The organism is Curtobacterium sp. NPDC098951, from assembly GCF_044759965.1.
Lineage (GTDB): Bacteria > Actinomycetota > Actinomycetes > Actinomycetales > Microbacteriaceae > Curtobacterium.
Genome location: NZ_JBIWAG010000007.1, coordinates 1 through 56,616, shown reverse-complemented (window position 1 = coordinate 56,616; position 56,616 = coordinate 1). Strand labels below are relative to the sequence as shown.

The following is a 56,616-nucleotide window of genomic DNA, read 5'->3' as shown; positions in this document are numbered from 1 at the left end:
ACCTTCGTCGGCCTGTACGCCTGCGCGTTCGTGATGGTCCACTTCCTGCGTGTCCCGCAGGGCACCAAGGCCCACTGAGCTCCCGGGTGGCAGCGGCCGTCCCGCCGCCACCCGGTGCACGACCCCGGGCGGTGTCGGCCGTCCCGACGCCGCCCGGCCCCACGACCCACCACCACCGGAGGACCAGCATGACGACCATCCACGACGATCCCGAGGACTTCGCCGACGACCAGTTCGCCGGTTGGACCGCGCTCTACGCCGACCGCGTGCGCGGTGTCCACGGTGGCGTGGTGGCGCTCCCCACCGCCGCAGCCGAGCCCCAGGTCGCCGTCGTCGTCGGCGGCGGGTCGGGACACTACCCCGCGTTCTGCGGGATCGTCGGACCGGGGTTCGCGACCGGTGCCGTCGTCGGCAACGTCTTCACCTCGCCGTCGACCGCGCAGGTGTACTCGGTGGCGAAGGCCGCCGACCAAGGCCGGGGCGTCGTGCTCACGTTCGGGAACTACGCCGGTGACGTGATGAACTTCGGGATCGCCGCAGAACGGCTGAACGCCGAGGGCATCCCGACCCGGGTCGTCATCGTCACCGACGACGTCGCGAGTGCCGAAGAACCCGCGCGTCGTCGTGGTATCGCGGGCGACTTCTCGGTCTTCAAGGCGATGGGTGCCGCGGCCGCGGCGGGAGCATCGTTGGACGACGTCGAGCGCGTCGGCAACGCCGCGAACGCCGCCACCCGGACCATCGGCGTCGCGTTCTCCGGCTGCACCATGCCCGGCGCCGCCGAGCCGCTGTTCTCCGTCCCCGAGGGCCACCTCGGACTCGGACTCGGCATCCACGGTGAGCCCGGCATCGAGGACGTCCCGCTGCTGCCGGCGCGCGAGCTCGCATCGCTCCTCGTCGACCGGCTGCTGGCCGAGCGCCCGGCGGGGGCCACACGGGTGGCCCCGATCCTCAACGGACTCGGCGACACGAAGTACGAGGAACTCTTCCTCCTGTGGGGGCGTGTGCTCCCGCTGCTGACCGAGGCCGGCCTCGAGGTCGTCGAGCCCGAGGTCGGCGAACTCGTCACCAGCCTGGACATGGGCGGGTGCTCGCTGACGCTGCAGTGGCTCGACGACGAGCTCGAGCGCTACTGGCGTGCCGACGCCTACACGCCCGCGTACCGCAAGGTGGCAGCGCCGGTCGCAGCGCTCGTGCCGGCCGACGCGGTGGAGGACGCCGCGGCGGAGGCGATGGAGGTGCCGGACGCGACCACCGCCTCCCGGCAGGCCGCCGACACGGCGCGCGACGCGCTCGTCGCGGTCGAGGCGCTGCTGCGCGAGCACGAGGAGGAACTCGGCCGCATCGACGCCGTCGCCGGTGACGGCGACCACGGCCGCGGCATGGTCAAGGGCGCGAGCGCGGCCCGCAGGGCCGTCGACCGTCTCGACCGGGAGGCAGGAGTCGCGTTCGTCATCGGACGCGCCGGTGACGCGTGGGCCGAGTTCGCGGGCGGCACCTCCGGTGTCCTCTGGGGTGCAGCCCTCGAGGCGTTCGGTCGATCGCTCCGCGACGACCGCGAGACCTACCGGGCCGCGGACGTCGTCGACGCAGCGCAGGCCTTCGCCGATTCGATCGTGCACCTCGGACGAGCCTCCCGCGGCGACAAGACGCTGCTCGACGCCCTCCTCCCCTTCGTCGACGCGCTGCGCGCCGGGGTCGAGGGCGGCCAGGACACCGCGACCGCATGGCGCGCCGCCGCCGCGATCGCCGTCACCGAGGCGGCCGCGACCGCCGAGCTGCGTCCGAAGATCGGCCGCGCGCGACCGCTCGCGGAGAAGAGCGTGGGCACCCCCGACGCGGGTGCCACGTCGATGGGGATGATCCTCACCCGGGTCGGCGAGGTCCTCGCCACCCGTGCTGACCGACTGGAAGGAACACACGCATGACGTACCGACTCGTGATCGGCTCGGACGACGCCGGCTTCGACTACAAGGAGGTCATCAAGCGCGATCTGCTCGCCGACGACCGGGTGGCCTCGGTCGAGGACGTCGGGGTCGATGCCGACGGACACACCGCCTACCCGCACGTGGCCGTCGACGCCGCACGGATGGTCGCCGACGGCAGGGCGGACCGGGCGATCCTGATCTGCGGCACCGGGCTCGGGGTGGCGATCAGCGCGAACAAGGTCCCGGGCATCCGGGCAGTGACCGCGCACGACTCCTTCAGTGTCGAGCGGTCGGTGCTCTCGAACGACGCGCAGGTGCTCTGCATGGGCCAGCGGGTCATCGGTGTCGAGCTGGCACGTCGACTCGCGAAGGAGTGGCTCGGGTACGAGTTCGACCCGTCGTCGGCGAGCGCCGAGAAGGTCGCCGCGATCTGCTCCTACGACGGGTCCGCTCCGGTGGGGACCGACGCGACGGCGGAGGCGGAGTAGCCGGCACGCGGCTGCCCGCGGCTCGCCCGCACCAGGACCGACCGGGACGACGAAGCGTCGTCCCGGTCGGTCCTTCGTCGTCCCTTCCGGTCCTTCGTCGTCCCTTTCGGTCCTTCGTCGTCCCGGCAGGTCCTTCGTCGTCCCGGCAGGTCCTCCGTGCGGTCGCCGACAGACGGGTACGCGCGGGCGGACGGGTGCGCGGACGCGGAGTCGGTCGCGGACCTGGCGTCGGTTGCGGACCTGCCAGACCACCGACGCTGACGCTGGCGCTGATGCTGTCCGTCCCCGCTCCCGCCGCCCGTTCCCGTGCAGCGGCGGGACGACGGACAGCCCCGGTCCTGTACCGAGGTGCAGGACCGGGGCCGTCGCCCGCGGTCAGGGCCGCGTCACTCCGCGAGGGTGAAGGGCTGCGTGACCTTGTCCGCGTTCTCCTTCGTGATGAGCACGCAGTCGAACGCCTGCTTCTCCTGGGCCGCACCCGTCTTGCCGGTGCGGAGGTACTCGTCGGCTTCCTGGACGGCCTTCTTCGCGAAGGTCGCGACGGGCTGGAGCACGGTGTACTGGAGCTCGCCAGCCTTCACCGCGTCGACGGCGTCCGGGGATCCGTCGAAGCCGCCCACCTTGACCTGGTCGAGCTTGCCGGCCTCCTTGAGCGCCGCGATCGCGCCCAGCGCCATCTCGTCGTTGCCGGAGATGATGCCCTTGATGTCCGGGTTCGCCTGCAGGATCGACTGGGTCTTGTCGTGGCCCTGCGTCCGGTCCCAGTTCGCGACCTGCTTGGCGACCTCCTTGAGGTCCGGGTACTGCGTCAGGACGGTCTTGTAGCCGTTCGATCGAGTCTGCGCGTTGTTGTCCGACGGCGCCCCGAACAGCTCCGCGTACTTGCCCGAGTCCCCGACCGACTTCACCCACTGCTGCGCGCCGATCGCGGCACCCTGTGCGTTGTTCGAGACGAGCTGCGCCTTGGCGAGACCCGCCTGGTTGATCTCCGCGTTCACGAGGAAGACCGGGATCCCGGCGGCGTCAGCCTTCTTCACGGCGCCGATGGACCCGCTGGCGTTGGCCGGGTCGAGGATGATCGCGACCGACTTGTTCGTGATGGCGGTGTCGATGAGGTTGCTCTCGGTGTTCGTGTCACCCTTCGACGCCGAGACGTTCGACTTGTAGCCGAGCGACTTCGCCTCGGCCGACGCGACGTCGCCCTCCGTCTTCCAGTACGGGTTCGACGGGTCGTTGACGATGATCGAGATGAGGCCGCCCTTCTTGGACGAGCCGTCGCCGCCGGATGCGGCACCGCCGGCGGAGCAGCCGGTCAGGGCCAGGCTGAGTCCGACTCCCGCTGCGAGCACCGTTGCGAGCTTGCGGTTCATGGTGGGTTTCCTTTCGCTGTGGACCGTGTGACGGAGGAGTCAGACGGCGGTCTTCTCACCGACGGCTGCCGGGGGCTGCGTGCCGGTGGGAGAGGTCTGGTCGGGTCCGGACGCGCCGCCGGCCTTGGCGGGGCGACGCTTGTACTGGACCGCGTTGAGGAGGACGGCGAACACGATCACGGCACCGGTGAAGACGGTCTGCCAGTAGGCGGAGACGCCGATGATGACGAGCCCGTCCGACAGGAAGCCGATGACGAACGCACCGAGCAGCGTGCCGCGGACGTTGCCGACGCCGCCGGACAGCGCCGCACCGCCGATGACGACCGCCGCGATCGCGGTCAGCTCGTAGGAGCTGCCGGCCGTCGGGCTCGCACTCGTGAGCTCGGACGACAGGATGAGGCCGGCGATCGCGGCGCACAGGCCGGACAGCACGTAGACACGGATCTTCACCCGCTTCACCGGGACACCGGACAGCTCCGCAGCGCGCTCGTTGCCACCGGACGCGTACAGCCAGCGGCCGAAGACGGTCCGGTTGAGGAGGAGCGATCCGACGACGGCGGCGACGATCATCACGATCACACCGATCGGGAGCCCGAGCAGCCGGTTGAAGCCGAGCCAGTCGAACCCGGTGTTGCCGAGCTCCGCGTTGCCCTCGAGGTTGTTGTAGGTCAAGCCGTTGGTCATCAGCAGTCCGATGCCGCGGACGACGTAGAGCATGCCGAGGGTGGCGACGAACGGTGCGACCCGGAACCGTGCCACGAGGACACCGTTGACGAGGCCGATGAGCGCTCCGGCGGCGCAGGCGAGCACGACGACGACCCAGACCTTCGGGTACAGGGTCACCCCCCCGATCGCCACACCCTTCATGAGGAAGCCGGCGATCACCCCCGAGAAGCCCAGGGTGGAGCCGACGGACAGGTCGATGCCGCCGTTGAGGATGACCAGGAGCATGCCGAGCGCGAGGATCGCGTACACCGCGACGTGCGACGACATGGTGAGCAGGTTGCTCACCGTGAAGTAGTTCGGCGACAGGATCGAGAAGACGACGATGATGACGACGAGGGCGAAGTAGGCGCGGCCCTGCAGCAGGATCCGTCCCAGGCTGAAGCCCTCGGCGGGGAGGGCGAGACGCCGTCGATCGGCGGTCGTGGTGGTCATGGTTGTTCCGTTCCTGGCGGTCATGCGACCACGGCTTCGCCCGAGGCGGCCATGATCGCTTCCTTGGTCACGTCCGAGCCGAACTCGGCGGCGATCCGCCCACGGCTCATGACGACGATGCGGTGGGCGATGCTCAGGCACTCGCCGACCTCTGAGGTGGTGTAGACGACGGCGAGGCCCTGCCGGGCACGTTCTGCGAGGAGCCGGAACACCTCGGCCTTCGCCCCGATGTCGATGCCGCGACTGGGTTCGTCGAGCAGGATCACGTCCGGATCGGTCGCGAGCATCTTGCCGATGACGACCTTCTGCTGGTTCCCGCCGCTCAGTGAGCCGATCATCGCGCCGCCGCCGGCCGTCTTCACGTGCACGGTCCGGATCGAGTCGGTGACGAGGTCCACCTCACGCCGGCCGGACAGGAAGAGCCCACGAACGAAGGCACCGATGGACGCCAGCGACACGTTCGACCCGACGGTCATCGTCTGGACGAGGCCGTCCCGCTGCCGGTCTTCCGGCACGAGCCCGAGGCCGGCATCGATGCGCTCGGCGATGGACAGTCGAGCAAGGTCGCGGTCGCCCTTCCGGACCGCTCCGCCGTCGATCGGCGTCCGCCCGGCGACCGCCTCGAGCAGCTCGGTGCGACCGGCGCCCATCAGGCCGTAGATGCAGACGACCTCGCCGGCGCGGACCTCGAGCGAGACGTGGTCGACGACGTTCCGTCCGGGCACGTCCGGGTCGGCGACGACGACGTCCTCGACGGTGAGCGCAGGCGCACCGAAGTCGTAGCCGCTGGGCGGTGACCCGAGGTCGAAACCGTCACCGACCATCGCGCGGACGACCCACTCGAGGTCGATGTCCGCACGTCGGGCCGTCGCGGTGACCGAACCGTCGCGGAGCACCACGGCATGGTCGGTGATCTCCAGGGCCTCCTCGAGGTGGTGCGAGATGTAGACGATCGACACACCTCGGGCCTTCAGGTCGCGCACGACCGTGAAGAGCACCTCGACCTCGGACGCCGAGAGCGCGCTCGTCGGCTCGTCCATGATGAGGATCCGCGCGTCCACGGAGAGTGCCCGAGCGATCTCCACCAGCTGCTGCTGCCCGAGGCGCAGATCGGACACGAGTGTCCCGGGGTCGATGTCCTCGCCCAGCTCGGCGAGGACGACTGCGGCCTGCCGGGCCTCCTCCGCGTAGTCGACCCCGGTCGGTCCACGCAGCTCACGGCCCATGAAGATGTTGTCGCGCACCGTGAGGTTCGGTGCCAGGCTCAGCTCCTGGTGGATGATCGAGATCCCGTGCTCGCGGGCGTCCACGGTGTCGGCGAACGTCACGGCCTCGCCGCGCAGCGTGAGGGTCCCGGAGGTGGGCTGCTCGACGCCGGACAGGATCTTCATGAGCGTCGACTTGCCCGCGCCGTTCTCGCCGAACAGGGTCGTCACCTGCCCGCGGTGCACCGCGAACGCCACCCCCTTGAGTGCCCGGGTCGCACCGTACGTCTTCACGACGTCGGCGGCCTCGAGGACGACCGTCCCGATCGCGTCGTCGCCGCTCATCCGCGCACCTCCAGCTCGGACGGGGTGACGAGCCAGCCCTTCGGGTTGATCAGCTGGAATGCACCCGTCACGGTGACCTCCTTGCCCTCGAGCGCGGTGATGTCCACCTTCGCCAGCACCTGCTTCTTCAGCTGGTCGTTGAGGGCAGCGCCGGCGTTCTGGTAGTCGATCTGGTTCGTGAACTGGCCGAACTCGACCGTGCCGGGGGCGTCGCGGAGGTCGGTGCCGTTGATGGCGGGGCCGGTCTGGATCCGGATGAGCAGACCGCTGGGGACGCCGTCGACCGTCACGGGGTAGACGCCGTCCTGGGCTTTCCCGACCGTCCCGGTGAAGGTCGTGGAGAACTCCGGACCGGTCCCGGCGTCGACGCCGTACCGCTTCGCAGCAGAGGTGGAGTCGGCGAGCACGGCCGGGGCCAGCTCGGTGGCGGGGACGGCCCGCTTCGCGATCGCCTGCTGCACCTTCGGGAAGTTCGTCTTGCCCCAGGCCGATGCGGAGAACGCCGCTGGGCCCGCCCCGACGCTCGACCCCTTGCCGACGACCTTCGTCGAGAGCGCCATCGCGACGACCACGACGATGACGACCGCGACGAGCACGATCCTCCTGGTCGGCCTGCGCTTCACGGCGGGTCGGCGGACGGTGGCCGAAGCGCTCATCGCTCAGCTCCGTCCCGGACGGTCCGCCCCGTCCGGTCACCCGTGACGGCTCCGACGACCGTGGGTCGCCGCGTGCTGTGGTCGGCTCGCGTCATCGCGTGCTCCTCGTGGTTCGCTCCGTTGCGTCGTTCCGCTGGCGCGGACCGGCTCCATGAATGTGGCGCAAAGCAGAAATTATGTGCGTAACGAAATTTCTGCAAGTGGACGCGCCGAATCCGTCCGGCCACGCGACGGTTCCGACGCGTCAGAAATCTTGTTCTTGACTTTTGTTCTGCGTCGCGTAGTGTCGCCCTCGCCGCGAGGACGCGGCAGGACGACGACCGATGGAGAACTCATGTCCACGACGACCGCGACCCCCACGAGCACCGGCTCCGAGCCCTTCCCGGCGACCATGCGCGCCGTCGTGGTCCACGGCCCTGGCGACTACCGACTCGAGGAGCGACCCGTCCCGACTCCGGGACCCGGCGAGCTGTTGCTCCGTACGGACGCGGTCGGCATCTGCGCCTCGGACCTGAAGTGCTACCACGGCGCAGCCAAGTTCTGGGGTGACGAGAACCGCGCCGCTTGGGCCGAGACGAACCGCATCCCCGGCCACGAGTTCGTCGGCACGGTGGTCGCCGGTGACGACGCAGCGCTCGCCGCCCGCAAGGTGTCCATCGGCGACCGGGTCGCCTGCGAGCAGATCGTGCCGTGCTGGGAGTGCCGGTACTGCCTCGAAGGCAGCTACTGGATGTGCAACGTGCACGACATGTTCGGGTTCAAGGGATACGACGGCGCCATGGCCGAGTTCGTCCTCGTCCCGACCAAGGCCCTGACGCACCCGGTCTCGAGCGAGCTGCCCGGCCAGGTCGCGGCGTTCGCCGAGCCGCTGTCCTGCGCGTTCCACGCGGTCGAGCGCGGTGACGTCAAGTTCGGCGACACGGTCGTCATCGCCGGCGCCGGTCCGATCGGCCTCTCCGCGATCGCGGGGACCCGCCAGAAGAACCCGCTCCGGATCATCGCGCTCGACGTCGTCGACGCGAAGCTCGAACTCGCCCGTAAGGTCGGCGCGGACATCACCATCAACATCGCCCAGGAGGACGCCGTCGCGCGGGTCAAGGAGCTCACCGACGGCTACGGTGCCGACGTCTACATCGAGGCGACCGGACACCCGTCGGCCGTGCCGCAGGGCCTGAACCTGCTGCGCAAGCTCGGCACCTTCGTCGAGTACTCGGTCTTCAAGGACAACGTCTCGGTGGACTGGTCGATCATCTCCGACGACAAGGAGCTCGACGTCCGTGGGGCACACCTCGGTCCGCACACCTGGCCGGCGGCCATCAAGCTCCTCGAGTCGGAGACCCTGCCGATGTCGGAGATCTGCACGCACCAGTTCGCGCTGGAGGACTTCCAGGAAGCACTCGACCTGGTCGGCGACTCGGCCGGTGCGAGCGTCAAGGTCTCGATCATCCCGTCCCGACGGGCTTGAACGACCGACGCGGTCGGCCCGCTCAGGGGTGCTGTGCCGACCGCGTCGTCCGCTCCGCCAGCCGATGGACCACCGCGGCGGTGGCCTCGTACAGATCGCGGTAGTCCCGGTACCCCTCCTCGTACGCCCGGTGCGCATCCGGGTCCGGACGGATGACCTCGGACGGCGGGTTCCAGGTCGCGATGTCGACGTCCGCCACCAGGCCGGCCGCGAGGAACGCCGACCCGTACGAGGCACCCACGGTCACGCTCGGCACGGTCTGGGGCAGCCCGGTGACGTCCGTGACGATCGTCGGCCAGAGCGCACCGCGCAGGCCCCCTCCCGCGCCGACGAGCTCCCGTACCTCGACGCCAGCGGCCTGGAGCGCCTCGAGGTTGTGCCGGACCGCGTACGCCGTGGCCTCGAGCGCCGCACGGTACAGGTCGCCCCGTGTGTGCCGCACGGTCAGACCGGCGACGACGCCGCGGGCGTGCGGGTCGGCGATCGGGGTCCGCTCCCCCGCGAAGTACGGCAGCATGAGCAGTCCGTTGGCGCCCGGCCCGGACACCGCGGCCTCGTCGAGCATCGTCGCCCAGTCACCGTCGACGAGCCGCCGCAACCAGTCGGTGATCGCCCCGGACGTCGCCGTACCGCCCGCCACACACGGCTGCCCCGGGTGCGTTCCGACCGTCGTCCACATCCCGGGCACCGCGATCGCCTCGGCCGTCGGCGCGATCATGAACATGGTGGTCCCGTACTGCAGGAACATGCGCCCGGGCACGGTCTCGCCGACGCTCACGCCCTCGGCCCATGCGTCGATCGCACCAGCGGTCACCGGGATGCCGGCCGGGAGGCCCGTGGCCGCGGCCGCCTCGGCCGTCACGACTCCGGCCCGGTCACCCGACCACACCAGGCGTGGCATCGAGAGCCCTGGCGCGAGCTGCTCGCACCACTCGGGAATCCAGCGGTTCTCGTGCACGTCGTACAGCGGCGTGGTCTGGCTCGCCGAGTGGTGGTCGAGCACGTACTCGCCGGTCAGCAGTCCGACCACGCGGGAGGACGGCATCGTGAACCGGGCGGCCCGTGACCACGTGGACGGCTCGTTCCGCGCCAGCCAGGCGAGCTTCACACCGGCCGCCTGGGTGCTCAGGGCGCTGCCGCACCGTGCCCGCACGACGTCGACGCCACCGAGCTCCGCCGTCACGCCGGGGAGCATGTCCGCAGTGCGCGTGTCCACGCCGTACAGGACTGCGGGCCGCAGCGGACGGTCGTCCTCGTCGGTCAGCAGGACGCACGGTCCGATCCCGCTCACGCCGACGGCCGCGACCTCGGCGTCGGGCACCGCAGCGAGCAGTTCGCGTGTCAGCGTCGTGGACTCCGTCCACCACGAGTCGCCGTCCATCTCGACGAGTCCCTGCTCCGGGCGGTCGACGTCGTGCCGTCGGCTCGCTTCGGCGAGGACCGTCCCGTCCAGCCGGGCGAGCAGTGCCTTCGTGCTCGACGTGCCGATGTCCAGTCCGAGCACCGCCCGCATGCCGTCTCCTTCGCCGTCGCGCACGGAACCGCGTCCGCGCACCGATTCTAGGGAGGTCGCAGCGCCCCCAGCGTTCTGTCGGTTGCCGGACGTACGGTGCTGCCGTCCCACACGAACCACCGAGGGGAAACCGATGAAGAAGTCAGCCTGGCTGCCCGCCGTCATCGCACCGGTCGTCGTCGCCGGCGCCGTCGCCGCACCGATGATCGCGAACGCGTCGAGCGACCCGGTCGCGGGGACGAACCCGACCGCGGCGGACGTCATCGCCAGCATCGCGGGGTCCTCCGACGCGAAGTACTCCGGCAAGCTCGTGCAGACGAGCGACCTCGGGCTGCCCGAGCTCCCCACCGGGTCCGGCGGTTCCTCGCTCGAGGGCGACGCCTCGGACGCCCTCGGACTCCTGACCTCGTCGCACACCGCCCGCGTCTACGTCGACGGCGCGTCCAAGCAGCGCGTCCAGCTGACGCAGCAGCTCGCCGAGCAGGACCTCGTCCGGAACGGGACCGACGTCTGGACCTGGGACTCGAAGGAGCGCACGGCGACGCACGTCACCCTGCCGAAGGACGCCCAGGCGCCGCAGTCCGGCACGACGACGCCGGCCGACGTCGCGAAGCAGGCGATCGACGCGATCACGCCGAGCACCACCGTCTCGAAGCCGACCGAGGTCCGGGTCGCCGGGCACGACGCGTGGCAGATCACCCTCACGCCGAAGTCGTCCGGCACGCTCGTCGGGTCCGTCCGCCTGGCGGTCGACCAGCAGACCGGGCTGCCGCTCCGCGCCACGATCGCGGCGAAGGGCCAGAGCGACCCCGCCGTCGAGGTCGGCTTCACGAGCCTGCAGTACGGCGCACCGGCCGCGCGGCTGTTCGACTTCACGCCGCCGGCGAACGCGACCGTCGAGACGAAGGACCTCTCCGACGCCACAGCCCACGACGAGGGCGCGCAGCACCGGCACGGGCGTCCGGGCGACGAGCCGACGGTCACCGGCACGGGCTGGAGCGCCATCGCCGAGCTGCCGAAGGGCACGGTCGACGAGTCCGCGCTCGGTGCCGACCAGGCCGGTCTGCTCGACCAGCTGACCCGATCGGTCGACGGCGGCCGCGCGGTGCAGACCTCACTCGTGTCGGTCTACCTCACCGACGACGGCCGGGTCCTCGCGGGCGCGGTCCCGGTGTCGGCACTGGTCGCCGCAGCCGAGTGAGCACGTCCGACGCTGCCCTCGCCATCCGCACCACCGGGCTGGCGAAGGTCTTCCGCAGGCAGCGGGCGGTGGACGGGATCGACCTCGCCGTGCCGCGCGGTTCGGTGTTCGGCTTCCTCGGGCCGAACGGCTCCGGCAAGACGACGACGATCCGCATGCTCCTCGGCCTCTCGAGCGCGACGGACGGCACGATCGAGCTGCTCGGCCAACCGATGCCGAGGGCCCTGCACGACGTCCTGCCGCGGGTCGGCGCGCTCGTCGAGGGACCGGCGTTCTACCCGTACCTGTCCGGGCGCGCGAACCTGTTCCGGTTCGACGCGGCCGACCCCACGTCGGACCCGCGGACCCGGAAGGACCGCGTCGCGAGCGCACTCGACCGCGTCGGGCTCGCGCACGCCGCGGGCAAGAAGGCACACGCGTACTCGCTCGGCATGAAGCAGCGTCTCGGCCTCGCGAACGCGCTGCTCGCCCCGCGCGACCTGCTCGTGCTCGACGAGCCCACGAACGGCCTCGACCCGCAGGGCACGCGCGAGGTCCGGAACCTCATCCGGTCCCTCGCGGACGACGGCACGACGGTGTTCGTGTCGAGCCACCTGCTGGCCGAGATCGAGCAGGTCTGCACCCACGCCGCGGTGATGCGCACCGGGAAGATCGTCGCGCAGGGTCCGCTCGACGAACTCCGCGCCGCCGGAGCCCGGACGGTCACGGTCCGCACGCCGGACCTCGGGCAGGCCGGCACCGTGCTGATCCGCCTCGGCCTGACCCCGCGGCACGAGGGCGGAGCCGACGTCCTCGTCGCCGACCTGCCGCACGAGGTCCTGCCGGAGACCATCACGACCGAGCTCGTCCGCGCTGACGTCCGGGTCCGCGGGCTGACCGTCGGCGGCGGCACCCTCGAGGACCTGTTCGTCGCCCTCACCGGAGAGGGCTTCGATGTCGCTGCCTGACGCCGCCACCGTGTCCACCGCCGGGTCAGCGACCCCCGACGCGCGCGACACCCCGCGTCCCCGCCAGCGCCCGTTCGCGCTGCTCGGGTCCGAACTCGCCCTGGTCTTCCGACGCCGTCGCACCTGGGCGATGCTCGGGGCGCTCGCACTCGTGCCGATCCTCATCGCGGTCGCGGTCAGGATCACGACCGGGCGGGACTCGGGCGGTCCGGCGTTCCTCGGCGACATCACGAACAACGGACTGTTCGTGGCGTTCACGGCCCTGACCGTGTCGATCCCACTGTTCCTGCCGCTCACCGTGGGGGTCGTCGCGGGCGACACCGTCGCGGGCGAGGCGAGCCACGGCACCATCCGCTACCTGCTCGTGGCCCCGACCGGCCGGGTGCGCTTCATCCTCGTCAAGTACGTCGGCGCGGTGGCCTTCTGCCTCGCGGCGACGCTCCTCATCGTGGTGGTCGGCGCCGCGATCGGTGCCGTGCTGTTCCCGATCGGTCCGGTCACGCTGCTGTCGGGCACGCAGGTGGACGGCTGGTCCTACGCCGGACGCGCGCTGCTGCTGGCGCTGTACGTGACGCTGTCGATGCTCGGGTTGTCGGCGATCGGGCTCTTCGCGTCCACCCTGACCACCGTGCCCGTCGGCGCGATGGCGGCGACGGTCGTGCTCGCCGGCGCGTCCCAGGTGCTCGACCAGCTGCCGCAGCTCGACTGGCTGCACCCGTACCTGTTCTCGCACCAGTGGCTCGGCTTCGGGGACCTGCTGCGCGACCCGATCGCGTTCGACTCCTTCGGCTCGAACGCCCTGCTGCAGCTCGGCTACGTCGTGGTCTTCGGCGCGCTGGCGTACAGCCGCTTCGCCACGAAGGACGTCCTGAGCTGACGACGGCCGCGGCGCACTGCGCCGCGGCCGCTCCGCTCGTCGATCGCTGGGTCAGCTCGTGGAGCCGCCCGCCATGGTCTCCGTGTCGCTCCCCCGCGCGTCGGCGTACCGGTCTCGCAGGTCCCGGGCCTTCTCCGACCGGTACCAGTCCATCCGTGCGCCGGTCTCGACGGTCTGCATGCCGATGACCACCTTGCCGCGGGACTTCATCTCGGCGAGGTCCTCGTACGCCTCGACGATGTACTCGAACGGGTAGAACCCCGAGATGAGCACCTGCACGCGTCGGTCCTGCACGGCCTTGGCCAGGAGCGTCAGGAGCTCGCGCGGCTCCTCGTCGTCGGCCGGGGCCCGCAGGAACCGGATCTCGATGTCACGTCGTGCCTCGGACGACACGAACCGCCCCGGTGCGACGCCGAGACGCTCCGCGAGCTCCTCGGCCCGGCTCTCGCCGTGGTTGTCGATGAACGCCGTGATCGGACGGCCGTCGGCGATGGCGCGGATGCGCTCCTCCTCGCCCTCGCCGTACACGACGGGGAGGGTGCCGATCTGGCGCAGGTAGTCGTGGTTGCGTGCGCTGCCGAGCGAGATGACGGTGGCGCCGGCGTCGTGCGCGAGCTGGCACTCGATGTGTCCGACGCCGCCGGCCGCCGCGGTGATCACCACGGTGTCCTGGGGGCCGAGCTTCAGGCCGCGGACGACCGAGACAGCGGTGCAGCCGGCGAGGTAGAGGCCGCCGGCGACCTCCCAGCCGACGTGCTCCGGCTTCTTGATGACGGCGCTGCGCGGGACGGCGAGCCAGGTGGCGTGCGACCCGCCGTTCGGCGCGTGCCCCATCACCTCGTCGCCGACGCGGAGGTCCTTGACCCCTTCACCGCGGGCCCGGACGATGCCGGCGAAGTCGACGCCCTGTCGTGCCGGGAAGTCGAGCTCGATGTGGTCGCGGAGCTTGCCCTCGCGGAGGAACCGCTCGATGTGGTTGAGCCCCGCCGCGACGATCTCGACGACGACCTCGCCGGGACCCGCGTCTGGTCGCTCCTGCGGGACGAGTTCGACGACGTCGAAGTCGCCGTACCGGTCGTACTGCACTGCGCTGCCGATCCGCATGGGTACTCCTTCACTCCAGGTGTGACACCTCTCCTACTCGGAGTTCCCGACTGCGACCCGAATGCGAGGTCGCTGGACGTCCCCCGTGCGTCGGCCGGTGCGCCTACCGCCCGGTGGATGCCTCGATGACACGCGTCACGGTGTCCGCGTCGAGCGCGAAGGCGAGCGGGTCGGCGTCGGGCCGCGGCACCCGGATCGGCGTCGACCAGACGGACCCGTCCTCGGCGAGGTCGACGACGAGCGCGCCGGCGTCGACGTACGCCGACTCCTCCTCGTAGGGGCCGGTGACGTCGGTGTCGTTCGCGACGCCGGGGGCCACGAGCACCGGGACGCCCGCGAGGGACCCGGCGAAGTGGTGGTGGTAGTGCCCGGCGAGCACGACCCGGACGTCCGAGCCGCGGATCACGTCGGCGAGCGCCCCGGGGTTGCGGAGCCGCAGGGCGTCGTGCAGTGCGGTCGGTGCCGGCAGCGGCGGGTGGTGCAGGACGACGACGGTGCCGTGCGGAGCGTGGTCACCGGCGAGGGCGGCGCGGAGTCGCTCGAGCGACGCCTCGGCGATCTCGCCGTACCCGGCGCCGGGGACACTCGTGTCCACGGTGACGATCCGGCGCCCGGCGACGAGGGACTGCCCGGCGACCGGCACGGTCGGCGGGTGGTGTTCCATCGTGTGCATGAGCGGCCGGCCGCCCTCGCCGAGCACGTGCCCGTTCGCGAGGACCTGGCGGAACCCCTCACGGAGGTCGTGGTTGCCCGGCACGGTGACGAGCGCCGCACCGTGGCGCCCCGCCCAGCCGCCGACGCGTTCGACGACGGCAGCGTACGACTCCGGCGAACCGTCCTCGGAGACGTCGCCGGAGACCACCACGAGCCCGACCCCCGGGACGCCGTCGGCGCGTGCGAGCACCCCCTCGAGCGCGGCGGTCGTGTCGACGGACCCCTGGTGCAGGGAGCCGTCGCCCGTGAGGTGGGTGTCGGAGAGGTGGAGGACGCGGAGGGTCCCGGCTGCGTGCGGCTGCATGGCCCCACGCTAGCCACGGCGTCGATCAGGCGACTGGACGGTCCGTGGACGTTCGCGGAGCGTTCAGTCGGCGGCGGCCGCGAGCTGGTCCTCGAGGTTGAAGACCTCGGGCAGGACCCGCGCCGTCTGGTCCGCCCGACCGGTGGTGCCGTCGAACAGCTGCTGCATGTGCGCCTCCCACGCGGCCGCCACCTCGGACGCGGCGAGCGACGCGTCGGCATCGGCCACCGAGTCCGTCTCGTAGTAGCCGATGAGCAGGCCGTCGTCGTCGAGGAACAGCGAGTAGTTCCGCCGTCCCGCGGTCGCGATCGCCCGGAGCATCGCGGGCCAGACCGCGGCGTGCCGCTCGCGGTAGGCGTCGAGGTGCGCGGTCCCCACCTGCAGGCGGAAGCAGACGCGGGTCACGTGATCCGCGCCTCCAGGACCGTCCAGGAGGCGCGGATCACGCTGGTCCGCGTCGCTCACCGACGCGTCCGCTCGGCTCGCGCACCCCGCAGCGCCTGCTGGCGCGCGGCGTGCTCCTCGGGGGTGCGGACCGTGCCGGTCGCGCTGGTGACGGTGCCGTACCGTTCGGCCTCGATCTCCTCGAGGGTCTTGCCCTGCGTCTTGGGCGCCCAGATCGTGCCGACCAGGAACGACAGCGCGAGCAGCCCGAGGATGAGCTCGCCGAGCGCGCGGAGCCCGATGTCGGCGAGCAGGAGCGGGAACCAGATGCTCAGCAGGCCGACCATGACGCGGGCGGCCAGGAACAGGACGCCCTGCGCACTCGCACGGTACCGGGTGGCGAACAGCTCGCTCGTCCAGAGGCCGTAGAACGCCTGCGCGCCGATGCCCGAGGAGATGCCCCAGGCGATCGCGAAGAACAGCAGTGTGCCGAGGGTCGCGGGGGCGTAGATGAGGACGGCCCAGGCGACGACCGCGAGCGCGGCGCCGATCGCGTAGAGCAGCCGACGGCTCATCCGGTCGGCGAAGCGCATGAAGCCGAAGTACGTCGCGGCGACGGTGCAGCCCCATACGAGGATCTGCAGCCCGTACTGCTCGGTGACGCTCGTCACGCCGGTGGCCGAGTAGACGCGAGGCTGGAAGATCCCGGCCTGTCCGGCGACGGTGTTCCAGAGCGCGTAGACGCCGAACAGGAACAGCATCGCGGTGAGGTTCCCGCGCCGGCTGAACAGCTGGCCGAAGCCGTGGAAGAAGTTCGCGGAGCCGGTGGCCGCGCGCTCGTCCTTCCAGATCGTGGACTCGGGCAGGCCGCGTCGCAGCCACCACACGATCGCGGCGACGACGAACAGGTGCGCGAAGATCAAGCGGCTGCCGAGCAGTCCGAGCGGAGCCGCGGCGATGGCGAGGGCGAACCCGACCATCGGGCCGATCGACCACGCGAGCTGCGCCGTGCCGACGTGGGCGGCGCGCTTGTCGGCGGGCGCCTGCTCGGCGATGTAGGTCCAGCTCGCGGGGACTCCGGCGCCGACGGCGATGCCGGTGAGGATGAAGCCGACGAGGAGCATCCCGTAGCTGCCGGCGAACACGGCGAGCAGGATGCCGAGCATGTAGAGCAGCAGATCGTAGGTGTAGATGAACTTCCGGCCGTAGCGGTCGCACAGCGGGCCGCCGATGATCGCGCCGGCGGCCGCGCCGAACGCGTTCGCGGACAGGCTCGCGAGGAGCCCGACCTGCAGGTCGCCGACGTGGAACTGCGCCTGCCAGAGGCTGAGGCTCGTGGCGATCGCGATGATCGACCCGGACTCGATGTAGTTCGACATGGCGACCGAGATGGTCGCCTTCCAGCCCGTGGTGTTCCGGGCTCCGATACGGACCGCCATTGGTCCTCCGTTCGCGTGTTCGACTGTGAATCGTTTCAACGGTGCTGCGGAGACGGTACTCGCCGTTCGGTCGGAGGGCAAGTCGCTCCACCGGAACGCCCGCCCCGATGTCAGGATGACCCCATGGCAGTGAGCGTTCGGGACGTCGCAGCGCTCGCCGGTGTGTCCCTCGGCACCGTCTCGAACGTGCTCAACCGCCCCGACAAGGTCGCCCCCGGGACCGTCGAACGCGTGCAGTCCGCGATCGCCGAGCTCGGCTTCGTCCGCAACGACTCCGCGCGGCAGCTCCGGGCCGGCCGCAGTTCGACCGTCGGGCTCATCGTCCTCGACGGCGGCAACCCGTTCTTCACCGACGTCGCCCGCGGCGCCGAGGACGCGGCGATGCAGCGTGGCCTCGCGGTCCTCGTCGGCAACTCCGACGAGTCGGTCGACCGGGAACACACCTACGTCGAGCTGTTCGAGGAGCGTCGCGTCGCCGGACTCCTCATCTCCCCCGCCGGGGACGACCTCAGCCGGCTCGAACGGCTGCGCGACCAGGGCACCGCCGTGGTGCTCGTGGACCGCCGGGCCGACGACGAGCACTTCGCCTCGGTGTCGGTCGACGACGTCGCCGGGGGCCGCATCGCCGTCGAGCACCTCACCGCCATCGGGCGCCGCCGGATCGCCTTCGTCGGTGGCCCGTTCGGCATCCGGCAGGTCACCGACCGCCACACCGGCGCGGTCGCGGCCGCCGCGGCGGCGGGTGCGGCACTCGAGGTGATCCCGACCACGTCGCTCTCCGTCCTCGAGGGCCGGCGCGTCGGCGAGGAGATCCAGGCCCGACCGGCCGCCGAACGTCCGGACGCGGTGTTCGCCGCGAACGACCTGCTCGCCGTCGGCCTCGAGCAGGCCTTCATCATGCGCGGGTCGATCCGGGTCCCGGAGGAGATCGCGATCGTCGGGTACGACGACATCGCCTTCGCCGAGGCCGCGGTCGTCCCGCTCACCTCGGTGCGGCAGCCGGCGCAGGACCTCGGCCGGAGGGCGATCGAGCTGCTCGTGGCCCAGGTCGACCAGGGGCAGGGCACGGACCAGCTACACGTGGAGTTCACGCCCGAGCTCGTCGTGCGGCAGTCCACGGTCGTCGAGCGCTGAGGCGCGAGTTGCGGTGCGCGGCGTGCGCGGCGCGCGGTGCGCGGTGCGCGGTGCGCGGTGCGCGGTGCGCGGTGCGCGGTGCGCGGTGCGCGGTGCGCGGTGCGCGGTGCGCGGCCTGCGTCGACCGCGGTCGCGCTCGCGGATCCGGTGGTGCGCCGCGTCGGACGGGAGGCGCGGGTCGGCGCCGCACCGCGCCTCCCGTCCGACGGTGGCCGGGCCGGAACCCCGCTCCGCCTACGATCGGAGCATGGTGCATGTCCCCAGGCGCGACGGACCGCCGAGCGTGCACCACGTCGCCGCTCGGGCGGGCGTCTCGCTCGCGACGGTCTCTAACGTCCTGAACCACCCGGAGCGCGTGGCGGACGCGACGGCCGACCGCGTCCGGTCCGCGATCAGCGACCTCGGCTACACGCCGAACCGCAACGCGCGTGCGCTCGCGTCGGGGAGCAACCGGGCGATCGGCCTGGTGGTGACGTCGCTCCGGAACTCCCTGTTCACGGACATGGTCAGCGGCGCCCAGACCACCGCGCGGGCCCGGGGCAACACCCTGCTCGTGACGAACAGCGACAACGACCTGGAGGCGCAGGCCGAGCACCTCGCGTTCCTCGAGAGCACCAGGGTGTCCGGGATCCTGTTGGCGTCGATGACCGCCTCGAAGGACCAGGTCGAGACCGTCCGGAAGCACGGGCTCCCCGTCGTGTACGTCAACTACGAACCCGCCGAGGTCGATGCCTGCTCGGTCATCGTCGACAACGAGCAGGCCGGCTACGTCGCCACGACGCACCTCATCGAGCAGGGGTGCCGGCGGATCGGGTTCGTGAGTGCGCGTCCGGACCTCCAACCCGTGGCACGGCGTCGGCAGGGGCTGCTCCGGGCGATCGCGGAGCACCCGGGTGTCGAGCTCGTGGACGTCGACGCGGGCGACATCGACCCGCCGGGTGGCACGGACGCGGGGGCCCGGATCGCCGCGATGCCCGCCGACGCGCGGCCGGACGGGGTGCTCGGGGTGACCGACCTCCTGGCGATGGCCGTGGTGACGGAGCTGCGGGCGGCTGGACTCCGCGTGCCGGAGGACATCCCCGTGACCGGCTGCGACCACAACTCGATCGCGTGGGGCGGCGCGGTCCCGCTCACCTCGGTGACGATGCACGGCTCCGAGATGGGCTCGGTCGCGGTCGACCTGCTGCTGGCCGAGCTCGACGAGGACCCGGCGGAGCACGTGCACCGGACGGTGGTGCTCGGGAGCGAGCTGGTCCCGCGGGAGAGCACGCTCGGGCGTGCGCGGGCCGCCGAGGTGACCGCCCGGACGGCGCCGAGCGACCCCCGGCGCACCGAGGCCTGAGCGTCGGGCGCCGGGCGGCGGGCGGCCGGCGGCGCCGGGCGGCTGTCGCGGCCGTCGCGGCCGTCGCGGCCGTCGCGGCCGTCGCGGTCCCGAGTCTCGCGTGGGCGGACACCCTCGCGGGCCCGCAGCCGCGAAACAGTCCGCCGAGCCGAGTCTCGCGCAGCCACCCCGCGCGCCCGTTTCGCGCTCAGCGACACCTCACGCGCCCGCGACCCCGTGAAGTGTCGGCCAGCGCGAAACCCCGCGAGCCCCGCCCCTGGGCGGCCCCGGCGCACCCCGAGTCTCGCGTGGGCGGACTGTTTCGCGGGTCCGCAGCCGCGAAACAGTCCGCCGAGCCGAGTCTCGCGCAGCCACTCCGCGCGCGCGTTTCGCGCTGAGCGACACCTCACGCGCCGGCGACCCCGTGAAGTGTCGGCCAGCGCGAAACCTCGCGAGCCCCGCCCCTGGGCGGCCCCGGCACCCCGAGTCTCGCGTGGGCGGACACCCTCGCGGGTCCGCAGCCGCGAAACAGTCCGCGGAGCCGAGTCTCGCGCCACCACCCCGCCCGCGCGCCCGCCCACCGGGGCCGGGCCGCGCCTCCTGGCCATCGCACCGGGCGCGGGGCACGTCCGTGCGTAACGAAACCGAATCGGTGATTGACACGCTTCAATCCGCATGGTTCCATTCCGATTGAAACGTTCTAAACAGCACCACCGGAAGCCGCACCGGCGCGGCGACCGGCACCGTTTCACCCGGGGTACCCCGCCCCGGCCTTACGAGGAGGTAAGGAATGTCAGCTCGTTCCCTGACCACCAGGTTGCTCGCCATCGGCGGCGCCACGGTCCTCATCGGCAGCCTGGCCGCCTGTTCGTCCGGCGGCTCGGCCGACACCGGCAACAGCGGCGGCAAGGTGCAGATCAGCTACCTGGTCGACAACTCCACCGCCACCGCGGTGACCACCAAGGCACTCGTGTCGGCATTCGAGAAGGCCAACCCGGACATCACCGTCAAGGTGGACACGAAGCCGCAGGGCACCGACGGCGACAACCTGGTCAAGACCCAGCTGTCGACCGGCGAGATGGACGACGTCTTCAACTACAACTCCGGCTCGCTGCTGCAGGCCCTGAACCCCGACAACACCCTCGTCGACCTGTCGAAGGAGAGCTGGGCGAAGGACGTCGACAAGCAGTTCGTCAAGGTGGTGAGCACCGACAAGGGCATGTACGGCGCCCCGTTCGGCACGAGCTTCGGCGGCGCCGTGATGTACAACAAGAAGGTCTACGAGGACCTCGGCCTGAGCGTCCCCACCACCTGGGACGAGTTCATCAGCAACAGCGAGAAGATCAAGGACGCCGGCAAGGTCGCCCCGATCATCCAGACCTACGGCGACACCTGGACGAGCCAGCTCTTCGTGCTCGGCGACTTCGCGAACATCACCGCGCAGCAGAGCAACTGGGCGACGCAGTACACGAAGAACAAGGAGTCCTACGCCAAGGAGCCGGCCCTCGCGGGCTTCGAGCACCTGGCCGAGGTACAGGACAAGGGCCTGGTCAACAAGGACTTCGCCTCCGCCACCCAGGCGAACGGTCTGAAGATGCTCGCCGAGGGCACCGGGGCGCAGTACCCGATGCTCACCAACGCCATCTCGACGCTGCAGCAGGACAACCCGGACGCCGTCGACGACATCGGCGCCTTCGCCCTCCCCGCGCAGAACGCCGACGACACGAACCTCACCATCTGGGAGCCGAACGGCCTCTACATCCCCAAGACGACCACGGGCGACAAGCTCGCGGCCGCGAAGAAGTTCGTCGCCTTCGCGAACTCGTCCGAGGGCTGCAAGGTGCAGAACGACACCGGCACCCCCGGTGGCCCGTACGTGATCTCCACCTGCACCCTGCCGAGCTCGGTGCCGCCGATGCTGAGCGACCTGCAGAAGTACATCGACGACGGCAAGGCCACGCCGGCGCTCGAGTTCCTCTCGCCGATCAAGGGCCCGAACCTCGAGAAGATCTGCGTGCAGGTCGGCTCCGGGATCTCCAGCGCGGCCGTCGGTGCGAAGCAGTACGACCAGGACGTCGTGCAGCAGGCGCAGCAGCTCGGACTGAAGGGCTGGTGACCGGCGTGACCGCGACGCTCACGACGGCGGTCGCCCCGCCCGAGACCACGAAGGCGGGCCCCGGACCGGCACGCCGACGCATGCGCTCGTTCTACCCGGCGTGGTTCTTCATCCCGGCGATCGCGCTGTACGTCGTGTTCTTCGCGGTCCCGACCTTCGCGGGGTTCTACTTCTCGCTCACCCGCTGGACGCTGTTCGACCAGACCTTCATCGGCTTCGACAACTTCGTCCGGTTCTTCCAGGACCCGCAGCTCGTCTCCGGGTTCGTGCACACGTTCGAGTACGGGTTCGTGACGAGCGCGGCGAAGGTGGTCCTCGGACTCGCCCTCGCCCTGCTCCTCACGAGCCCGGTGCTCGGGCGCGGCTACCTCCGAGCGGTGGTGTTCTTCCCCGTGCTGGTGTCGACCATCGGCATCGGCATCACGTTCAAGGCGCTGATGGACCCCTTCCACGGCATCATCAACGGCGCGCTCGGCGCGGTCGGCCTCCCCACCCCCGGGTGGCTGACCGACCCGGCCCTCGCCCTCTGGAGCGTCGCCGCGGTGGACGTCTGGAAGGGCGTCGGCATCGCCACGCTCATCTTCATCGCGGGCATCGTGGCGATCCCGCAGGAGTACTTCGAGGCCGCCCGGGTCGACGGCGCGAGCTCGTGGTCGATCTTCCGGAACATCACGCTGCCGCTGTCGCGTCCGGCGATGGGGACGGTCATCATCCTGTCGCTCATCGGCGGCCTGCGGTCGTTCGACCTCATCTGGGCGATGACCGGCGGCGGCCCCGGGTTCACGAGCGACGTCATCGCGAGTGTGATCTACAAGCAGTACCAGGCCGGGTTCTACGGGTTGTCGACCGCGGGCAACGTCGTGTTGTTCGTCGTCGTGACCGCGATCATGGTGCCCATCTCGTGGCTGCTCAACCGCAAGGAGGCGGACCTGTGACCGCGATCACCACCAGCCGGCGCACCGGCTCCGCACCGACCCCCGTCGCCCGCCGACGGAACCGCCAGACGACCCGCAAGTGGGTCATCGGCATCATCGCGATCGTCGTCAGCTTCGTCGTGTTCCTCGTGCCGTTCGTCTTCGTCTTCCTGCAGGCCGCGAAGAGCCCGGCCGAGGCGAACCAGCTCGGCTTCACGCTGCCGACCCAGTGGCAGCTGTGGCAGAACCTGCAGGCCGTGTTCGCCACCGGGGAGAGCGGGATCGTCCGGGCGTTCCTGAACAGTGCCGTCCTCACCGTCGGCAGCGTCGTCATCATGGTGGTCTTCTCCGCCATGGTCGGCTACGTGCTGCAGCGTCGTCCGAGCAGGTGGAACGGCGTGATCAGCTTCTTCGTGCTCGCCGGCCTCATCGTCCCGCCCGCGATCGTCCCGACGATCTGGGTCCTGCAGGGACTCAACCTGTTCAAGACGATGGGCGGGATGATCCTCATCGAGGCGACCTTCGGCCTGTCGTTCTGCATCCTGCTCTTCCGGGCCTTCGTCGCGACGATCCCGAAGGAGCTCGACGAGGCCGCGGTGCTCGACGGCGCCGGTCCGATCCGCCTGTTCTTCGGGGTCGTCCTGCCGCTGCTCAAGCCCGTCATCATCACGGTCGTGCTCGTGCAGTCGGTGGCCGTGTTCAACGACTTCGCCAACCCGCTGTACTTCCTGCCCGGCTCCGAGAACGCCACGGTGCAGCAGACCCTGTACGCGTTCCAGAGCCAGTCGGTCAGTCAGCTGAACCTGCTCTTCACGGACGTGCTGCTCATCACGATCCCGCCGCTGATCCTCTACGTCTTCTTCAACCGTCAGATCGTCGCCGGCATGACCAGCGGCGCCGTCAAGGGCTGACGCCCACCGGCCTGGAGGCGCGACCCGCCTCCGCCACCCCGCCCACCCGGGCGGGGTGGCCGGACCCCAGACCCCGCACCGGTCGACGACGACCGGTCGCGTGAAAGGACACACCACATGACCGACTGGACCGCACCGTTCATCGCGAGCGACGCCGACCTCGCCGGCGCGCCGATCCTGCGCCGTGAGTTCACCCTCGACGACGGCCACGGTGCCGTGACGAGCGCGGCGCTCGACGTCAGCGCCCTCGGCGTCGTCGAGGCGTGGCTCGGCGGGCAGCGCGTCTCCGACCACCTGCTCGAACCGGGGTGGACGAGCTACGAGTGGCGCGTCCGCGTCGTCTCGCACGACGTCACCGCGCACCTCACCGGCACCGAGCCCGGCGGCGCCACCGTCCTCGCGCTCGTGCTCGGCAAGGGCTGGGCCGCCGGACGCCTCGCGTGGGGCGGGGGCGGCGGCTGGTACGCCGACGAGGTCGCCGGGTTCGCCGAACTCCGCCTCACCTTCGCCGACGGCCACGAGCAGCGCGTCGCGACCGACACCGACTGGCAGGCGCTGTCGAGTGCGATCACGGCCGACCAGCTCTACGACGGCGAGGACGTCGACGCCCGGATCGACGACACCGCGTGGAAGCACCCCGGGGCGCCCGAGCACGCCAGCGGGGTGCACACCGTGGACCTCCGGGAGCGCGAACTCGTCGCGGACACCGTGCCGCCCGTGCGTCCGCTCGCCGAGATCGCCCCGGTCGAGGTCTGGACGAGCCCCGCCGGCGCCACGCTGGTCGACTTCGGCGTGAACCTGGTCGGCTGGGTCCGGGTGACCGCGTCCGGCCCGGCGGGGACGGTCCTGACCCTGCAGCACGCCGAGGTCCTCGAGCACGACGAGCTCGGCACGCGCCCCCTGCGCACCGCGAAGGCCACCGACCACTTCACCCTCAGCGGGGACGGCGAGGAGGTCTTCGAGCCGCGCTTCACGTTCCACGGCTTCCGCTACGCCCAGGTCGACGGGTGGCCCGGCACGCTCGACGAACTCCGGACCGCCCTCACCGCGGTGCAGGTCGGGTCGGACCTCCCCCGCACCGGCACGTTCGCGTCGAGCCACGAGCTGCTGAACACCTTCCACGACAACGTGGTGCGCGGCATGCAGGGGAACTTCCTCAGCGTGCCGACGGACTGCCCGCAGCGCGACGAACGCCTCGGGTGGACCGGCGACATCGCTGCGTTCGCCCCGACGGCGTCGTACCTGTTCGACACGAGGGCCTTCCTCGGCGACTGGCTCCGGGACGTGTGGCTCGAGCAGCAGCACGCCGACGGCGTCATCCCGTTCGTCGTCCCGGACGTGCTGAAGTACTCCCCCGCCGAGGACTTCGGCACGCCCGACGCCACCGCCGTCTGGTCGGACGCCGGGGTGTGGGTGCCGTGGACGCTCTACCAGGCGTACGGCGACACCGCGGTGCTCGAGGAGCAGTTCCCGTCCATGGCCGCACACCTCCGGCGGATCCGCGACCACCTCTCCCCCGAGGACCTGTGGGACACCGTGTTCCAGTTCGGCGACTGGCTGGACCCGGACGCCCCGCCGGAGGACCCCGCGGCGGCGAAGGCCGACAAGGGCGTCGTCGCGACGATCTGCGCCTACCGGTCCGCCACCATCGCGGCGGACGCGGCCGAGCTGTTGGGCGGCCACGAGGCGGAAGCGAGCGAGTTCCGGGAACTCGCGTCGCGCCTCCAGGTCGGCTTCCGGACCCACTACCTGCAGGACGACGGTCGGATCCTGTCCGACTGCACGACCGTCTACACGCTGGCGATCGTCTTCGGGATCCTGACCGAACAGGAGCGGGCCACGGCCGGCGACCGTCTGTCTGCGCTCGTCGAGCAGTCCGGCTACCGGATCTCGACGGGCTTCGCCGGGACCCCGTTCATCACGGACGCGCTGACGCAGACCGGACACGTCGACGACGCGTACCGGCTGCTCCTGCAGACCGAGTGCCCCTCGTGGCTGTACCCGGTGACGATGGGCGCGACGACGGTGTGGGAGCGGTGGGACTCGATGCTGCCGGACGGCACCATCAACCCGGGGCAGATGACCTCGTTCAACCACTACGCCCTGGGTGCCGTGGCCGACTGGATGCACCGGGTGGTGGGCGGGCTCGCGCCGCTCGAGCCCGGCTACGCGTCGGTGCTCGTCGCGCCGCAGCCGGGCGGTGGCCTGACGTGGGCGTCGACCTCGCTCGACACGGTGCACGGGCACGTCGCGGTGCGGTGGGAGCTCGTCGACGGGGAGCTCCTCGTGCGGGTGACGGTGCCGGAGGGCGTCACGGCCGTGGTCCGGTTGCCCGGCGTCGAAGACCAGCGGGTCTCGGCGGGCACGCACGAGCTGCGGGCGCCCGCTGCCGTGCCGGCCGCGTAGTGATGGGCACGGGGCGCGGCGGTCCCGCTCCGCCCCGTGCCGAACCACGTTCCCGACGTCGAACCAGCCGCACCGGCCGGTTCGATGTCGGAATCGTGGTTCGTCGCTCACCGCGGCTTGCGCGAACCCCGCGCAGGCCGTACCGTATGAAACGATTCAATCAGCCACGAGGAAGTGCACGATGACATCGACCCCGACCTTCACCGGCATCGCCGACCAGCTCGCGCGCCAGGCGATCGAGCTGCCCAGCTGGGCGTTCGGCAACTCCGGCACCCGCTTCAAGGTGTTCGGGACGCCGGGCACCCCGCGCGACCCCTACGAGAAGATCGCCGACGCCGCCCAGGTCCACCGGTACACCGGTCTCGCGCCGACCGTCGCACTCCACATCCCGTGGGACCTCGTCGACGACTTCGCCGACCTGAAGCGCCACGCTGAGGAGCACGGCGTCGCCCTCGGCACCGTCAACTCGAACACGTTCCAGGACGACGACTACAAGTTCGGCGCCCTGACCCACGTCGACGAGACGATCCGGCAGAAGGCGATCGACCACCACCTGCGCTGCATCGACGTGATGGACGCCACCGGCAGCCGCGACCTGAAGATCTGGCTCGCCGAGGGCTCGAACTACCCCGGGCAGGAGGACATGCGCAGTCGGCAGGACCGCCTGCACGAGAGCCTGTCGACGATCTACGACCGGCTCGGTCCGGACCAGCGCCTCGTCCTCGAGTACAAGTTCTTCGAGCCGTCGTTCTACCACACGGACGTCCCGGACTGGGGCACGAGCTACGTGCAGACGGCGGCGCTCGGCGACAAGGCGATGGTCTGCCTCGACACCGGGCACCACGCCCCCGGCACGAACATCGAGTTCATCGTCATGCAGCTGCTCCGGCTCGGGAAGCTCGGATCGTTCGACTTCAACTCGCGCTTCTACGCCGACGACGACCTCATCGTCGGTGCGGCGGACCCGTTCCAGCTGTTCCGCATCCTGGTCGAGGTCATCCGCGGCGGCGGGTACGACAACCCGGACGTGGCGTTCATGCTCGACCAGTGCCACAACATCGAGGACAAGATCCCCGGGCAGATCCGCTCCGTGCTCAACGTGCAGGAGATGACGGCCCGGGCGCTGCTGCTCGACCGCGTCGCGCTCACCGCCGCACAGGAAGCGCACGACGTCCTCGGCGCGAACGAGGTCTTCATGGACGCGTACCAGACCGACGTCCGGGCGGACCTCGCCGCGTGGCGCGAATCCCGTGGCCTGCCGGCGAACCCGATGCGCGCCTACCTCGACTCCGGCTACCAGCGGCAGATCGCCGAGGACCGGGTCGGCGGCGTGCAGGCCGGCTGGGGCGCGTAGACACCATGACAAGCACAGGACTGGAGGCACGGGTGGACCCCGCACCGCACGCCACGTCCGCAGACGAGACGGTCACGGCGCTCATCGCGCGGTCGAACGCGCTCGGCTCGGATCCACGGATCACGAACTACGCCGGCGGCAACACCTCCGCCAAGGGCACCGACACCGACCCGGTGACGGGCGAACCGGTGGAGCTGCTGTGGGTGAAGGGCTCCGGGGGCGACCTCGGCACCCTCACCCCGGCGGGCCTCGCGGTCCTCCGGGTCGACCGGGTCCGCGCGTTGCGGAACGTCTACCCCGGCGTCGACCGCGAGGACGAGATGGTCGCGGCGTTCGACCACACCCTGTTCGGCAAGGGCGGTGCCGCACCGTCGATCGACACCGCGATGCACGCACTCGTCGACGCCGCGCACGTGGACCACCTCCACCCCGACGCCGGCATCGCGATCGCGACCGCTGCGGACGGCCCGGCGCTGACCGAGCGGATCTTCGGCGACAGGGTCGTGTGGGTGCCGTGGCGCCGGCCGGGGTTCCAGCTCGGACTCGACATCGCGGCGATCCAGGAGCAGCACCCCGAGGCGATCGGCACGATCCTCGGCGGCCACGGCATCACCGCCTGGGGTTCCTCGTCCGGAGAAGCCGAAGCGAACTCCCGCTGGATCATCGACACCGCGGAGGCGTTCATCCGCGAGCACGGCCGGGACCAGCCCTTCGGCCCCGTCCGTCCGGGCTTCGACGCGCTGCCCGAGTCCGACCGCCGCGTCCGGGCGGCCGCCCTCGCCCCGACGATCCGCGGCATCGCCGGGCACGACAAGCCCGTCGTCGGCAGCTTCACCGACAGTGACGTCGTGCTCGACTTCCTCGCGTCGTCGCGGGCACCCGAGCTCGCAGCCCTCGGGACGAGCTGCCCGGACCACTTCCTCCGCACCAAGGTCAAGCCGCTCATCCTCGACCTGCCCGCCACGGCCACGGTCGAGGAGCAGACCGCTCGCCTGCACGAACTCCACGAGCAGTACCGCGCGGACTACCAGGCGTACTACGACCGGCACGCCACCCCGGACAGCCCCGCGATCCGCGGCGCCGACCCGCTCATCGTGCTCGTGCCCGGCGTCGGCATGTTCTCGTACGGCAAGGACGCCCAGACCGCCCGGGTCGCCGGCGAGTTCTACGTCAACGCCATCAACGTCATGCGCGGCGCGGAGTCCCTCAGCTCCTACGCCCCGATCGACGAGGCCGAGAAGTTCCGCATCGAGTACTGGGCACTCGAGGAGGCCAAGCTGCAGCGCATGCCCGCCCCCGCGAAGCTGAGCACCCGGATCGCGCTCGTGACCGGTGCCGCGAGCGGCATCGGCAAGGCCATCGCGAAGCGCCTGGCGGCCGAGGGCGCGGCGGTCGTGATCGCGGACCTCGACCTGACGAAGGCCCAGGAAGCGGCCGCCGAGATCGGTGGCCCGGACCAGGCCATCGGCGTCGCGGCGAACGTGACGAGCTCCGCGGACATCGAGCGGGCGATCCAGCAGACCCTCCTGCACTTCGGCGGCCTCGACCTCGTCGTCAACAACGCCGGACTCTCGCTGAGCAAGAGTCTGCTCGAGACCACCGAGCAGGACTGGGACCTGCAGCACGACGTCATGGCGAAGGGATCGTTCCTGGTGTCCAAGGCGGCCGCGAAGGTCCTCATCGAGCAGGGCCTCGGCGGCGACATCGTGTACATCTCGTCGAAGAACTCGGTGTTCGCCGGGCCGAACAACATCGCCTACTCCGCCACCAAGGCCGACCAGGCGCACCAGGTCCGGCTGCTCGCGGCCGAGCTCGGCGAGCACGGCATCCGCGTCAACGGCATCAACCCCGACGGCGTCGTCCGCGGCTCGGGCATCTTCGCGTCGGGCTGGGGTGCGAACCGCGCGAAGACGTACGGCATCGACGAGCAGGACCTCGGGAAGTTCTACGCGCAGCGCACGATCCTGAAGCGCGAGGTCGTGCCCGAGAACGTCGCGAACGCCGTCTACGCCATCTGCACCGACGACTTCTCGCACACGACCGGACTGCACGTGCCCGTCGACGCCGGCGTCGCCGCGGCGTTCCTGAGGTAGTCACATGACGAACAGCGGCACCGTCGCCGCGGTCGACCTCGGGGCGACGAGCGGCCGGGTGATCCTCGGGCACGTCGACACCACCGGCGTCCGGATGGAGCACGTCGCCCGGTTCCCGAACGGTCCCGTCACCCTGCACGAGCACGACCGCGAGGCCCTGCACTGGGACGTCGTCGAGCTGTACCGGCAGGTGACCGAGGGACTCCGGCGGGCGTTCACCGCGCACCCGGCGATCGCGAGCATCGGCATCGACTCGTGGGCGGTGGACTACGGCCTCCTGCGCGGCGGTCGGCTGCTCGGGCTGCCGTCCCACTACCGCGACGCACGGCACGAGCAGGGCGTCGCACCGGTGCACGAGCGGCTGGACGCCACCGCGCTGTACGCCCGGAACGGCCTGCAGCACCTGCCGTTCAACACCCTCTTCCAGTTCGCCGCCGACCCGTCCCTGCGCCTCGCGCAGCGCGCGCTGCTCGTGCCGGACCTCCTCGGGTACTGGCTGACCGGCGTCGAGGCGGCCGAGCGGACGAACGCCTCGACGACCGGTGTCCTGAACGCGACCACCCGTGGGTGGGATCCGGCGTTGCGGGCAGCAGCGGGCCTCCCGAGCGGGCTCCTACCCACGCTGCGCGACCCGGGCGACCGACTCGGTCCGCTGCTACCCGCCGTCGCCGACGCTGTCGGCGGCACCGCGCCGGTCACGCTCGTCGGGTCCCACGACACGGCCTCGGCCGTCGTGGCCGTACCCGCCACGGATCCGGAATTCGCGTACATCTCGTCCGGCACCTGGTCGCTCGTCGGCGTCGAGCTCGACGCGCCCGTCCTGTCGGACGCGGCGCGCGAGGCCAACTGCACCAACGAGGGCGGCGTCGACGGCCGCGTCCGGTTCCTGAAGAACGTGTCCGGACTGTGGTTGCTCTCCGAGAGCGTGCGCACCTGGGAGCGGGGTGGCGACGCCGTCGACCTGGAGGCGCTCCTCGCCGCCGCCGCGGCCGTCACCGCTCCGGTCCCCGTCTTCAACGTCGCGGACGACGTCTTCACCGCGCCGGGCGACATGCCGGCACGGATCGCCGCCTGGTGCGGCGACCACGGGCTCGCCGCGCCCGCGTCGCGGGCCGAGACCGTGCGGTCGATCCTCGAGTCCCTGGCCACCGCGTACGCGGACACGCTCGACACGATCCGCAGCATCACCGGAAAAGACATCCGACAGGTGCACATCGTCGGCGGTGGATCGCAGAACCGGTTGCTCTGCCAGCTGACGGCCGACCGCACCGGGCTCCCGGTCCTGGCGGGCCCCGTCGAGGCCACCGCCCTCGGCAACGTCCTCGTCCAGGCGCGGGCGGTCGGGCTCGGCGGTCTCGGTGGGGCGTCGCTCGAGGCCCTGCGCGCGATGGTCGCCCGATCCGTCGACCCGGTGCGGTACTCCCCGCGATCCGCGCACACCACCCCACAATCCCCTCCGAGACGTAGGATGTCTGTATGACCTCGATCGACGACCAGCACCGAGTCGACCCCGCGACGGGCGCCCCCGCGGCGACCCCGGGGACGCCGTCGAACCGGCGGACACCGATCAAGCGCCAGCTGCCGACGGTGCGCGACCTCGCGCCGCTCATGCAGTTCAAGAAGCCCTCGCTGCCGGGGCGGCGGCAGCGCCTCGAGTCGGCGTTGACGATCTGGGACCTGCGCGACATCGCCGCCCGGCGCACGCCGAAGGCCGCGTTCGACTACACCGAGGGCGCCGCCGAGGCCGAGATCTCCCTCGCCCGCGCCCGCCAGGCGTTCGAGGACATCGAGTTCACCCCGGCGATCCTGCGCGACGTGTCACGGGTCTCCACGACGCGGGACGTGCTCGGCGCGCCCACCGCGTACCCGTTCGGCATCGCCCCGACCGGCTTCACCCGGATGATGCAGACCGAGGGCGAGCGTGCCGGGGCGCGGGCCGCGGGCCGCGCGGGCATCCCGTTCTCGCTCTCGACGATGGGCACCACCGCGATCGAGGACGTCCGCGACGCGAACCCGCACGGGCGGAACTGGTTCCAGCTCTACATGTGGAAGGACCGCGAGAAGTCCATGGCGCTGGTCTCCCGCGCCGAGAAGGCCGGGTTCGACACGCTGCTCGTCACGGTCGACGTCCCGGTCGCCGGGGCCCGCCTGCGGGACAAGCGCAACGGGTTCTCCATCCCGCCGCAGCTGAGCGCCCGCACCGTGCTGAACGCGATCCCCCGGCCGTGGTGGTGGTTCGACTTCCTGACCACGGAGCCTCTCGCGTTCGCGTCCCTGGACCGCTGGTCGGGCACCGTCGGGGAGCTGCTCGACCACATGTTCGACCCGACCGTCACGTACGAGGACCTCGAGTGGATCCGGTCGCAGTGGAAGGGCAAGGTCGTCGTCAAGGGCGTGCAGTCCCTGGCGGACGCGAAGCGCCTGGCGTCGATGGGCGTCGACGGGATCACGCTGTCCAACCACGGCGGCCGGCAGCTCGACCGCGCGCCCGTCCCGTTCCACCTGCTCCCCTCCGTGGTCAAGGAGGTCGGCATGGACACCGAGGTGCACCTCGACACGGGCATCATGTCCGGCGCGGACATCGTCGCCGCCGTGGCCCTCGGGGCGCGGTTCACGATGGTCGGGCGGGCGTACCTGTACGGCCTGATGGCCGGCGGTGAGGCCGGCGTCGACCGGATGATCCAGATCCTGTCCGAGCAGATCGAGCGCACGATGCGGCTGCTCGGGGTGGCGTCGCTCGACGAACTCGAACCGGGCCACGTGACGCAGTTGCAGCGGTTGACGCCGGTACCGAGGGCCTGACCGGCGCGGCGGTTACGCCGGCGGTCCGTCCGACGTGGCCGACGTGGACGTCGAACCACGAATCCGACGTCGAACCAGGCACCGCCGCTGGTTCGACGTCGGATTCGTGGTTCGGCGCGGACGATGCGGCGGCGCGGGTCAGCGGGGGTCGTGCGGGCGGCGGCGCACGACCAGGGTGCCGATGCCCTGGACGACGAAGTACGCGCCACTCCCCACGAGGACGACCGTCCTGATGACCGCGATGACCGACACGCTGCCCAGCACGAGCGCCCCCACGGCGAGCGCGATGAAGATCCCGCCCATCACGATCAAGACGACCGGGTTCGGGGCGACGAAGAACCGTCGGCCGCCGTTCGCGTCGGCGATCGCACGGTCGCGCGCACGGGCGACGGCGCCGGGCGCACGGCCTTCGCTTCGGTCGCGTCGGCGCTGCCGGGCTCGGAGCAGGAGCCAGACCGTGACGCCGACCGCGATCGCGCCCGCCCACACGACCCAGTCGGGCGCTCGGAAGAAGCCGAGCACCCAGGACGTGACGAGGCCGACGCCCGCGCCGACCGCCGCAGCAGTCGTGACCAGGTCGGTCCGGCCGTCGATGGCGGTCACGTAGCCCGGGCGCCGGGCGTACGGGTCGTGCTCCGGCTCGGTCAGTTCCACTGGTCGTTCGTTCCCCACGCCCCGACCGTACCGAGATCGTGACCCGACGGACCGCTCGGAGGTGATGGAATGCCGACATGCGGTGGGGACAGGGTCGTGCGGTGACGGGGATGGTCGTGGTGCTGCTGGCCGGCGGGGTGCTCTCGGGATGCGGCGCGCAGGACGGGGCCGCCGCATCCTGCGCCGGGACCTCGATCGACCTCGGCGACTCGGACCTGCGCCCCGGCGGCACGGTCGACCTGCACGTCGACTGGCTCTACCGCGACTGCGAGGACACCGGTGGCACGTTCCGCGCGTCCGACGACGTCACGGTGACCATCACGCCCGCGTCGACCGGCGCCCCGGTGCCGCTCGGACGTCCGACCCCGACGGGCGAGCAGTTCACGGTCGCCGGGCGCTTCGACCTACCCGACGACCTGCCGGTCGGCGACGCCGTCCTCGACGTGAGCAGCCACGACGGCGAGGGGTCCGGCGCGAGCCTGCCGGTGACGATCAGCGCGGTCGACGCCGGCTGACCGGCCGGCGCCCGAGCGGATGCCGGCGGTCCTCGACGCCGTCAGCACCGCCCGGCCGTCCCGGTCTCACCGCCACGTCTGTCGGACCAGCACGTCGAGCAGCCCGTCGGTCGGCGTGTTGGTCTGCGTCACCGAGATCCACGTGTCCCCCCGGACGAAGAACGTGTGGGTGGTCTCCAATCGGTCGCCGTAGTGGTCAGACGACTCGCTGTGCTGACAGGCCCGCCCACCGAGCCGGTCGGTGCACGTCCAACCCGCCTGTTCGTCCGCCCTGAGCCGTTCGCCGAGGGTCGCCTCGGAGGTCGAGCCCATCGCGAGGAAGAGGTTGTCGACCTCCTCCGTGCTCCCGGTCGCGGACCACCGGCAGACGAGGGTGGCGTCGGCGACGAACGGTTCCTCGGGGTCGACCCAGTAGGGCGGAGCGGTCTCGCCCGGCGCGACGGGTCGGATCTGCTCGGCCTGGAGCGACCCGAACAACCGCGCGGCGTCGCGCGCCGGGACCGCCGCCGCGCACGAACCCGGGATCGATGCCGCACCGCCCGCGGACGCCGGTGCGGAGGGCTCCGTGGTCGGCCGGATGGGAGCCGACGACGCGGTCCGGTCCGGCGGCGGCACGGCTGCCGGACCCGAGGCGCTCGGAGCCGGCGGCGCGGCGATCGGACTCGGGATCATCCCGAGCGCGACCGCTCCACTGGCGGTGCCGACACCGAGCAGCGCCAGGACGGCGACGGCGATCCCGACACGCTTGCGGACGGACGCACGACGGGGTTCGGCGTCGAGGTGGGCGACGAAACGCTCGCGCATCCCGACGATCATCTGCTGCAGGTCGTCTCCGACCGGGGGTTCAGAGCTCATCGTGCGTCACCGCCTTCCTGATCCGGGCCCGCGATCGCGCGACCCGCTGTCGGACCGCTCCGACGCTCAGCCCGAGCGCGATCGCGGCTTCGGCGTACGAACGGCCGTCGATGAGGCACAGCTCGCACACCTGTCGGTCGATCGGCGACAGTGCGTCGATCTCCGCCCTGACCCAGCGCAGCCGGTCACGGGCGTCGTCGTCCTCCACCGGAGCCGGCAGGTCGTCCGGCAGGTCGTCGCCCTGGTGCCGCCGGTGACTGCGGCGGAGGTTCGCCGCGTGGTTCCGGCTCACCACGAGCAACCACGGCAGGATCGACTCGTCGGGGAGCTCGACGGTGCCCGCCCGTCGCCAGAGCGTCACGAACGTGTCCTGGACGACCTCCTCGACGTCCTGGCGCGACGGGACGAGCGCCCAGGCGTACCGGGTCACCGTCGCCACGTAGCGGTCGAAGAGCGCGACGCCCGCTGCCCGGTCGCCGTTCCCCGCTGCCCGGACCAGTGCGGCGTCCGGTTCTCGTGATCGGTCCATGACCACCCCCTTCACCCCAGCAGTGTCCGGACCGGTCCGATCGTCACAGCACGGCGGCTGCCGGGCGTGTCGTGAGCGCGAACGACAGCGGCGCCGCCCGGACCGCGTCGACTGCGTGCGCCACCGCACCGATCACCACGACGTCGGCGCCGAGCGTCGACGCGACGATCTCCGGGACGGGGTCGAACCCCGCGCCGTCGAGCCAGACGCGTGCCCGCTCGATGACGGCGGCGGCGGGTTCGGCGATGGCGCCGGCCACGACGACGCGGTCGATGTCGAGCAGGCTCACGAGCAGGACGCAGACCCGCGCCAGCCGGTCCCCCAGGCGGTCGACGATGTCGAGGGCGACGGGGTCGCCGGCCCGTGCCGCGCGGAAGAGGACAGCGGGATCGGCGTCCGCCGTGAGGGGGCTGTCCGCCGGGACCGCACCCGCGGCGAACGCCTCGGCGACGAGTCGACGTGCGGTGGCGCCGATGCCGTCGGACGAGCCGACGCCATCGACGAGGTCGAGCACGCGCATCTCCCCCGCGCCACCGTGGGCACCGCGGAGCAGGACGCCGTCGACGACGAGCCCGCTGCCGAACCGCTCGCCGGAGAGCAGCGCCGCGAACGAGGCGTCGCCCGAGGACGGCCGTTCGGCGAGCGCGGCGAGGTTCGCGTCGTTCTCGACCACGACCAGGTGCCCCGGGACGGCATCGGCGAAGCCCGGGTTCATCCGGTCCCAGAACCCGCCGTCGCCGGGGGACGCACCGCCGGCGTCGACGGGCGCGGGGATGCCGACGACCGAGACGAGGACCCGGTCGTGGTCGACCCGGGCGTCGAGGAGCGCGGCGGCGACGGTCTCACCCACGACCCCGAGCCGGACCGGCACGTCGAGACCGGAGTCGCCGAGGGTCCCTTCGGCGCGACCGAGCACCGTGCCGCGCACGTCGGCCACGAGCACGGTGACGCGGTGCTGCCCGGCGTCGATCCCGAGCACGACGCCGGCGGTGGTGTCGAGCTCGTACCGACGGGCCGGCCGGCCGATGCGGTACTCCCCCGCGGCGCGGGCGTCGTCGAGCTCGCGGACCCAGCCGAGGCGGACGAGTTCCTCGCACGCGGCCAGGACGGTGGAGCGGGTCAGCCCGGTGGCGTCGATCGCCTCGGTCGCGGTGAACGCCCGCACCGAGAAGGCGTACGCGAGCAGCGTCTCTGCGCTCGTTCCACGGGGCGGCGGCATGTCCGCACACTACCGCGGAAACAGTTCCTTGCGGAATTAGATTTTCTCGCTAGATTAAGTCGTGCGGGCGGCACCGGAGCCGGACCGCGAACCGGAACGGCAGGGACGCCGGGTCCGGACGGACGGAGACGACGTGCAGACACACGCCACCACCAGGAACGCCGCCGCGCTCAGCCGCCGCGGGTTCCTGCTCGGGGCGGGCGGCATCGGTGCGGGCCTGGCCCTCGCCGGCTGTGCCCCGCTCGGTTCCTCGAGCAGCCGCCCCGAGACGATCACCTTCTACGTGTCGAAGCCCGAGGTCATCGGCTACTTCGACGAGGTCATCGCCAAGTTCCACGACAGCCAGTCGAAGATCCGCGTCATCCGCGACTCGACGTCGAACATGTCCGCCAACTTCGTCCGGAACCGACCGCCGGACCTCGGCTGCCTGAACTACAACTACGCGATGGTCTCGTTCGTCGAGCACGGCGCCCTCTCGGACCTGTCGGACCTGCCGGAGAAGGACACGATCAACCCCGACCTGTGGCCGCTCATGAAGCAGACCGCGGACTACCCGGGTCGGACGAGCGTGCTGCCGTACTCGGTGACCGCGGCGTCGGTGATCTACAACAAGCAGATCTTCGCCGACCAGGGCATCGACGTGCCGACCACGTGGAGCGAGTTCCGCGACGTCTGCGAACGGCTCACCAAGGCCGGCATCACGCCGATGTACGGCACGTACAAGGACAACTGGACGATCGCCCAGGGCATGTTCGACTACTCGGTGGGCGGGATGCTCGACCTGCAGCAGACCTTCGCGGCACTCGACCGCGAGGGCACGAAGGTCGGCTCGGGTTCGAGCGTCTCGTTCGAGAAGGACTTCGCCGCACCGGTCGACCGCATGGTGGACCTCCTGCAGTGGCACCAGCAGGGCGCGGCGAGCCGCGGGTACGGCGACGGCAACCTCGCGTTCGCGCAGGGGAAGGCCGCGATGTACCTGCAGGGGCCGTGGGCGCTCGGCGAGATCGCGAAGTCGAACAAGGACATCGAGCTCGGCACGTTCCCGTTCCCGGCGACCGACGACGCCGCCGACAACAAGGTGCGCGTGAACGTCGACCTGGGCCTCTGGATCCCGGAGGCGTCCCGCAAGAAGGAGGCGGCGCGCGAGTTCCTGTCGTTCCTGATGAGCCCCGCCGTGAGTGACGAGTACAACGCCGACAACAACGGTTTCGGCGTCCGGAAGGACTCGCCGCCGGCGTCGAACCCGGCGCTCCGCGGCATGCAGGACTCGTACGACCAGGCGAACTTCTACCTGGGTGCCTCGCAGCTGATCCCCGCAGAGATCCCGGTGGCGAACTACCTGCAGTCCATCGCCTTCGGCGGTGCCCCCGCTCCCCAACTCCGCACCCTCGACGGCGACTGGGCGCGTCTCGCGCTCCGCACGGCCGCGTAAGGAGACGACCTTGGCCACCACGACCACAGAATCCGTCACGACGGCGGGCAGCCGCCGACGGGGCGGTGCCGCACCGCGCCTCCAGGCCGGACGAGGCGCCGGGCGCACGAAGCGCAGCCGGACCGACCCGCTCTTCCTCGTCTTCCTGATCCCCACCCTCCTGCTCTTCACGCTGGCGATCACGCTCCCCGCCGTGATGGGCATCGTGCTGAGCTTCACCGACTCCGTCGGGTTCGGTGACTTCCGGTTCATCGGCCTGACGAACTACGTCGCCGTGTTCAGCGACCCGGCGATCCTGCAGGCGTACCTGTTCACGATCGGGTTCTCGCTCGTCACGGTCCTCGTCGTGAACGCGGTCGCGTTCCTGCTCGCGATCGCCCTGACCTCGAAGATCCGCGGCAAGATCGCGCTCCGCGCCGTCTTCGTCCTGCCCATGGTGATCTCGGGCATCGTCATCGCCTACGTGTTCTCGTTCCTGTTCGCGAACAGCCTGCCGGCGCTCGCGACCACGCTCGGTTTCGCCCCGCTCGAACAGAGCATCCTCGCGAACCCGGACCTGGCCTGGGTCGCGGTCGTCGTCGTGACCGCGTGGCAGGCGATCCCGTCGACGCTCCTCATCTACATCGCCGGGGTGCTCTCGATCCCGGCCGAGGTGTACGAGGCGTCTGCCCTCGACGGCGCGAGCGCCTGGCGGCAGCTCGTGTCGATCACGGCGCCGCTCACCGCGGGCTACATCCTCATCAACCTCGTCATCGGGTTCAAGAACTTCCTGAACTCGTACGACATCATCGTCGGCCTCACCGACGGCGGCCCCGGCACCTCGACCACCAGCGTCGCGATGTCGATCTTCAAGGGCTTCAACGGCGGCGACTACGCCTACCAGATGGCGAACGCGACGATCTTCTTCGTCATCGCGGTGGTCATCGCCGTGATCCAGCTGCGGGCGACCCGCGGGAAGGCAGCGCTCTGATGACCATCCAGGCACCCCTCCAGCCGGGGACCACCGCCACCGGCACGATCCGCTCCGTCGACGCCGACCGGAACGCCGGCCGCCGCGGCGAGCGCTTCAACTGGCCCGTCACGGTCGTCCTCGTCCTCTGCGCCCTGTCCGTGCTCGTGCCGCTCTACGTGACGATCACGATGGCCTTCAAGACGACGAGCCAGGCGGTCGACGGCAACGCGTTCTCGCTGCCGGCGCCGTTCAGCGTCGACGGCTTCGTGCAGGCCTGGGAGCTCACCGACTTCCCGCGGGCGTTCGGCGTCTCCGTCCTCATCGCCGCGATCACGGTCGTCGGCACGATCCTGCTGGCGTCGTTCACGGCGTACGCGATCGCACGGAACTGGGAGCGCCGGCTGTTCCGCTGGTCGTTCTTCTACCTGCTCGCCGCGATGTTCCTGCCGTTCCCGGTGCTCGCCCTGTCGCAGGTGAAGCTCACCGGCCTGGCCCACCTGGACAACCCGATCGGCGTCGCGATCCTGCACGTCATGTTCCAGCTGTCGTTCAGCGTGCTGCTGTTCACCGCGTTCCTCCGCTCGATCCCCGCGGAGCTCGAGGAGAGCGCCAGGATCGACGGCGCGAGCACCGGCCAGGTGTTCTGGCGGCTCGTGTTCCCGTTGCTGGCACCGATGAGCGCCACGGTCGGCATCTTCGCGTTCCTCGCGTCCTGGAACGACTTCGTGATGCCGTCGCTGATCACCTCGAACCCGGCGCTGCAGACGCTCCCGGTGCTCCAGCAGATGTTCCAGACGCAGTTCAGCAACAACTACAACGTGTCGTTCGCCTCGTACCTCATGGCGATGGCCCCGGCGATCATCGTCTACCTGTTCACGCAGCGCTGGGTGATGGCCGGGGTCACCCAGGGAGCCATCAAGTGACGAGCCCCGCCACGCACGCGCCCGCAGCCGCGCCCACACCGACCCGAGAGGACCCCCACCCCATGACCGACGTGCTCGAACCAGGAGTCCGGCCCGCACCGACCGCCACCGACGAGACCTGGTGGCGCCAGGCGAGCGTCTACCAGATCTACCCGCGGTCGTTCGCCGACGCGAACGGCGACGGCATCGGCGACCTCCCCGGCATCACCGCGAAGGTGCCGTACCTGGCGTCGCTCGGCATCGAGGCCGTCTGGCTCAGCCCGTTCTACCCGTCCGCCCTCGCCGACGGCGGCTACGACGTCGACGACTACCGCGACGTCGACCCGCGGCTCGGCACGCTCGACGACTTCGACGCGATGGTCGCGGCGCTGCACGGCGCCGGCATCCGGGTCATCGTCGACGTGGTGCCGAACCACACGAGCGACCGGCACGCGTGGTTCCGTGAGGCGCTGGCGTCCCCGAAGGGCAGCCCGGCACGCGACCGCTACGTGTTCCGCGACGGCACCGGACCGTCCGGAGAACAGGCCCCCGCGGACTGGGTGTCGATCTTCGGCGGCCCGGCGTGGACCGCGGTCGGCGACGGCCAGTGGTACCTGCACAACTTCGCGAAGGAGCAGCCCGACCTGAACTGGGCGAACCGCGAGGTCCGCGACGACTTCCTGCACACCCTGCGCTTCTGGTCCGACCGCGGCGTCGACGGGTTCCGCATCGACGTGGCGCACGGGCTCGCGAAGGACCTGCCGGACGGGGAACTCCCCAGCTGGGCCGAGGTCCTCGCGTCCCCGAAGGACGGCTCGCACATCCTGTGGGACCGCGACGACGTGCACGAGATCTACGCCGAGTGGCGGAAGGTCTTCGACGAGTACACGCCCGCACGGACCGCGGTCGCCGAGGCATGGGTCGCCGCCGATCGCCGCGCCCGGTACGCCAGCGCCGAGGGGCTCGGGCAGGCGTTCAACTTCGACCTGCTCGAGGCCGACTTCGACGCCGGCCAGTTCCGCAGCATCATCGAGTTCAACCTCGGTCTCGCCGAGCAGTCCGGCTCGTCGACCACGTGGGTCTTCTCGAACCACGACGTCGTCCGGCACGCCACCCGCTACGCGCTCCCCGCTCGCAACGGTGCGGAGGAGAAGCAGGGCTCGGCGTGGCTGCTCGCCGGCGGTTCGCAGGACGCGCTCGACCGCGCGCTCGGCCTGCGCCGTGCCACCGCGGCGACACTCCTCGAGCTCGCGCTGCCCGGTTCGGCGTACCTGTACCAGGGCGAGGAGCTCGGGCTGCAGGAGGTCGGCGACATCCCCGACGCCGACCGCCAGGACCCCGCGTTCTTCCGGAACCCGGGCGTCGACGTGGGCCGTGACGGCTGCCGCGTGCCCCTGCCGTGGACCCGCTCGGGTGAGAGCTTCGGCTTCGGTGCGGGTGGGTCGCACCTGCCGCAGCCGGCCTGGTTCGGCGAGGTGTCGGTCGAGGCGGAGGACGCCGACCCGGACTCGACGCTGCATCTCTACCGGAAGGCGCTCGGCCTGCGTGGGCAGCTGCAGTCCGAGGAGCACCTCGAGTGGCTCGAGACCGGCCGCGACGACGTCCTCGCGTTCCGTCGCCCGAACGGGTGGACGAGCGTGACGGTGTTCGGCGACGAGCCCTACGACCTCCCTGCCGGCGAGCTGCTGCTCGCCTCCGCGCCGGTGGCAGACGGCGCACTGTCGGGTGTGGGGACGGCCTGGTTGCGTTCCTGACGGAACCAGGTGACGGACGGGAGGCGCGGTGCGGTCAGGCACCGCGCCTCCAGTCCGTCGGCCGGTCGCGACAGCGTTCGTCGTCCGGCAGCCCGCCGGGCGGTCTCAGGCGTACCTGGCGGAATCGGGCGTACCTGGTCGTCTTGTTCGACCAGGTACGCCCGTTTCCGCATCCCATCGCGACTGTTCTGGGAAGGAACGACCGGTAGGGTCGGCCGCATGAGCGGGGCGACCATCAGCGTGCGGGACTTCGTGATGCGGTTCGGGGACCGGAACGTGGTCGACGGCCTGTCGTTCGACATCGCCCCCGGTGAGACCTTCGGCCTGCTCGGCAGCAACGGCTCCGGCAAGACCACCACCATCCGCGCCCTGCTCGGCATCACCGCGCCGACCGCCGGCACGCTGACGATCGACGGCGAGCCCTACCGGCCTGCGACCGGCGGGATCGGCTACCTGCCCGAGGAACGCGGGCTCTACCGCAAGGAGTCCGTCATCGACGTGATGACGTACTTCGGGCGGCTCCGCGGCCTGCGCGGCCCGGAGGCGACCGCGTGGAGCATGGACTACCTCGCCCGCGTCGGGCTGGCCGACCGCGCGAAGCTCCGCGTCGACAAGCTCTCCGGCGGGCAGCAGCAGAAGGTGCAGCTCGGCATCACGATCATGGACCGGCCGCGGCTGCTCATCCTCGACGAGCCGACCAAGGGCCTCGACCCGGTGAACCGCCGGCTGCTCCTCGACCTCGTCGACGAGCGGAAGGCCGACGGCGCGACGGTCGTCCTCGTGACCCACCACATGGACGAGGTCGAACGGCTCTGCGATCGCATCCTCCTCCTGAAGGACGGCACCGCGGCGGCGTACGGCACCATCCCGGACGTGCAGGACGCATTCGGCGGCGCGGTCGCCCGGGTGGGACTCGACGGCCCCGTCCCGCCGTCGCCGCTCTACCGGCTCGCCCGGCACGAGGGGCACATCGCCTACCTCGTGCCGACCCCCGCTGCGGCGGCCGACGGCTCGGACGTGCTCGCGTCGCTCGTCTCGGCCGGCGTGCACGTCACCGGGTTCGAGATGCGCCGCATCCCGCTCGACGAGATCTTCGTCCAGGTGTACGGCCACGACGCGGGCTCCGATGCCGCTGCCGAGGCCGCGCGGGCCGGAGCGGCCGCGTGAGCCGCCTGGGGACCGTGATCCGGTTCGAGTTCGTCCGTGCGGTGAAGAAGCCCGCATTCTGGATCGGCACGCTCGCGCTGCCGGTGGTCATCGTCGTCGTCTCCCTGCTCGTCGGGGTCGGGCAGAGCGCCGGCACCGACTCGGTCGTGTCGAGTTCGTCCGCCACGAAGACGCCGTTCCGGTACGTCGACGAGTCGGGGCTCGTGTCCGAGCGCGTGGCGGCGCGGTGGGGCGGATCGCCCTCGACCGACCCCGCTGCTGACCGGGCCGCGGTGCGCGCGGGCTCCCTCGACGCGTTCATCACCTTCCCGGCGTCCCCGTCGACCTCGCCGATCCGTGTCGAGGGCGCCGACCGCGGGCTCTTCGGCAACGGCGGGTACTCGTCGCTGGCCGAGCGGGTGCTCGAGCAGAGCGTCGCCCAGGCCGTCGACGACCCGGAGTCCGTCGAGCTCCTGCGCAACCCACCGGCCACCGACCTGACGACCTACGCCGACGGTGCGGTCGCCCCCGGGTGGTTGTCGATCGTGCCGCCGTTCCTCTACGTCGCGGCGTTCTTCGGACTCGTCATCCTGCTCGCGACCCGCATGGTGACGGTGGTGGTCGAGGAGAAGGAGAACCGCATCTCCGAGATGATCCTGACCACCGTGACCGCCGGGGACCTCATCCGCGGCAAGGTCATCGCGATGCTGCTCGTCGGGTTTGTCCAGGTGGGGGTCTTCGTGGTCCCGGGGTTGATCGGGCTGCTCGTCGCGCTCCCCCTCGTGGCGTCACGGCTCGGCGGACTGGCGATCGACCCCTGGCGGATGGCGGTCGGTGCGCTGCTCCTGGTCGGCGGGGTCCTGCTCGCCTCGGCCCTCTTCGTCGTCGTCGGCGCTGCGGTGCCGTCGATCAAGGACGCCTCGGCGCTGCAGTCGGTGGCGATCTTCTCGCTGATCATCCCGCTCTACGCGGCGTTCTTCGTGATGACGACGCCGACGTCGCCGGTCGCGTCGTTCTTCACGTACTTCCCGACGTTCACGCCGATCACCGCGATGGTCCGGAACGCGGTCGGCTCGCTCACCGTCGCCGAGTCGGTGGTCTGCATCGTCGAGGTGTTCGTGGTCGCGGCGGTGCTGCTGTGGTTCGCCGAGTACCTGTTCCGGCACTCGGTCGCCCAGTACGGGTCGAAGGTGACGCTCCGGCAGATCGCATCGTGGCGGCGACGGGGCCGACCGGCACGCTGAGCACCGGCGGCGGGAGGCCACCGGAGCCGCTCAGGCGGACGACGGGACGGCTCAGGCCGACGACGGGACGGCTCAGGCCGACGTCTGGGCGACTCGGGCCGACGACGAGAGCACGGTCACGGCCGGCCGCATGGGAACGACCGTCGCCTGCGAGTCCTCGAGGTCCCACGCGGGGACCTCACGCTCCTGCCATCCGCGGCGCAGCGTCCGGACCGCTCGGTCGTACTCGACGAGGACGTCGATGTACGGGCGGACGAGCATCTGGATCTGCAGCCCCTGGTAGAGCGCCACGAGCTGGGTGGCCGCCTGGTCCGCCGGGATCGCCGACTGCTCGACGTCGGCGTCGAAGTCGCGCTGGAGTCCGGCCGCGAGCTGGGCGACGTAGTCGTCGTAGCGCTTGCGGAAGAGTTCGGCGAAGCCCGTCTCGGCCCCGGCGATGTTGACGACACCTGCGAGGACGCGGACGAGCCCCGGATCCGCGACGTCCTCGGCCAGGGTCATGCGGACGTACTCGATGGTGCACCGGGGCGCGCAGCTGCGTCGGGTGCCGCGGAGCTGGACCCAGCGGTCGTACGTCACGAGGAGCAGGGCGTCCCAGGTCGGGAACACGCGCTCGACGGCGTCGAGCGGGAGCCGGGCGGTCTCGGCGACGACCGCGGCGTCGACCTGGTCGAACGGGTGGAGCCGGTAGGCGCGGATGGCGCCACGGACGATCCGCTCGGCGAGCGACTGTTCGTCCTCGAGAGCCGCCACGTGAAGTTCTGTCATTCAGCCATCCCAGCGGAATCCCGAACAGGTGTCTGCAACCCGTGCGGGGGGCGTCGCGCAATCCGGACACGGCCGGACGCGGCCGGACACGGCCGGACACGGCCGGACACGGCCGGACGCGGCCGGACACGGCCGGACACGGCCGGACACGGCCGGACTCGGCCGGACCCGAGGTCAGCCGACCGTGACGGCCGCCGCCGGGGGCCGCGTCCGCTGTCGCATCCAGACGAAGAACCCGGCCAGCGTGAAGACCCCGTAGAACACGTACATGAGCCCGGAGGCGTAGTACCCGGCCGAGAAGAGCAGCGGCACGCCGACCAGGTCGACCGCGACCCAGATGAGCCAGAACTCCACCCAGCCCTTCGCCATGCCGTAGGTCGCGAGCAGCGAGCCGACGAAGATCCAGGCGTCGCTCCACACCGGCTCGTACGAGCCGAGGGCGCGGAACACCGGGGTCAGCACGGCGGTGCCGCCCACCAGCGCGAGGACGAGCAGTGCGCGGGCGCGCCAGGAGGCCCAGCGCGGCTCGATCACGGTCGTCACGTCCTCGGGGCGGTGCGTCCAGCGGTACCAGCCGTAGACGCTGACGATGATGAACATCACCTGGCGACCGGCCTGACCGAGCAGGTTCACCGGGTTGGGGGTGTCGAAGAGCGCCCCCATGAAGACGGTGAAGAGCAGGGCGTTGCCGACGATGCCGACCGGCCAGGCCCAGACCTTGCGGCGCATCCCACCGAGGGCGCTGAGCAAGCCGAACACGTTGCCGATCACCTCGCGCCAGAGCACGGTCTGGTCGCCGATGACGAGCTGCGCGTCGAACAGCCACCGCACGATGCCCATGGGGCCCTCCTCGTTTCCGGACGGTGCAACGGCCGCACGGCACCCGGCATTCCGGGTGGCCGGTCGACGGGGTGTGGCGGGGGCGACCACCCGACTACGCTCGGGTGCCGTGACGGACGGCGTGGAACGGGCGAGGGCGCTGCTCGACGACGCCGCACGACGACTCCGCGACGCCGACGTCCCCGACGAGGCCCTCGGCGAGTACGTCGAACCGCGGGCGTTGCTCGGCATCCGGCGTGACCCCGCCATCCGCTCCCTCGGCCGGGTCTGGCGCGTCGGTGCCCTGCTGCTCGGGTCCTCGCCCGAGACCGACGGCCGGGTCTGGGCGACCGGTCGGATCACGCGCGTGACCGAGCCCGGTCGCTCGCAGTTCGTGTCGGTCTCCGCCGAGGTCCGCCGCGCGTACCGGGCGGCGGCGCAGAAGGGGCACTTCGAGCCGGGCGACACCGTGAACCACGGGGCGACGCCGATCCCCCTCGACGACTCGCTCGTCGGCTCGGACGGGGTGCTCGTCATAGCGGACGGGGTCCCCGCCGTCCGGTGGTCCCCCACCGCGGGCACCACCGTCCCGCTCGAGGCCTACCTGGCCGACCGCGTCGGCCTGCTGCTCGACCCGCCGCCGGGCGCCACCGACTGACCGCGACCGGACGGCGGACGCCAGGCGAGGTGCGGGCCCGCACCGTGCCTCCCGTCCGACCGTGGTCTGGCCGACGGCCGTGGCCGTGGCCGCGTCAGAGGCTGAAGCCGCCGTCCGAGGTGAGCACCTGGCCGACGACCCAGCTCCCCGCCGACGTCGCCAGCCACGCGATGAGCTCGGCGGGGTCCTCCGGCCTGCCGACGCGACCGAACGGCGTGGTCGCGATCCAGTCGTCGAGGTCGTCCAGCGACCGGTCGGTGGTCTCGGGGTCCAGGTACCCGGTGTTCACCGGCCCGGGGTTGATCGTGTTCAGGACGATGCCGAGCTCGAGGAGCTCCTGCGCCACCGTCGCCGTGACCCCCGCGAGTGCCGCCTTGCTCGCGGCGTAGGCCACCTCGCCGCGCATGGCGCCGTGGATCTGCCCCGAGGTCATCCAGAACACGTGGCCCTGCGGCCCCGGGTACGGACCGTTCCCCTGGATCCGGTCGCCGGGTCGCCGCGGCTCGTCGGGCCGCGGCGCCCGCAACCGCGCGAACTCGGCGGTGAGGAGCACGGTCGCGCGGGTGTTGACCTCCCAGAAGGCGCTGAGCCGCTCGGGGGTCATGTCGAGGATGCTGCCGTCGTCGCCGCTCTTCGCGTGGTTGCACACGAGGACGTCGAGCGTCCCGGTGAGCGCGGCGGCGGTCGCGATCAGCCCGGGGATCGTGGACGAGTCGGACAGGTCGGCGGGGAGGTCGGCGAACCGCGCTCCCTCGGTCAGGTGCGCGCGGACGCCGTCGCGGACCGCGTCGAGGTCGTCGCCGCCCCACGGCAGGTCGAGGTCGTGCGGACGGTGGTGGTGGATGACGACGCTGGCGCCGAGGGACGCGAGCTTCGAGGCGACGGCGAACCCGATGCCGCGGCGTCGGGACACGCCGGTGACGAGGGCGGTCTTGCCGTGCAGGGGCAGGAATGCGGACATGGTGAACCTTTCGACGGCGCCGACGTGGCGCACTGGTGGGTGTCGGAAGCGGTTCAGATGCACTGCATGCGAGTCACCCTACACAGCGGCCGCGCGTCGGGACAGGACACCTCGGGCGCGGTGTGCGTGGCGGTACCTAGGATCGCCGGGGGATCCCCCATCAGAAGATTTATCGATATGCCCGAGGCAAGTCTGACCGATATCAGAACATTGCTTGATACAAGCTCTTAGCGAGTAGGTGAGCGCTGCGACGCACGATCGGAGCGATCAGTCGTGCCCGCTTCTTGCGGTTGCACTCACGGTGCGCGGCACGCTTGTTCACCAGGGTGTCGGCTCCTCTCCGTGCGAGAGGAACGATGCGGTTCGCGGTGAAGGATCGTGGGCCACGACAGTCGAGGTCGTAGTCGAGGGGATGCCAGCAGATGCCGCAGGCTGCGCCCCGCTTGCGGAGGCCAGCCCGGTCGAGGTCTCGTTGCTTCGTGTTCCTCGCGTTCGTGATCACGGCTGTACCTGTACGAATATTTGAGGTCTGAGCACTACGTAGCGCAGAGCCAGCTCGGTGCGTAGGCGCTGCATGGACGGCTCAAGGTGAGGCGGGTTCAGCGAGGAGTGGTCGGGGGCGGTCCGTCCCATCTGAGGCAGAGCTCGGCTGGGTACGCGTGCGGGCAGGTTTTCCACTCGGTGTCGCTGCGGCGCGGAAGCGGCGGTGCTGCCATCGAGGACCTTGGTGCAGGCACGGTTGGCTTTTCCATGAGCTCTCGGGGGGGGGCGGTGACCGACGGTTTCGATCGTCGGTGTCGGCGATGATCAATCCATGGAAGATGAGAAGTCCGCTCGGTCGCGGTTCTGGCCGCTGAACTGGATGGCCGACGAGAAATTCTGGCGTGATGTCACATCCCAGGCTCTGGGCGCGTTCGTCGTGCTGTTCGTTGGCATCATCTGGGCGTCAGCGTCCGGGTGGCTGAACCCATCCGTGCCGGTCGCCGCGGCTCGATGGGGCGCCCTCGCTGTCGGTTTCGTGCTTGCCGCCATTACCGCAGTGATGGTCATGATCGTTGTGGCGTCAGCGCGGGAGATGCAGCGGCGCGAAGGGTCAGGTCGGCGTTACGCGATCGGAGCGAGCATCCTGATGGCCATCATGCTGGCGTGCGGGGCCGTGCCCTACATCGTCGGCCTAGCGAGCGGGACCATGTTCGGTACGTCGCTCTGAGGCAGGCCCGTAGGTGCCGGCCCGGTTCACCCCACGGCGCGCTACGGCAGAGACGTCGGGGTGGGGGCGGAGGGGTCCGGGCCAGGTGGGCGTCGGACCTAGCCCTCGCTCGGCCAGCCCTCGAGGGCTATGTTCTGGGCGACGACGCGCATCCATCCGACGAGGCCGAGCGTGGTGATGTAGTCCCGCCCCTCGGCGATGGCTCGGAGCATGCAGGTGAGGTCGCTGTCCTCGACCGCGACGCCCCGGCCTTTGGCCCGCAGGGCGTAGCCGGTGGGGATGGCGCCGTCCTGTTCGTCGTCGGGATGCGCAGCAATGGCCTCGCCGAGGACTGCCTTCATCTCAGCGCTCACGATGAATTCCTTTCCACCCCCGCGCCAGTAGGGCGCTCTCGGATACCCTCGGGAGGTGAATCCAGCTCAGCGCTTGCTCGAATTCCTGACCCGAGCCAAGGAAGCGTCCCGCTCTGGGACGCAGACGCAACGGGACGCTCGCGACATCGAGTCGGATGACGGGCTCGAACGTCAGGTCCTGGCGCTTCAGGATCTGCTGGCCCTGCGGATGGGGATCGACGAGCTCGAGCGAAAGGGCCGACGAGTCGCTGTGTACCGCCGGTACCTACGCGAGTGGACTGAGCTCGTTCTGGCCTACCCCGATGGATGGACTAACGGGGTCAATCCCGATCTGTTCTTCCCGGAATCGACCCTCGACCACCTTGAGTCCCTTGCCGGATGGTTCGAGCAAGATGCTTTGATCCCAGACGAGAAGAGCCAGATGGAGCTGACCGACTTCCTCCGACAAGTCGAGGATCTCATCGAGCAGGATGCGACGCTCGGTCAGCAAGTGAAGGACTACCTCCACAAGCTCGTCCGGGAGATGCAGGCCGCCCTCGCCGACGAGAAAGTCTTCGACCGCTTCGACTTCGTGGAAGCAGGTCAGCGACTCGCTGCCGCTCTTCACCTCGCGGCAAACCTGTCCACGGACGATGAAGCGCGCAAGACGTGGCGTGGCTGGGCCCAAAATCTCTGGTTCCCGACGGCAGCTTCGGCGCTGGGCTCGATGCCGGCGATCATCGTGGGGGTTCTGACCGCCACCAGCCCCTGAGAACGAGCGGGGGCGCAGGTGCGCCAGGTCGTGAAGAGCGGCACGACGCGCGTGTGGGCGTCCTTCGCGGTGAAACTATGGCCGCGGTGACCCCCTCTTTACGGCCGAGTTCCGCGGACCTTGCATGCGTCATGTAACGTGCACGCAAGAAAATCTTCATCAGCTGGTCTGGGCCGAGAGAACGGGCCGTTGCTGAGGCGCTAAAGGCCACGCTCCCTATCCTCTGTACCGCGGAAGTGGACGTATGGGACTACCCGACCCCGGCCGGGTTGTCGCAGGACGGGGTGCGTTGCCGTTTCACTAGTCGGGCAAGGCCCTGATACACGAACGGCCCGAACCTGCGGGCCGAATGATGGCTGACCCACGGCGTATTGCACGGGGCGGACATTGGCATCGGCCCTCGTTCGGGTGCCACCGGTCTGCGTGTCCTCGCCGACGACCGTGCTCGGCAGCCCAGATGGTGACCTGGCGGAGCGTCGTTTGCCGAGTATCACTGACCAGACGCACCTCGAGGCCATCGGCGCCGCAGCGGCGAAGGGCGCGCTCGCCGCGGTGGACGACGCGCGCCGAGGTGGCCAGGAGTAAGAGATCGTCGCGTGGGTCACCTTCCGAAGATTCACTGAGTGCCATCGTACGCTTCCTGTCTGTCGCGGTCGCGGTACGGTCAGCAAGTGATTCTGTTCTCAACCGAATGGCAGCCCTGGTTTTCCTACGGGTGGTGGAGTGACATAGGCACGGGGTTGTTCGGGGTAATTGCGGCGCTGATCATCGGTGGTGCGACGATCTGGGTTGCCTCGCGAAGCAACGCGATCGCGGATCGCACCAGAGACTTTCAAGATCTCGTCGTGCGTGAGGAGGAGGCGCGCAACGAGCGGGAGCGAGTCCGCGAACTTCGTCTCGACCGGGCAGCGCTCGCCGGCAAGATGTATGAATACGTTGCGAAGACTCGGGAGCGAGCGCTCGGCCGTGAGTTCGACTTCCGCGAATACCCTCCCTTACTGGTTCGCAATCAGATAGACGAGCAGGCGACCTATCTTGGACTTCGAGACCAGGCAGTCGCGATCCTCGATGACGTCGACCGTGCTTTCAGCTCAGGGGTCATTGACCACGAACTAGACCTTGTCACTACGGCGAGAGCGGCCATGACGACCGCCAGGTTCGAGGTGCGCATTCAGACCTGGGTTCGTGAAGGGGTGTTTCCGCCCGATAGGCCAGCCGGATGAAAAGGCAGTCCCGCCGTTGTTTCGAGCCGATGGCCTACTCGCTCTCGCCGACGGGCAGGAACGTGACGGTGCCGTCGGCGAGCATCACGCCGACGCCGACGCCGACGCCGCCGCCCTGAGCGCGCTTCACATCGATGCGGACGATGTCAACGTTCGTCTTGTGGCTGTGCTGCTTCAGCAGGGCGTGGATCTGGGCGAGGGTGATGCGGGTGCTGGCTCCAGCCCGGAACCCGCCGAGCAGTCGGGGGACGTCCCGCGCCCGGCCGTCGGCGCTCGCGTAGCGTCCGGCGCATGACGGACGAGCACTCCGGCGGCGCGGGTCCACGACGCCGCCTGATCCTGCCGGGGCAGTACGGGCCGGACTTCGACGACGGCGGCCCGCTGCTGGTGGTCGAGGCCCGCGAGTTCTTCACCGCCAGGCCGATGCACCGCGCCAAGGCCCACCTGTGGCTGAGCGCGCTCCGGCACCGTGTCCAGGAGCTCCGGGACGCCGGCGAGGGCGACCGCGTCGAGCACGTCCGGGTCGACACGCTCAAGGACGCGCTGGTCGGGCGCGACGACCTCGAGGTGGTGGACCCGCCGTCCCGCACCCTCCGCGCGCAGGTCCGGCACTGGGGTCGGGGCACCGAGGTGCTGCCGAGCCGCGGCTTCGTCACCGACGAGGACGAGTTCGCCGAGTGGGCCGCGCAGGGCACCGGCCGGTTCCGGATGGAGACGTTCTACGAGCGCGTCCGCAAGCGCGAGGGGTGGCTGATGCGCTCGGAGAAGCCGGTCGGCGGGAAGTTCAGCCTCGACGACCAGAACCGCGAACCGCCACCCAAGGGCGCGACGACGCTCGGCCTGCCGGAGCCGTGGTGGCCGGAGGAGGACGCGATCGACGGCGAGGTCCGCCGCGACCTCGACCGGTGGGAGCGGGACGGTGTCGCCCGGTTCGTCGGGGCGGACGACCGTCGACGCTTCGCCGTGACGCACGACGAGGCGCAGCGGGCACTGGCGGACTTCGTGTCGAGTCGGCTGAACGACTTCGGCCCGTTCGAGGACGCCACGCTGACGAACGACTGGACGATGGCGCACTCGCTGCTCAGCGTCCCGATGAACCTCGGCGTCCTCGACCCGCGCGACGCGATCGAGGCGGCGCTCGTGGCGCACCGGGACGACGACGCGCCGCTCGCGAGCGTCGAGGGCTTCGTCCGGCAGATCGCCGGGTGGCGGGACTACGTCTGGCACCTGTACTGGTGGTTCGGCGACGACTACGGCGCGACCGAGAACGCGCTCGACGCCCACGAGCGGCTCCCCCGCTGGTGGCGGGAGCTCGACGCGTCCGACATCGACGCCGTGTGCCTCCGCACCGCCGTCGACGGTCTGCACGAGCACGGGTGGCTGCACCACATCCAGCGGCTGATGGTGCTCGGCAACTGGGCGTTGCAGCGCGGCTACGAGCCCGTCCAGCTGACCGAGTGGTTCACCGACGTGTTCGTCGACGGCACGGACTGGGTGATGCCGGCGAACATCATCGGCATGTCGCAGCACGCGGACGGCGGGATGGTCGCGACGAAGCCCTACGCGTCCGGCGGTCGGTACATCGACCGGATGTCCGACCACTGCGGTGGCTGCCGGTTCGACCCGACGAAGCGCACCGGCGAGGACGCCTGCCCGTTCACGGCGGGGTACTGGGCGTTCCTCGCACGGACGGAGCCGGCGCTGCGGCACAACAACCGGATGGCCCGGCCGCTGCAGCAGATGCGGAAGCTGTCGGACCTCGACGAGGTCGTCGCCCAGGAGGCGCGGCGCGGCACCCCCTGACCGGCCCGGCCCGGTGGTGGGTCACCACCCACCCACCGGGTCGCTGGTCACTCAGACGAGGACGACGACCTTGCCGGCGATCCGTCCGGCCGCACCCTCGGTGTGCAGCGACTGCAGTTCGGTCAGCGGGATGCGCCGCGTCACCTCGACCGTGAGCTCGCCGGCGTCGACGAGCCGCACGAGCTCGGCCAGCCGCTCGCGGTTCCGGAGCACGAACACCGTCGCCGCACGGACTCCGCGGGATTCGTCCCCCGGGGTCGCCAGGAACGCCGTCGTGCTCACGACCGCGCCGCCGTCGCGGACCGCGGCCACGAACGCGGCGAACTGCTCGGGTTCGATCGGCGCGAGGTTGAGCAGGACGTCGACCTGGCCGTCGACCGCCCGCAGGACGTCGGTCGTGGTGTGATCGACGACCTGGTCGGCACCGGCGGCACGGACGGCGTCGATGCTCCGCGGGCTGGCGGTGGCGATCACCTCGACGCCGGCGCGCTTCGCGAGCTGGATCGCGTACTTCCCGACCACGCCGCCGGCACCGACGATCAGCACCCGCTGCCCGGCCTCGAGCCGCCCCTCGTCGAAGAGCGCCTGCCACGCCGTGAGCGCCACCGACGGCAGGGCCGCGGCGTCCGCCAGGGGGATGCTGGTCGGCGCGGGGACGAGGGCGTCGGCCGGGGCGACGACGTACTCGGCCGCTCCGCCGTCCCGCTCCATCGGCAGGAACCCGATCACCGCGTCGCCGACCGCGAGGTCCGTGACACCGTCCCCGAGCGCGTCGACCGTGCCCGAGACGTCGTACCCGGGGACGTGCGGGAGCACGACGGGGATCGGCAGGAACCCGCCGCGCATGCCGTTGTCCGCCGCGTTGTACGCCGACGCGGTGACCCGGACGAGCACCTCGCCCGGGCCGGGGGTGGGCTGCTCGACGTCACCGTGGGTGAGGACCTCGGGACCGCCGACCTCGTGGAACTGCACTGCCTTCATGATGGACTCCTCTGCGTTGTGCTTCGAATTCGAAGCGATTGGTGTGACCGTACCACTGCTTCGAACTCGAAGCAACAGGTAGGATGGCGGCATGTCCGGAACCCCGTCGTCCCTCACCCCGACACAGCTGCGCGCCTACCTCGCCTTCACCGAGGTGAGCGCGCTCCTCCGTCCCTCGGTCGAGCAGCAGCTCAAGGACGCCGGCGGGTTGTCGTACGTGCAGTTCCAGCTGCTGGCCCGACTCGGGGACTCCCCCGACGGGCACCTGCGGATGACGGACCTCGCCGACGGCGTCGTCTACAGCAGGAGCGGCCTGACGTACCAGGCGCAGCTGCTCGAGCAGCGCGGCCTCGTCACGCGCCGCCCCTCGCCCGACGACGAGCGCAGCACCGTGGTCTCGCTGACCGACGCCGGGCGGGACGTCCTCGCCGCGGTGTTCCCCGGGCACATCGGCACCGTGCACGGGCTGTTGTTCGCACCGATCACGGACGACGACGCCGCCGAGCTCGACCGGGTCCTCGGGCGGATCCGCGAGCACCTCCGGAAGAACCCGCCCCGATCGGCGTCCCGCCGCGCCGGGAGGTGAGCCGGCGCGGGCCAGCGTGATCCGCACCCGCGTGCGGCGGGTGGCGGGGCCGAGCCGCGCCTCCTGGCACGCCCGTCTGCCTGTCGTTCCGTCACTCGACCCCGATAGGGTCGAGAACGTGAGCAACGAGGCATTCGACGACCGCTACGAGCTGCGCGCCTTCGCGCCCGGGACGGACGAGCAGGGGGCACCGAACGCCGAGACCGAGGCCTGGATGCAGGCCGTGGGGCTCGGGTTCCACGAGCCCCACCCCGGGGGCGAGGTGGCCGCGCAGATGGTCGCGGACTTCGTCGTCGACGACCAGACCTGGCTCGGCGCCCACGTGCGCCGTCCCGCGCCGGGCTCCGTCGACGAGACCTGGCCGGCCGGCACCTTCGCTTGGTTCGGCAAGGCGCTGAGCTGGGGCGACGGAACGTCGATCGACACCCAGGCGATCTCCGCCGTGACCGTTCGACCGACCGAACGCCGCCGCGGGATCCTCCGCGCGATGATGACGCACGCCCTCGAGCGCGGCGTCGCCGAGGGCTACGCGATCGCCTCGCTGACGGCGTCCGAGGGCACCATCTACCGCCGCTTCGGCTTCGGCAGTGCAATCCGCGAGCGGGCCGTCCGCGTCCGCCGAGCGCGTGCACTGCCGTTCCTCGTCCCGACCACCGGTGTCGTCAGCGTCGTCACGCCCGAGTGGCTCGCGGACGGCCCCGGCCGGGCCGTCTTCGACCGGTTCGACGCACGGACGCCGGGCTCCATGGTCCGGAACACCGGCACCTGGCCCATCGTGTTCGGCCTGCGCACCGGGGACGGCGAGAAGGCGAAGGACGTCCGGGCCGCCGTGCACCGCCCCGACGACTCGGACGAGGTCGACGGCTACGTGACGTGGCGCGTCAAGGAGAGCCGCGACGGCGACACGACGCTCGAGATCGTCGATCTGGTCTACGCGACGGACGAGGCCTACCTGTCGCTCTGGGAGTTCCTGCTCTCGATCGACCTCAACGACGTCGTCACGTACAGCCGCTCGCGGCTCGACGATCCGATCGTCGCGGCGCTCGGCGACAACCGCGCGTACGACGTCGACCACGAGGAGGACCACGTCTGGCTCCGTGTCCTCGACGTCGAGCGGGTCCTCGCCTCGCGGCCGTACGCCGTCGACGGTTCGCTGACGCTCGCCGTGACGGACGCGCTCGGCCACGCGGCCGGCACGTACCGGCTGGAAGTCCACGACGGGCGCGGCACAGTCACACGGACCGCCGACGACGCCGACGCGGCCGCCTCCGACATCCAGCTCGACGTCGCGGACCTCGGCGCGGTGCTCATCGGGTCGGTCTCGCCGACGACGCTCGCCGCGGCCGGCCTGCTGCGCGCGACGGACCCCGCTGCGCCGGCACTGCTGCGGGCGATGCTGACCCCGCCGCGGGCGCCGCACGGGATCACCTACTTCTGATGTCCCTGCGCGACTCGGTCGCACGGGCTCGCCAGGCCGTCGCGGTGCTGGCGAGCCCGTCGCTCCGGGCAGCGATCGTTGGCGGCGCAGCCCTCGACGAGCGGACGAGCGCCGCTGTCCGGGCCTTCGACTGGGTCGGGGACGACGGCCCGGACACGCCGTTGCTCGGGCGGACGGCGCAGGACCTGCAGCGGTTGCAGTCGCCGGCGGCGCTGCTCGAGTTCGACCGGATCGCACGCATGCCGGCGCCGGACGACCAGCGCCACCCGCTGTCCGTCCGCATCGTCGGGCTCGTGTTCGACCGGCTCGGCACCGGCCGGGCGGTCCCCGAGCCCGTGCTCAACGCCGCGATCGCGATGTTCGCCGAGGACGTCGCCGTCGTGCGGCGCGACGCCGTGGACCTCGGTGTGCTCGAGCGGACGGACGACGGCGGGTCGTACCGGTACGTCGGCTGAGGCGCGGACGCCCGCGCGTCGTGGTCGGGGTCGTCTCCGAGCCGTGGTCGGGGTCGTCTCCGCACTGTGGTCGGGGTCGTCTCCGCGCCGTGATCAAGGTAGTGTCCGCGCCATGGACGACACGGTGGTCGACTGGCTCCTCGACTCGGACCCGGCCCTCCGGTGGCAGGTGGAGCGCGACCTCGTCGGCGCCCCCGAGTCGACGTGGCAGGCCACCCGCGCCCGAGTCGCGACCGAGGGCCTCGGCGGAGCACTCCTCGCCCGCCAGGACCCGGACGGACAGTGGGCCGGCGGCGCGTACTTCCCCGCCGAACCCGAGCCCGAGGGTCCCGGCCAGCCGTACACCGCGACGACCTGGTCGCTCAACGCCCTGCGCGAGTGGGGCCTCGATGCCGCGGTCCTCGGGGACACCGCCGCACGGCTCGACGCGAACAGCCGGTGGGAGTACGACGAGCTGCCGTACTGGGGCGGCGAGGTCGACTGCTGCATCAACGCGTTCACGCTCGCGAACGGAGCGTGGCTCGGAGCCGACGTCGACGGGATCGCGCAGTGGCTGCTCGAGCACCAGCTGCGCGACGGCGGGTGGAACTGCGACTGGGTCGAGGGCTCGACCGTGTCCTCGTTCCACTCCACCCTCAACGTGCTCGACGGGCTCCTGCAGCACGAGGTCCTGACCGACGGTCGGCACCCCCTTGCCGACGAGCTGCGCGAAGCCCGCCACCGGGGTGCCGACTACCTGCTCGACCGGCGCCTCCTCCACCGGAAGTCCGACGGCGAGCTCGTCGGTCCCTGGGCCACGGAGTTCGCGTACCCGTTCCGCTGGAAGTACACCGTGCTCCGCGCGACCGACCACCTCCGGGCTGCGGCGCTCCGGGACGGAGCTGCGCCGGACCCCCGCGCCGCCGAGGCGATCGAGGTGGTCCGCGCCGCACGGGGCGCCGACGGACGCTGGCTCCAGGGCGAGCGTCCGCCCGGTCGGCAGTGGTTCGAGGTGGACGTCCCGGCCGGCGAGCCGTCCCGTTGGCTCACGCTCGTCGGCACGCGTGTGCTGCGGTGGTGGGAGGGGGCGTGAGCACAGGGGTCGCACAGCGTCCACATGGCGGACCGTGAGTGAGTCGCGGACCAGGCAGCAGACGCGGTCGTTGCGGGTACCGGGGTGGCGACCTTCGACAATAACAACTCGTCAACCACGACTTCGGTGGTGCGGGAGGACGGCAGTTTGCAGATCCTGACCGTCATCGAAGACGCTGCAGCGCCGA

General features: G+C 71.0%; 53 protein-coding genes (1 of these 53 only partly in view). 33 read left to right on the top strand and 20 right to left on the bottom strand.

Annotated features, from left to right (window positions below):
* From ACIQUC_RS16485 to ACIQUC_RS16475, 3 genes are all read left to right on the top strand, one after another.
* A protein-coding gene (locus ACIQUC_RS16485) for an RbtT/DalT/CsbX family MFS transporter (protein ID WP_083857838.1) crosses the window boundary here: on the top strand, window positions 1–78 show its end. 1,167 nt of this gene lie to the left of the window's left edge; the window shows 78 of its 1,245 coding nt (coding positions 1,168–1,245); its start codon lies off the left edge, out of view; its stop codon occupies window positions 76–78.
* A 110-nt stretch (window positions 79–188) separates the two neighbouring features.
* Window positions 189–1,928, top strand: coding sequence for a dihydroxyacetone kinase family protein (locus tag ACIQUC_RS16480; RefSeq protein ID WP_022905629.1), 1,740 nt, complete (start codon window positions 189–191; stop codon window positions 1,926–1,928).
* On the top strand, window positions 1,925–2,416 hold the full coding sequence (locus tag ACIQUC_RS16475; protein ID WP_402269093.1) for a ribose-5-phosphate isomerase: 492 nt from the start codon (window positions 1,925–1,927) through the stop codon (window positions 2,414–2,416). The genes ACIQUC_RS16480 and ACIQUC_RS16475 overlap by 4 nt, the downstream gene beginning before the upstream one ends.
* Before the next feature lie 386 nt (window positions 2,417–2,802).
* On the opposite strand, the gene ACIQUC_RS16470 is transcribed toward ACIQUC_RS16475, so the two are convergent.
* Genes ACIQUC_RS16470 through ACIQUC_RS16455 form a run of 4 tightly spaced genes read right to left on the bottom strand, consistent with a single transcriptional unit; the run spans window position 2,803 to window position 7,150 of the window.
* Complete coding sequence (locus tag ACIQUC_RS16470) at window positions 2,803–3,786, bottom strand: D-ribose ABC transporter substrate-binding protein (protein WP_402269091.1); 984 nt, start codon at window positions 3,784–3,786, stop codon at window positions 2,803–2,805.
* A 39-nt stretch (window positions 3,787–3,825) separates the two neighbouring features.
* Entirely contained in the window at window positions 3,826–4,944 is a 1,119-nt protein-coding gene (locus ACIQUC_RS16465) for an ABC transporter permease (protein ID WP_022905632.1), read from the bottom strand.
* 20 nt (window positions 4,945–4,964) lie between these two features.
* A complete protein-coding gene (locus tag ACIQUC_RS16460; protein ID WP_402269089.1) occupies window positions 4,965–6,494 on the bottom strand; it encodes a sugar ABC transporter ATP-binding protein in 1,530 nt (509 codons plus the stop codon).
* Complete coding sequence (locus ACIQUC_RS16455; protein WP_402269087.1) at window positions 6,491–7,150, bottom strand: DUF2291 family protein; 660 nt, start codon at window positions 7,148–7,150, stop codon at window positions 6,491–6,493. The genes ACIQUC_RS16460 and ACIQUC_RS16455 overlap by 4 nt, the downstream gene beginning before the upstream one ends.
* Window positions 7,151–7,484: 334 nt before the next feature.
* Between ACIQUC_RS16455 and ACIQUC_RS16450 the strand changes: the two genes are divergently transcribed.
* Window positions 7,485–8,615, top strand: coding sequence for a zinc-binding dehydrogenase (locus tag ACIQUC_RS16450; RefSeq protein ID WP_022905636.1), 1,131 nt, complete (start codon window positions 7,485–7,487; stop codon window positions 8,613–8,615).
* A 22-nt stretch (window positions 8,616–8,637) separates the two neighbouring features.
* Here the strand turns inward: ACIQUC_RS16450 and ACIQUC_RS16445 are convergent, their stop codons facing one another.
* Window positions 8,638–10,128, bottom strand: coding sequence for an FGGY-family carbohydrate kinase (locus ACIQUC_RS16445; protein WP_031261247.1), 1,491 nt, complete (start codon window positions 10,126–10,128; stop codon window positions 8,638–8,640).
* Between the two features lie 133 nt (window positions 10,129–10,261).
* Here ACIQUC_RS16445 and ACIQUC_RS16440 point away from each other — a divergent pair, with 133 nt between their 5' ends.
* Genes ACIQUC_RS16440 through ACIQUC_RS16430 form a run of 3 tightly spaced genes read left to right on the top strand, consistent with a single transcriptional unit; the run spans window position 10,262 to window position 13,153 of the window.
* On the top strand, window positions 10,262–11,329 hold the full coding sequence (locus ACIQUC_RS16440; protein WP_402269085.1) for an outer membrane lipoprotein carrier protein LolA: 1,068 nt from the start codon (window positions 10,262–10,264) through the stop codon (window positions 11,327–11,329).
* Window positions 11,326–12,276 carry an ABC transporter ATP-binding protein gene (locus tag ACIQUC_RS16435; protein ID WP_031261249.1) on the top strand — a complete coding sequence of 317 codons (951 nt, stop codon included), beginning with the start codon at window positions 11,326–11,328 and terminating at the stop codon, window positions 12,274–12,276. The genes ACIQUC_RS16440 and ACIQUC_RS16435 overlap by 4 nt, the downstream gene beginning before the upstream one ends.
* A complete protein-coding gene (locus ACIQUC_RS16430) occupies window positions 12,263–13,153 on the top strand; it encodes an ABC transporter permease (protein ID WP_022905639.1) in 891 nt (296 codons plus the stop codon). Before ACIQUC_RS16435 ends, ACIQUC_RS16430 begins: the two co-directional genes overlap by 14 nt.
* 51 nt (window positions 13,154–13,204) lie before the next feature.
* Here ACIQUC_RS16430 and ACIQUC_RS16425 read toward each other — a convergent pair whose 3' ends face one another.
* The 4 genes from ACIQUC_RS16425 to ACIQUC_RS16410 form a co-directional block, all read right to left on the bottom strand.
* The gene (locus ACIQUC_RS16425; protein WP_402269082.1) at window positions 13,205–14,257 is read right to left on the bottom strand and encodes an NADP-dependent oxidoreductase; all 1,053 of its coding nucleotides are present in this window, start codon (window positions 14,255–14,257) and stop codon (window positions 13,205–13,207) included.
* Window positions 14,258–14,360: 103 nt separating this feature from the next.
* Entirely contained in the window at window positions 14,361–15,275 is a 915-nt protein-coding gene (locus tag ACIQUC_RS16420; RefSeq protein ID WP_402269080.1) for a metallophosphoesterase, read from the bottom strand.
* 63 nt (window positions 15,276–15,338) lie between these two features.
* Window positions 15,339–15,680, bottom strand: coding sequence for an L-rhamnose mutarotase (locus ACIQUC_RS16415; RefSeq protein WP_402269078.1), 342 nt, complete (start codon window positions 15,678–15,680; stop codon window positions 15,339–15,341).
* Between the two features lie 56 nt (window positions 15,681–15,736).
* Entirely contained in the window at window positions 15,737–17,098 is a 1,362-nt protein-coding gene (locus tag ACIQUC_RS16410; RefSeq protein ID WP_402269076.1) for an MFS transporter, read from the bottom strand.
* A gap of 123 nt (window positions 17,099–17,221) precedes the next feature.
* Here ACIQUC_RS16410 and ACIQUC_RS16405 point away from each other — a divergent pair, with 123 nt between their 5' ends.
* From ACIQUC_RS16405 to ACIQUC_RS16360, 10 genes are all read left to right on the top strand, one after another.
* On the top strand, window positions 17,222–18,232 hold the full coding sequence (locus tag ACIQUC_RS16405) for a LacI family DNA-binding transcriptional regulator (RefSeq protein ID WP_402269074.1): 1,011 nt from the start codon (window positions 17,222–17,224) through the stop codon (window positions 18,230–18,232).
* Between the two features lie 247 nt (window positions 18,233–18,479).
* Window positions 18,480–19,574, top strand: a complete 1,095-nt coding sequence (locus ACIQUC_RS16400; RefSeq protein WP_402269072.1) for a LacI family DNA-binding transcriptional regulator — start codon at window positions 18,480–18,482, stop codon at window positions 19,572–19,574.
* Window positions 19,575–20,343: 769 nt separating this feature from the next.
* A complete protein-coding gene (locus ACIQUC_RS16395; protein ID WP_402269070.1) occupies window positions 20,344–21,669 on the top strand; it encodes an ABC transporter substrate-binding protein in 1,326 nt (441 codons plus the stop codon).
* Between the two features lie 80 nt (window positions 21,670–21,749).
* Window positions 21,750–22,604: a carbohydrate ABC transporter permease gene (locus ACIQUC_RS16390; RefSeq protein ID WP_083857841.1), complete on the top strand. Its 855-nt coding sequence runs from the start codon at window positions 21,750–21,752 to the stop codon at window positions 22,602–22,604.
* Window positions 22,605–22,609: 5 nt separating this feature from the next.
* Window positions 22,610–23,494, top strand: a complete 885-nt coding sequence (locus tag ACIQUC_RS16385) for a carbohydrate ABC transporter permease (protein ID WP_402269304.1) — start codon at window positions 22,610–22,612, stop codon at window positions 23,492–23,494.
* 117 nt (window positions 23,495–23,611) lie between these two features.
* Window positions 23,612–25,900, top strand: coding sequence for a family 78 glycoside hydrolase catalytic domain (locus ACIQUC_RS16380; protein ID WP_402269068.1), 2,289 nt, complete (start codon window positions 23,612–23,614; stop codon window positions 25,898–25,900).
* Window positions 25,901–26,081: 181 nt separating this feature from the next.
* Complete coding sequence (gene rhaI, locus ACIQUC_RS16375; protein WP_402269066.1) at window positions 26,082–27,254, top strand: L-rhamnose isomerase; 1,173 nt, start codon at window positions 26,082–26,084, stop codon at window positions 27,252–27,254.
* A 5-nt stretch (window positions 27,255–27,259) separates the two neighbouring features.
* Window positions 27,260–29,347: a bifunctional aldolase/short-chain dehydrogenase gene (locus ACIQUC_RS16370; RefSeq protein WP_402269064.1), complete on the top strand. Its 2,088-nt coding sequence runs from the start codon at window positions 27,260–27,262 to the stop codon at window positions 29,345–29,347.
* A gap of 4 nt (window positions 29,348–29,351) precedes the next feature.
* Window positions 29,352–30,827: a rhamnulokinase family protein gene (locus tag ACIQUC_RS16365; RefSeq protein ID WP_402269062.1), complete on the top strand. Its 1,476-nt coding sequence runs from the start codon at window positions 29,352–29,354 to the stop codon at window positions 30,825–30,827.
* Window positions 30,828–30,955: 128 nt separating this feature from the next.
* Window positions 30,956–32,149 carry an alpha-hydroxy-acid oxidizing protein gene (locus ACIQUC_RS16360; protein WP_402269302.1) on the top strand — a complete coding sequence of 398 codons (1,194 nt, stop codon included), beginning with the start codon at window positions 30,956–30,958 and terminating at the stop codon, window positions 32,147–32,149.
* 138 nt (window positions 32,150–32,287) lie between these two features.
* On the opposite strand, the gene ACIQUC_RS16355 is transcribed toward ACIQUC_RS16360, so the two are convergent.
* The gene (locus ACIQUC_RS16355) at window positions 32,288–32,821 is read right to left on the bottom strand and encodes a hypothetical protein (protein ID WP_402269060.1); all 534 of its coding nucleotides are present in this window, start codon (window positions 32,819–32,821) and stop codon (window positions 32,288–32,290) included.
* A gap of 83 nt (window positions 32,822–32,904) precedes the next feature.
* On the opposite strand from ACIQUC_RS16355, the gene ACIQUC_RS16350 reads away from it, so the two are divergent.
* Entirely contained in the window at window positions 32,905–33,318 is a 414-nt protein-coding gene (locus ACIQUC_RS16350; protein WP_402269058.1) for a hypothetical protein, read from the top strand.
* Between the two features lie 66 nt (window positions 33,319–33,384).
* Here the strand turns inward: ACIQUC_RS16350 and ACIQUC_RS16345 are convergent, their stop codons facing one another.
* From ACIQUC_RS16345 to ACIQUC_RS16335, 3 genes are read right to left on the bottom strand one after another with little or no spacing between them, the layout of a single operon-like run.
* The gene (locus ACIQUC_RS16345) at window positions 33,385–34,173 is read right to left on the bottom strand and encodes a hypothetical protein (protein ID WP_402269056.1); all 789 of its coding nucleotides are present in this window, start codon (window positions 34,171–34,173) and stop codon (window positions 33,385–33,387) included.
* On the bottom strand, window positions 34,163–34,702 hold the full coding sequence (locus ACIQUC_RS16340) for an RNA polymerase sigma factor (RefSeq protein WP_402269054.1): 540 nt from the start codon (window positions 34,700–34,702) through the stop codon (window positions 34,163–34,165). The genes ACIQUC_RS16345 and ACIQUC_RS16340 overlap by 11 nt, the downstream gene beginning before the upstream one ends.
* Window positions 34,703–34,745: 43 nt before the next feature.
* Complete coding sequence (locus ACIQUC_RS16335; RefSeq protein ID WP_402269052.1) at window positions 34,746–35,921, bottom strand: ROK family protein; 1,176 nt, start codon at window positions 35,919–35,921, stop codon at window positions 34,746–34,748.
* Between the two features lie 133 nt (window positions 35,922–36,054).
* Here ACIQUC_RS16335 and ACIQUC_RS16330 point away from each other — a divergent pair, with 133 nt between their 5' ends.
* From ACIQUC_RS16330 to ACIQUC_RS16305, 6 genes are all read left to right on the top strand, one after another.
* A complete protein-coding gene (locus ACIQUC_RS16330; protein WP_402269050.1) occupies window positions 36,055–37,353 on the top strand; it encodes an ABC transporter substrate-binding protein in 1,299 nt (432 codons plus the stop codon).
* Window positions 37,354–37,363: 10 nt separating this feature from the next.
* Complete coding sequence (locus ACIQUC_RS16325; protein WP_402269048.1) at window positions 37,364–38,323, top strand: carbohydrate ABC transporter permease; 960 nt, start codon at window positions 37,364–37,366, stop codon at window positions 38,321–38,323.
* Window positions 38,323–39,228, top strand: coding sequence for a carbohydrate ABC transporter permease (locus ACIQUC_RS16320; RefSeq protein WP_022905243.1), 906 nt, complete (start codon window positions 38,323–38,325; stop codon window positions 39,226–39,228). The genes ACIQUC_RS16325 and ACIQUC_RS16320 overlap by 1 nt, the downstream gene beginning before the upstream one ends.
* 62 nt (window positions 39,229–39,290) lie before the next feature.
* Window positions 39,291–40,961 carry a glycoside hydrolase family 13 protein gene (locus ACIQUC_RS16315; protein ID WP_402269045.1) on the top strand — a complete coding sequence of 557 codons (1,671 nt, stop codon included), beginning with the start codon at window positions 39,291–39,293 and terminating at the stop codon, window positions 40,959–40,961.
* A gap of 219 nt (window positions 40,962–41,180) precedes the next feature.
* The gene (locus ACIQUC_RS16310; RefSeq protein WP_402269043.1) at window positions 41,181–42,128 is read left to right on the top strand and encodes an ABC transporter ATP-binding protein; all 948 of its coding nucleotides are present in this window, start codon (window positions 41,181–41,183) and stop codon (window positions 42,126–42,128) included.
* Complete coding sequence (locus tag ACIQUC_RS16305) at window positions 42,125–43,351, top strand: ABC transporter permease (protein ID WP_402269041.1); 1,227 nt, start codon at window positions 42,125–42,127, stop codon at window positions 43,349–43,351. The genes ACIQUC_RS16310 and ACIQUC_RS16305 overlap by 4 nt, the downstream gene beginning before the upstream one ends.
* Before the next feature lie 72 nt (window positions 43,352–43,423).
* On the opposite strand, the gene ACIQUC_RS16300 is transcribed toward ACIQUC_RS16305, so the two are convergent.
* On the bottom strand, window positions 43,424–44,119 hold the full coding sequence (locus tag ACIQUC_RS16300; RefSeq protein ID WP_148286804.1) for a TetR family transcriptional regulator C-terminal domain-containing protein: 696 nt from the start codon (window positions 44,117–44,119) through the stop codon (window positions 43,424–43,426).
* 174 nt (window positions 44,120–44,293) lie between these two features.
* Entirely contained in the window at window positions 44,294–44,959 is a 666-nt protein-coding gene (pnuC, locus tag ACIQUC_RS16295) for a nicotinamide riboside transporter PnuC (protein ID WP_402269039.1), read from the bottom strand.
* 109 nt (window positions 44,960–45,068) lie between these two features.
* Here pnuC and ACIQUC_RS16290 point away from each other — a divergent pair, with 109 nt between their 5' ends.
* The gene (locus ACIQUC_RS16290; protein WP_402269037.1) at window positions 45,069–45,596 is read left to right on the top strand and encodes a hypothetical protein; all 528 of its coding nucleotides are present in this window, start codon (window positions 45,069–45,071) and stop codon (window positions 45,594–45,596) included.
* 94 nt (window positions 45,597–45,690) lie between these two features.
* On the opposite strand, the gene ACIQUC_RS16285 is transcribed toward ACIQUC_RS16290, so the two are convergent.
* Window positions 45,691–46,557: an SDR family oxidoreductase gene (locus ACIQUC_RS16285; protein WP_402269035.1), complete on the bottom strand. Its 867-nt coding sequence runs from the start codon at window positions 46,555–46,557 to the stop codon at window positions 45,691–45,693.
* A gap of 202 nt (window positions 46,558–46,759) precedes the next feature.
* A complete protein-coding gene (locus ACIQUC_RS16280; protein ID WP_402269034.1) occupies window positions 46,760–47,059 on the bottom strand; it encodes an HNH endonuclease in 300 nt (99 codons plus the stop codon).
* A 312-nt stretch (window positions 47,060–47,371) separates the two neighbouring features.
* On the opposite strand from ACIQUC_RS16280, the gene ACIQUC_RS16275 reads away from it, so the two are divergent.
* Window positions 47,372–47,767, top strand: coding sequence for a hypothetical protein (locus tag ACIQUC_RS16275; protein ID WP_402269032.1), 396 nt, complete (start codon window positions 47,372–47,374; stop codon window positions 47,765–47,767).
* Between the two features lie 98 nt (window positions 47,768–47,865).
* Here the strand turns inward: ACIQUC_RS16275 and ACIQUC_RS16270 are convergent, their stop codons facing one another.
* Window positions 47,866–48,120 (bottom strand): hypothetical protein, encoded by a 255-nt coding sequence (locus ACIQUC_RS16270; RefSeq protein WP_402269030.1) that lies wholly within the window; start codon window positions 48,118–48,120, stop codon window positions 47,866–47,868.
* Between the two features lie 55 nt (window positions 48,121–48,175).
* Here ACIQUC_RS16270 and ACIQUC_RS16265 point away from each other — a divergent pair, with 55 nt between their 5' ends.
* Together ACIQUC_RS16265 and ACIQUC_RS16260 are read left to right on the top strand one after the other, a co-directional pair.
* Window positions 48,176–48,871: a hypothetical protein gene (locus ACIQUC_RS16265; RefSeq protein ID WP_402269028.1), complete on the top strand. Its 696-nt coding sequence runs from the start codon at window positions 48,176–48,178 to the stop codon at window positions 48,869–48,871.
* Between the two features lie 671 nt (window positions 48,872–49,542).
* On the top strand, window positions 49,543–50,094 hold the full coding sequence (locus ACIQUC_RS16260; RefSeq protein WP_402269026.1) for a hypothetical protein: 552 nt from the start codon (window positions 49,543–49,545) through the stop codon (window positions 50,092–50,094).
* 34 nt (window positions 50,095–50,128) lie between these two features.
* Here the strand turns inward: ACIQUC_RS16260 and ACIQUC_RS16255 are convergent, their stop codons facing one another.
* Window positions 50,129–50,419 (bottom strand): hypothetical protein, encoded by a 291-nt coding sequence (locus ACIQUC_RS16255; RefSeq protein ID WP_402269024.1) that lies wholly within the window; start codon window positions 50,417–50,419, stop codon window positions 50,129–50,131.
* Between ACIQUC_RS16255 and ACIQUC_RS16250 the strand changes: the two genes are divergently transcribed.
* Window positions 50,386–51,897: a cryptochrome/photolyase family protein gene (locus tag ACIQUC_RS16250; RefSeq protein WP_402269022.1), complete on the top strand. Its 1,512-nt coding sequence runs from the start codon at window positions 50,386–50,388 to the stop codon at window positions 51,895–51,897. The two genes, ACIQUC_RS16255 and ACIQUC_RS16250, sit on opposite strands and share 34 nt — an antisense overlap.
* 51 nt (window positions 51,898–51,948) lie before the next feature.
* On the opposite strand, the gene ACIQUC_RS16245 is transcribed toward ACIQUC_RS16250, so the two are convergent.
* Window positions 51,949–52,878 (bottom strand): NADP-dependent oxidoreductase, encoded by a 930-nt coding sequence (locus tag ACIQUC_RS16245; RefSeq protein ID WP_402269020.1) that lies wholly within the window; start codon window positions 52,876–52,878, stop codon window positions 51,949–51,951.
* Between the two features lie 91 nt (window positions 52,879–52,969).
* On the opposite strand from ACIQUC_RS16245, the gene ACIQUC_RS16240 reads away from it, so the two are divergent.
* The 4 genes from ACIQUC_RS16240 to ACIQUC_RS16225 all read left to right on the top strand — a co-directional run bounded on the left by ACIQUC_RS16240 (window position 52,970) and on the right by ACIQUC_RS16225 (window position 56,429).
* Window positions 52,970–53,464: a MarR family winged helix-turn-helix transcriptional regulator gene (locus tag ACIQUC_RS16240; RefSeq protein ID WP_402269018.1), complete on the top strand. Its 495-nt coding sequence runs from the start codon at window positions 52,970–52,972 to the stop codon at window positions 53,462–53,464.
* 118 nt (window positions 53,465–53,582) lie between these two features.
* Complete coding sequence (locus ACIQUC_RS16235; RefSeq protein ID WP_402269016.1) at window positions 53,583–54,902, top strand: GNAT family N-acetyltransferase; 1,320 nt, start codon at window positions 53,583–53,585, stop codon at window positions 54,900–54,902.
* On the top strand, window positions 54,902–55,357 hold the full coding sequence (locus tag ACIQUC_RS16230) for a DUF2087 domain-containing protein (protein ID WP_402269015.1): 456 nt from the start codon (window positions 54,902–54,904) through the stop codon (window positions 55,355–55,357). Before ACIQUC_RS16235 ends, ACIQUC_RS16230 begins: the two co-directional genes overlap by 1 nt.
* Before the next feature lie 112 nt (window positions 55,358–55,469).
* The gene (locus ACIQUC_RS16225; protein ID WP_402269013.1) at window positions 55,470–56,429 is read left to right on the top strand and encodes a squalene cyclase; all 960 of its coding nucleotides are present in this window, start codon (window positions 55,470–55,472) and stop codon (window positions 56,427–56,429) included.
* Window positions 56,430–56,616: the final 187 nt, after the last annotated feature.

Bases quoted from the DNA above. Each gene is read 5' to 3' on its own strand.
- ACIQUC_RS16480 (WP_022905629.1), top strand. From the start codon at position 189: ATGACGACCATCCACGACGATCCCGAGGACTTCGCCGACGACCAGTTC.
- ACIQUC_RS16475 (WP_402269093.1), top strand. From the start codon at position 1,925: ATGACGTACCGACTCGTGATCGGCTCGGACGACGCCGGCTTCGACTAC.
- ACIQUC_RS16470 (WP_402269091.1), bottom strand. From the start codon at position 3,786: ATGAACCGCAAGCTCGCAACGGTGCTCGCAGCGGGAGTCGGACTCAGC.
- ACIQUC_RS16465 (WP_022905632.1), bottom strand. From the start codon at position 4,944: ATGACCACCACGACCGCCGATCGACGGCGTCTCGCCCTCCCCGCCGAG.
- ACIQUC_RS16460 (WP_402269089.1), bottom strand. From the start codon at position 6,494: ATGAGCGGCGACGACGCGATCGGGACGGTCGTCCTCGAGGCCGCCGAC.
- ACIQUC_RS16455 (WP_402269087.1), bottom strand. From the start codon at position 7,150: ATGAGCGCTTCGGCCACCGTCCGCCGACCCGCCGTGAAGCGCAGGCCG.
- ACIQUC_RS16450 (WP_022905636.1), top strand. From the start codon at position 7,485: ATGTCCACGACGACCGCGACCCCCACGAGCACCGGCTCCGAGCCCTTC.
- ACIQUC_RS16445 (WP_031261247.1), bottom strand. From the start codon at position 10,128: ATGCGGGCGGTGCTCGGACTGGACATCGGCACGTCGAGCACGAAGGCA.
- ACIQUC_RS16440 (WP_402269085.1), top strand. From the start codon at position 10,262: ATGAAGAAGTCAGCCTGGCTGCCCGCCGTCATCGCACCGGTCGTCGTC.
- ACIQUC_RS16430 (WP_022905639.1), top strand. From the start codon at position 12,263: ATGTCGCTGCCTGACGCCGCCACCGTGTCCACCGCCGGGTCAGCGACC.
- ACIQUC_RS16425 (WP_402269082.1), bottom strand. From the start codon at position 14,257: ATGCGGATCGGCAGCGCAGTGCAGTACGACCGGTACGGCGACTTCGAC.
- ACIQUC_RS16420 (WP_402269080.1), bottom strand. From the start codon at position 15,275: ATGCAGCCGCACGCAGCCGGGACCCTCCGCGTCCTCCACCTCTCCGAC.
- ACIQUC_RS16410 (WP_402269076.1), bottom strand. From the start codon at position 17,098: ATGGCGGTCCGTATCGGAGCCCGGAACACCACGGGCTGGAAGGCGACC.
- ACIQUC_RS16405 (WP_402269074.1), top strand. From the start codon at position 17,222: ATGGCAGTGAGCGTTCGGGACGTCGCAGCGCTCGCCGGTGTGTCCCTC.
- ACIQUC_RS16400 (WP_402269072.1), top strand. From the start codon at position 18,480: ATGGTGCATGTCCCCAGGCGCGACGGACCGCCGAGCGTGCACCACGTC.
- ACIQUC_RS16395 (WP_402269070.1), top strand. From the start codon at position 20,344: ATGTCAGCTCGTTCCCTGACCACCAGGTTGCTCGCCATCGGCGGCGCC.
- ACIQUC_RS16390 (WP_083857841.1), top strand. From the start codon at position 21,750: ATGCGCTCGTTCTACCCGGCGTGGTTCTTCATCCCGGCGATCGCGCTG.
- ACIQUC_RS16380 (WP_402269068.1), top strand. From the start codon at position 23,612: ATGACCGACTGGACCGCACCGTTCATCGCGAGCGACGCCGACCTCGCC.
- rhaI (WP_402269066.1), top strand. From the start codon at position 26,082: ATGACATCGACCCCGACCTTCACCGGCATCGCCGACCAGCTCGCGCGC.
- ACIQUC_RS16370 (WP_402269064.1), top strand. From the start codon at position 27,260: ATGACAAGCACAGGACTGGAGGCACGGGTGGACCCCGCACCGCACGCC.
- ACIQUC_RS16365 (WP_402269062.1), top strand. From the start codon at position 29,352: ATGACGAACAGCGGCACCGTCGCCGCGGTCGACCTCGGGGCGACGAGC.
- ACIQUC_RS16360 (WP_402269302.1), top strand. From the start codon at position 30,956: ATGCAGTTCAAGAAGCCCTCGCTGCCGGGGCGGCGGCAGCGCCTCGAG.
- ACIQUC_RS16345 (WP_402269056.1), bottom strand. From the start codon at position 34,173: ATGAGCTCTGAACCCCCGGTCGGAGACGACCTGCAGCAGATGATCGTC.
- ACIQUC_RS16340 (WP_402269054.1), bottom strand. From the start codon at position 34,702: ATGGACCGATCACGAGAACCGGACGCCGCACTGGTCCGGGCAGCGGGG.
- ACIQUC_RS16335 (WP_402269052.1), bottom strand. From the start codon at position 35,921: ATGCCGCCGCCCCGTGGAACGAGCGCAGAGACGCTGCTCGCGTACGCC.
- ACIQUC_RS16320 (WP_022905243.1), top strand. From the start codon at position 38,323: ATGACCATCCAGGCACCCCTCCAGCCGGGGACCACCGCCACCGGCACG.
- ACIQUC_RS16315 (WP_402269045.1), top strand. From the start codon at position 39,291: ATGACCGACGTGCTCGAACCAGGAGTCCGGCCCGCACCGACCGCCACC.
- ACIQUC_RS16310 (WP_402269043.1), top strand. From the start codon at position 41,181: ATGAGCGGGGCGACCATCAGCGTGCGGGACTTCGTGATGCGGTTCGGG.
- ACIQUC_RS16300 (WP_148286804.1), bottom strand. From the start codon at position 44,119: ATGACAGAACTTCACGTGGCGGCTCTCGAGGACGAACAGTCGCTCGCC.
- pnuC (WP_402269039.1), bottom strand. From the start codon at position 44,959: ATGGGCATCGTGCGGTGGCTGTTCGACGCGCAGCTCGTCATCGGCGAC.
- ACIQUC_RS16285 (WP_402269035.1), bottom strand. From the start codon at position 46,557: ATGTCCGCATTCCTGCCCCTGCACGGCAAGACCGCCCTCGTCACCGGC.
- ACIQUC_RS16275 (WP_402269032.1), top strand. From the start codon at position 47,372: ATGGAAGATGAGAAGTCCGCTCGGTCGCGGTTCTGGCCGCTGAACTGG.
- ACIQUC_RS16250 (WP_402269022.1), top strand. From the start codon at position 50,386: ATGACGGACGAGCACTCCGGCGGCGCGGGTCCACGACGCCGCCTGATC.
- ACIQUC_RS16245 (WP_402269020.1), bottom strand. From the start codon at position 52,878: ATGAAGGCAGTGCAGTTCCACGAGGTCGGCGGTCCCGAGGTCCTCACC.
- ACIQUC_RS16240 (WP_402269018.1), top strand. From the start codon at position 52,970: ATGTCCGGAACCCCGTCGTCCCTCACCCCGACACAGCTGCGCGCCTAC.
- ACIQUC_RS16230 (WP_402269015.1), top strand. From the start codon at position 54,902: ATGTCCCTGCGCGACTCGGTCGCACGGGCTCGCCAGGCCGTCGCGGTG.
- ACIQUC_RS16225 (WP_402269013.1), top strand. From the start codon at position 55,470: ATGGACGACACGGTGGTCGACTGGCTCCTCGACTCGGACCCGGCCCTC.